This window comes from Variovorax sp. Soil_C_12 (genome assembly GCF_057657375.1).
Genome location: NZ_JBDGIO010000007.1, coordinates 336,313 through 391,808, shown reverse-complemented (window position 1 = coordinate 391,808; position 55,496 = coordinate 336,313). Strand labels below are relative to the sequence as shown.

General features: G+C 63.0%; 58 protein-coding genes and 2 pseudogenes (2 of these 60 only partly in view). 33 read left to right on the top strand and 27 right to left on the bottom strand.

Annotated elements, in window-relative coordinates; genetic code table 11:
- Window positions 1-1,733, bottom strand: the 5' portion of a protein-coding gene (locus AC3A6X_RS21260; RefSeq protein WP_487844053.1) for an acetate--CoA ligase family protein. Its footprint begins 364 nt before the window's first position; only the first 1,733 of its 2,097 coding nucleotides appear in the window; it begins with the start codon at window positions 1,731-1,733; the stop codon falls past the left edge of the window.
- Window positions 1,734-1,859: 126 nt separating this feature from the next.
- Between AC3A6X_RS21260 and AC3A6X_RS21255 the strand changes: the two genes are divergently transcribed.
- The 3 genes from AC3A6X_RS21255 (at window position 1,860) to AC3A6X_RS21245 (ending at window position 3,794) form a co-directional block, all read left to right on the top strand.
- The gene (locus tag AC3A6X_RS21255) at window positions 1,860-2,810 is read left to right on the top strand and encodes a LysR family transcriptional regulator (RefSeq protein ID WP_487844052.1); all 951 of its coding nucleotides are present in this window, start codon (window positions 1,860-1,862) and stop codon (window positions 2,808-2,810) included.
- Window positions 2,811-2,980: 170 nt separating this feature from the next.
- The gene (locus tag AC3A6X_RS21250; protein ID WP_487844051.1) at window positions 2,981-3,106 is read left to right on the top strand and encodes a hypothetical protein; all 126 of its coding nucleotides are present in this window, start codon (window positions 2,981-2,983) and stop codon (window positions 3,104-3,106) included.
- A gap of 1 nt (window position 3,107) precedes the next feature.
- Window positions 3,108-3,794, top strand: coding sequence for a 3-oxoacid CoA-transferase subunit B (locus AC3A6X_RS21245; protein WP_487844050.1), 687 nt, complete (start codon window positions 3,108-3,110; stop codon window positions 3,792-3,794).
- A 403-nt stretch (window positions 3,795-4,197) separates the two neighbouring features.
- On the opposite strand, the gene AC3A6X_RS21240 is transcribed toward AC3A6X_RS21245, so the two are convergent.
- The gene (locus AC3A6X_RS21240; protein WP_487844049.1) at window positions 4,198-5,679 is read right to left on the bottom strand and encodes an NAD-dependent succinate-semialdehyde dehydrogenase; all 1,482 of its coding nucleotides are present in this window, start codon (window positions 5,677-5,679) and stop codon (window positions 4,198-4,200) included.
- 77 nt (window positions 5,680-5,756) lie between these two features.
- Window positions 5,757-6,641, bottom strand: coding sequence for a GntR family transcriptional regulator (locus AC3A6X_RS21235; RefSeq protein WP_487844048.1), 885 nt, complete (start codon window positions 6,639-6,641; stop codon window positions 5,757-5,759).
- A 126-nt stretch (window positions 6,642-6,767) separates the two neighbouring features.
- Between AC3A6X_RS21235 and AC3A6X_RS21230 the strand changes: the two genes are divergently transcribed.
- The 9 genes from AC3A6X_RS21230 (at window position 6,768) to AC3A6X_RS21190 (ending at window position 18,112) form a co-directional block, all read left to right on the top strand.
- Complete coding sequence (locus tag AC3A6X_RS21230; protein WP_487844047.1) at window positions 6,768-7,880, top strand: alcohol dehydrogenase catalytic domain-containing protein; 1,113 nt, start codon at window positions 6,768-6,770, stop codon at window positions 7,878-7,880.
- Between the two features lie 261 nt (window positions 7,881-8,141).
- Window positions 8,142-9,929 carry an acetolactate synthase catalytic subunit gene (locus AC3A6X_RS21225; protein ID WP_487844046.1) on the top strand — a complete coding sequence of 596 codons (1,788 nt, stop codon included), beginning with the start codon at window positions 8,142-8,144 and terminating at the stop codon, window positions 9,927-9,929.
- Window positions 9,926-10,687 carry an SDR family oxidoreductase gene (locus tag AC3A6X_RS21220; protein ID WP_487844045.1) on the top strand — a complete coding sequence of 254 codons (762 nt, stop codon included), beginning with the start codon at window positions 9,926-9,928 and terminating at the stop codon, window positions 10,685-10,687. Before AC3A6X_RS21225 ends, AC3A6X_RS21220 begins: the two co-directional genes overlap by 4 nt.
- 10 nt (window positions 10,688-10,697) lie before the next feature.
- A complete protein-coding gene (locus AC3A6X_RS21215) occupies window positions 10,698-11,675 on the top strand; it encodes a VOC family protein (RefSeq protein WP_487844091.1) in 978 nt (325 codons plus the stop codon).
- A gap of 38 nt (window positions 11,676-11,713) precedes the next feature.
- Complete coding sequence (locus AC3A6X_RS21210; protein ID WP_487844044.1) at window positions 11,714-12,565, top strand: fumarylacetoacetate hydrolase family protein; 852 nt, start codon at window positions 11,714-11,716, stop codon at window positions 12,563-12,565.
- A gap of 65 nt (window positions 12,566-12,630) precedes the next feature.
- A complete protein-coding gene (locus AC3A6X_RS21205; protein ID WP_487844043.1) occupies window positions 12,631-13,593 on the top strand; it encodes a Bug family tripartite tricarboxylate transporter substrate binding protein in 963 nt (320 codons plus the stop codon).
- Window positions 13,594-13,641: 48 nt separating this feature from the next.
- Window positions 13,642-16,653, top strand: coding sequence for a molybdopterin-dependent oxidoreductase (locus AC3A6X_RS21200; RefSeq protein WP_487844042.1), 3,012 nt, complete (start codon window positions 13,642-13,644; stop codon window positions 16,651-16,653).
- Window positions 16,650-17,504, top strand: coding sequence for a 4Fe-4S dicluster domain-containing protein (locus AC3A6X_RS21195; RefSeq protein ID WP_487844041.1), 855 nt, complete (start codon window positions 16,650-16,652; stop codon window positions 17,502-17,504). The genes AC3A6X_RS21200 and AC3A6X_RS21195 overlap by 4 nt, the downstream gene beginning before the upstream one ends.
- On the top strand, window positions 17,501-18,112 hold the full coding sequence (locus AC3A6X_RS21190; protein ID WP_487844040.1) for a nitrate reductase associated protein: 612 nt from the start codon (window positions 17,501-17,503) through the stop codon (window positions 18,110-18,112). The genes AC3A6X_RS21195 and AC3A6X_RS21190 overlap by 4 nt, the downstream gene beginning before the upstream one ends.
- Here the strand turns inward: AC3A6X_RS21190 and AC3A6X_RS21185 are convergent.
- The 12 genes from AC3A6X_RS21185 to AC3A6X_RS21130 all read right to left on the bottom strand — a co-directional run bounded on the left by AC3A6X_RS21185 (window position 18,100) and on the right by AC3A6X_RS21130 (window position 27,429).
- Window positions 18,100-18,348: a hypothetical protein gene (locus tag AC3A6X_RS21185; RefSeq protein ID WP_487844039.1), complete on the bottom strand. Its 249-nt coding sequence runs from the start codon at window positions 18,346-18,348 to the stop codon at window positions 18,100-18,102. The genes AC3A6X_RS21190 and AC3A6X_RS21185 overlap by 13 nt on opposite strands.
- Before the next feature lie 138 nt (window positions 18,349-18,486).
- Window positions 18,487-18,987, bottom strand: coding sequence for a c-type cytochrome (locus AC3A6X_RS21180; RefSeq protein ID WP_487844038.1), 501 nt, complete (start codon window positions 18,985-18,987; stop codon window positions 18,487-18,489).
- A 143-nt stretch (window positions 18,988-19,130) separates the two neighbouring features.
- Window positions 19,131-21,347, bottom strand: a complete 2,217-nt coding sequence (locus AC3A6X_RS21175) for a xanthine dehydrogenase family protein molybdopterin-binding subunit (RefSeq protein ID WP_487844037.1) — start codon at window positions 21,345-21,347, stop codon at window positions 19,131-19,133.
- Window positions 21,348-21,358: 11 nt separating this feature from the next.
- Window positions 21,359-21,817, bottom strand: a complete 459-nt coding sequence (locus AC3A6X_RS21170) for a (2Fe-2S)-binding protein (protein WP_487844036.1) — start codon at window positions 21,815-21,817, stop codon at window positions 21,359-21,361.
- Between the two features lie 25 nt (window positions 21,818-21,842).
- The gene (locus tag AC3A6X_RS21165; protein WP_487844035.1) at window positions 21,843-22,031 is read right to left on the bottom strand and encodes a hypothetical protein; all 189 of its coding nucleotides are present in this window, start codon (window positions 22,029-22,031) and stop codon (window positions 21,843-21,845) included.
- Between the two features lie 163 nt (window positions 22,032-22,194).
- A complete protein-coding gene (locus tag AC3A6X_RS21160) occupies window positions 22,195-22,827 on the bottom strand; it encodes a cupin domain-containing protein (RefSeq protein WP_487844034.1) in 633 nt (210 codons plus the stop codon).
- Window positions 22,828-23,043: 216 nt separating this feature from the next.
- Window positions 23,044-23,232 (bottom strand): hypothetical protein, encoded by a 189-nt coding sequence (locus AC3A6X_RS21155; RefSeq protein WP_487844033.1) that lies wholly within the window; start codon window positions 23,230-23,232, stop codon window positions 23,044-23,046.
- A gap of 54 nt (window positions 23,233-23,286) precedes the next feature.
- Entirely contained in the window at window positions 23,287-23,463 is a 177-nt protein-coding gene (locus AC3A6X_RS21150) for a hypothetical protein (protein WP_487844032.1), read from the bottom strand.
- Window positions 23,464-23,643: 180 nt separating this feature from the next.
- On the bottom strand, window positions 23,644-24,642 hold the full coding sequence (locus AC3A6X_RS21145) for a quinone oxidoreductase family protein (protein WP_487844031.1): 999 nt from the start codon (window positions 24,640-24,642) through the stop codon (window positions 23,644-23,646).
- 38 nt (window positions 24,643-24,680) lie between these two features.
- The gene (locus tag AC3A6X_RS21140) at window positions 24,681-25,658 is read right to left on the bottom strand and encodes a Bug family tripartite tricarboxylate transporter substrate binding protein (protein ID WP_487844030.1); all 978 of its coding nucleotides are present in this window, start codon (window positions 25,656-25,658) and stop codon (window positions 24,681-24,683) included.
- A complete protein-coding gene (locus tag AC3A6X_RS21135) occupies window positions 25,655-26,446 on the bottom strand; it encodes a hypothetical protein (RefSeq protein ID WP_487844029.1) in 792 nt (263 codons plus the stop codon). Before AC3A6X_RS21135 ends, AC3A6X_RS21140 begins: the two co-directional genes overlap by 4 nt.
- A gap of 53 nt (window positions 26,447-26,499) precedes the next feature.
- Window positions 26,500-27,429, bottom strand: a complete 930-nt coding sequence (locus tag AC3A6X_RS21130; protein WP_487844028.1) for a dihydrodipicolinate synthase family protein — start codon at window positions 27,427-27,429, stop codon at window positions 26,500-26,502.
- A 102-nt stretch (window positions 27,430-27,531) separates the two neighbouring features.
- Here AC3A6X_RS21130 and AC3A6X_RS21125 point away from each other — a divergent pair, with 102 nt between their 5' ends.
- Window positions 27,532-28,476, top strand: coding sequence for an amidohydrolase family protein (locus tag AC3A6X_RS21125; RefSeq protein WP_487844027.1), 945 nt, complete (start codon window positions 27,532-27,534; stop codon window positions 28,474-28,476).
- A 37-nt stretch (window positions 28,477-28,513) separates the two neighbouring features.
- Here AC3A6X_RS21125 and AC3A6X_RS21120 read toward each other — a convergent pair whose 3' ends face one another.
- A complete protein-coding gene (locus tag AC3A6X_RS21120; protein WP_487844026.1) occupies window positions 28,514-29,437 on the bottom strand; it encodes a LysR family transcriptional regulator in 924 nt (307 codons plus the stop codon).
- A gap of 111 nt (window positions 29,438-29,548) precedes the next feature.
- Here AC3A6X_RS21120 and AC3A6X_RS21115 point away from each other — a divergent pair, with 111 nt between their 5' ends.
- The 4 genes and pseudogenes from AC3A6X_RS21115 to AC3A6X_RS21100 all read left to right on the top strand — a co-directional run.
- The gene (locus AC3A6X_RS21115; RefSeq protein WP_487844025.1) at window positions 29,549-30,526 is read left to right on the top strand and encodes a Bug family tripartite tricarboxylate transporter substrate binding protein; all 978 of its coding nucleotides are present in this window, start codon (window positions 29,549-29,551) and stop codon (window positions 30,524-30,526) included.
- A 57-nt stretch (window positions 30,527-30,583) separates the two neighbouring features.
- The gene (locus tag AC3A6X_RS21110) at window positions 30,584-31,057 is read left to right on the top strand and encodes a VOC family protein (protein WP_285409864.1); all 474 of its coding nucleotides are present in this window, start codon (window positions 30,584-30,586) and stop codon (window positions 31,055-31,057) included.
- A gap of 29 nt (window positions 31,058-31,086) precedes the next feature.
- Entirely contained in the window at window positions 31,087-31,851 is a 765-nt protein-coding gene (locus tag AC3A6X_RS21105; protein WP_487844024.1) for an alpha/beta fold hydrolase, read from the top strand.
- 12 nt (window positions 31,852-31,863) lie between these two features.
- A pseudogene (locus AC3A6X_RS21100) lies at window positions 31,864-32,241 on the top strand (porin); the annotation flags it as partial.
- Here the strand turns inward: AC3A6X_RS21100 and AC3A6X_RS21095 are convergent.
- The 3 genes from AC3A6X_RS21095 to AC3A6X_RS21085 all read right to left on the bottom strand — a co-directional run bounded on the left by AC3A6X_RS21095 (window position 32,203) and on the right by AC3A6X_RS21085 (window position 34,476).
- Entirely contained in the window at window positions 32,203-32,487 is a 285-nt protein-coding gene (locus AC3A6X_RS21095; RefSeq protein WP_487844023.1) for a hypothetical protein, read from the bottom strand. The pseudogene AC3A6X_RS21100 and the gene AC3A6X_RS21095 sit on opposite strands and share 39 nt — an antisense overlap.
- 275 nt (window positions 32,488-32,762) lie before the next feature.
- Window positions 32,763-33,398 (bottom strand): isochorismatase family protein, encoded by a 636-nt coding sequence (locus AC3A6X_RS21090; protein WP_487844022.1) that lies wholly within the window; start codon window positions 33,396-33,398, stop codon window positions 32,763-32,765.
- Between the two features lie 202 nt (window positions 33,399-33,600).
- Window positions 33,601-34,476: a pirin family protein gene (locus tag AC3A6X_RS21085; protein WP_487844021.1), complete on the bottom strand. Its 876-nt coding sequence runs from the start codon at window positions 34,474-34,476 to the stop codon at window positions 33,601-33,603.
- Window positions 34,477-34,629: 153 nt separating this feature from the next.
- Between AC3A6X_RS21085 and AC3A6X_RS21080 the strand changes: the two genes are divergently transcribed.
- The 5 genes and pseudogenes from AC3A6X_RS21080 to AC3A6X_RS21060 all read left to right on the top strand — a co-directional run bounded on the left by AC3A6X_RS21080 (window position 34,630) and on the right by AC3A6X_RS21060 (window position 38,558).
- Window positions 34,630-35,553, top strand: coding sequence for a LysR family transcriptional regulator (locus AC3A6X_RS21080; RefSeq protein ID WP_487844020.1), 924 nt, complete (start codon window positions 34,630-34,632; stop codon window positions 35,551-35,553).
- Between the two features lie 296 nt (window positions 35,554-35,849).
- Window positions 35,850-36,719 (top strand): alpha/beta fold hydrolase, encoded by an 870-nt coding sequence (locus tag AC3A6X_RS21075; RefSeq protein ID WP_487844019.1) that lies wholly within the window; start codon window positions 35,850-35,852, stop codon window positions 36,717-36,719.
- A 167-nt stretch (window positions 36,720-36,886) separates the two neighbouring features.
- A pseudogene (locus AC3A6X_RS21070) lies at window positions 36,887-37,300 on the top strand (alcohol dehydrogenase catalytic domain-containing protein); the annotation flags it as partial.
- A gap of 149 nt (window positions 37,301-37,449) precedes the next feature.
- Window positions 37,450-37,998 (top strand): zinc-binding dehydrogenase, encoded by a 549-nt coding sequence (locus AC3A6X_RS21065; protein ID WP_487844018.1) that lies wholly within the window; start codon window positions 37,450-37,452, stop codon window positions 37,996-37,998.
- A 20-nt stretch (window positions 37,999-38,018) separates the two neighbouring features.
- On the top strand, window positions 38,019-38,558 hold the full coding sequence (locus tag AC3A6X_RS21060) for a cupin domain-containing protein (protein WP_487844017.1): 540 nt from the start codon (window positions 38,019-38,021) through the stop codon (window positions 38,556-38,558).
- A gap of 233 nt (window positions 38,559-38,791) precedes the next feature.
- Here AC3A6X_RS21060 and AC3A6X_RS21055 read toward each other — a convergent pair whose 3' ends face one another.
- The gene (locus tag AC3A6X_RS21055) at window positions 38,792-39,721 is read right to left on the bottom strand and encodes a LysR family transcriptional regulator (RefSeq protein ID WP_487844090.1); all 930 of its coding nucleotides are present in this window, start codon (window positions 39,719-39,721) and stop codon (window positions 38,792-38,794) included.
- Window positions 39,722-39,823: 102 nt separating this feature from the next.
- Here AC3A6X_RS21055 and AC3A6X_RS21050 point away from each other — a divergent pair, with 102 nt between their 5' ends.
- From AC3A6X_RS21050 to aroQ, 6 genes are all read left to right on the top strand, one after another.
- Complete coding sequence (locus tag AC3A6X_RS21050) at window positions 39,824-40,753, top strand: ketopantoate reductase family protein (protein WP_487844016.1); 930 nt, start codon at window positions 39,824-39,826, stop codon at window positions 40,751-40,753.
- A complete protein-coding gene (locus AC3A6X_RS21045; RefSeq protein ID WP_487844015.1) occupies window positions 40,750-41,133 on the top strand; it encodes a VOC family protein in 384 nt (127 codons plus the stop codon). Before AC3A6X_RS21050 ends, AC3A6X_RS21045 begins: the two co-directional genes overlap by 4 nt.
- Before the next feature lie 53 nt (window positions 41,134-41,186).
- Window positions 41,187-41,639, top strand: a complete 453-nt coding sequence (locus AC3A6X_RS21040) for a MaoC family dehydratase (RefSeq protein ID WP_487844089.1) — start codon at window positions 41,187-41,189, stop codon at window positions 41,637-41,639.
- Between the two features lie 61 nt (window positions 41,640-41,700).
- On the top strand, window positions 41,701-42,930 hold the full coding sequence (locus tag AC3A6X_RS21035) for a CaiB/BaiF CoA transferase family protein (protein ID WP_487844014.1): 1,230 nt from the start codon (window positions 41,701-41,703) through the stop codon (window positions 42,928-42,930).
- A gap of 10 nt (window positions 42,931-42,940) precedes the next feature.
- Window positions 42,941-43,762 (top strand): shikimate dehydrogenase, encoded by an 822-nt coding sequence (aroE, locus tag AC3A6X_RS21030; protein WP_487844013.1) that lies wholly within the window; start codon window positions 42,941-42,943, stop codon window positions 43,760-43,762.
- A 23-nt stretch (window positions 43,763-43,785) separates the two neighbouring features.
- Window positions 43,786-44,229: a type II 3-dehydroquinate dehydratase gene (aroQ, locus tag AC3A6X_RS21025; RefSeq protein WP_487844012.1), complete on the top strand. Its 444-nt coding sequence runs from the start codon at window positions 43,786-43,788 to the stop codon at window positions 44,227-44,229.
- Between the two features lie 481 nt (window positions 44,230-44,710).
- On the opposite strand, the gene AC3A6X_RS21020 is transcribed toward aroQ, so the two are convergent.
- From AC3A6X_RS21020 to AC3A6X_RS21000, 5 genes are all read right to left on the bottom strand, one after another.
- Window positions 44,711-45,802, bottom strand: a complete 1,092-nt coding sequence (locus tag AC3A6X_RS21020; protein ID WP_487844088.1) for a relaxase/mobilization nuclease domain-containing protein — start codon at window positions 45,800-45,802, stop codon at window positions 44,711-44,713.
- A 7-nt stretch (window positions 45,803-45,809) separates the two neighbouring features.
- Entirely contained in the window at window positions 45,810-46,388 is a 579-nt protein-coding gene (locus tag AC3A6X_RS21015) for a hypothetical protein (RefSeq protein WP_487844011.1), read from the bottom strand.
- A gap of 482 nt (window positions 46,389-46,870) precedes the next feature.
- Window positions 46,871-47,125, bottom strand: coding sequence for a hypothetical protein (locus AC3A6X_RS21010; RefSeq protein ID WP_487844010.1), 255 nt, complete (start codon window positions 47,123-47,125; stop codon window positions 46,871-46,873).
- Window positions 47,100-47,372: a hypothetical protein gene (locus AC3A6X_RS21005; protein WP_487844009.1), complete on the bottom strand. Its 273-nt coding sequence runs from the start codon at window positions 47,370-47,372 to the stop codon at window positions 47,100-47,102. The genes AC3A6X_RS21010 and AC3A6X_RS21005 overlap by 26 nt, the downstream gene beginning before the upstream one ends.
- A gap of 76 nt (window positions 47,373-47,448) precedes the next feature.
- A complete protein-coding gene (locus AC3A6X_RS21000; RefSeq protein WP_487844008.1) occupies window positions 47,449-49,521 on the bottom strand; it encodes a ParB/RepB/Spo0J family partition protein in 2,073 nt (690 codons plus the stop codon).
- Window positions 49,522-50,189: 668 nt separating this feature from the next.
- Between AC3A6X_RS21000 and AC3A6X_RS20995 the strand changes: the two genes are divergently transcribed.
- From AC3A6X_RS20995 to AC3A6X_RS20985, 3 genes are read left to right on the top strand one after another with little or no spacing between them, the layout of a single operon-like run.
- A complete protein-coding gene (locus AC3A6X_RS20995) occupies window positions 50,190-50,480 on the top strand; it encodes a hypothetical protein (protein WP_487844007.1) in 291 nt (96 codons plus the stop codon).
- Window positions 50,477-50,860: a hypothetical protein gene (locus AC3A6X_RS20990; protein WP_487844006.1), complete on the top strand. Its 384-nt coding sequence runs from the start codon at window positions 50,477-50,479 to the stop codon at window positions 50,858-50,860. Before AC3A6X_RS20995 ends, AC3A6X_RS20990 begins: the two co-directional genes overlap by 4 nt.
- A 29-nt stretch (window positions 50,861-50,889) precedes the next feature.
- The gene (locus tag AC3A6X_RS20985; RefSeq protein ID WP_487844005.1) at window positions 50,890-51,147 is read left to right on the top strand and encodes a hypothetical protein; all 258 of its coding nucleotides are present in this window, start codon (window positions 50,890-50,892) and stop codon (window positions 51,145-51,147) included.
- Here AC3A6X_RS20985 and AC3A6X_RS20980 read toward each other — a convergent pair.
- On the bottom strand, window positions 51,080-51,808 hold the full coding sequence (locus AC3A6X_RS20980) for a hypothetical protein (RefSeq protein ID WP_487844004.1): 729 nt from the start codon (window positions 51,806-51,808) through the stop codon (window positions 51,080-51,082). The genes AC3A6X_RS20985 and AC3A6X_RS20980 overlap by 68 nt on opposite strands.
- Before the next feature lie 899 nt (window positions 51,809-52,707).
- Here AC3A6X_RS20980 and AC3A6X_RS20975 point away from each other — a divergent pair.
- Both AC3A6X_RS20975 and AC3A6X_RS20970 read left to right on the top strand, forming a co-directional pair.
- Entirely contained in the window at window positions 52,708-53,703 is a 996-nt protein-coding gene (locus AC3A6X_RS20975) for an ABC transporter substrate-binding protein (protein WP_487844003.1), read from the top strand.
- Window positions 53,704-53,953: 250 nt separating this feature from the next.
- The gene (locus AC3A6X_RS20970) at window positions 53,954-55,018 is read left to right on the top strand and encodes a MerR family transcriptional regulator (RefSeq protein ID WP_487844002.1); all 1,065 of its coding nucleotides are present in this window, start codon (window positions 53,954-53,956) and stop codon (window positions 55,016-55,018) included.
- Between the two features lie 298 nt (window positions 55,019-55,316).
- On the opposite strand, the gene AC3A6X_RS20965 is transcribed toward AC3A6X_RS20970, so the two are convergent.
- Window positions 55,317-55,496 carry the 3' portion of a hypothetical protein gene (locus AC3A6X_RS20965; RefSeq protein WP_487844001.1) on the bottom strand. It continues 99 nt past the right edge of the window, so the window shows 180 of its 279 coding nt (coding positions 100-279); its start codon lies off the right edge, out of view — the gene reads right to left on this strand; its stop codon occupies window positions 55,317-55,319.

The following is a 55,496-nucleotide window of genomic DNA, read 5'->3' as shown; positions in this document are numbered from 1 at the left end:
ATCTCTTCGATAAGCACGCGATCCGGGGTAGATGTCGGGATCCTTGCGATCGAGTCAAGGGCCACGTTCAGCCCTGCTGCGTCGCGCACGTCGAGAAAGACGCCGCCAACCTCGGTCTTGTGGGGCACATCGTCCGCGGAGATCTTCACAACGACCGGCTTTCGCAGCTGCTGAAAGGCCTCCAGCACGGCCGCGCGGCCGACGCACAACCTGCGTTGCGGACTGTCGATGCCGTAGGTACCGAGCAGCTCCTTCGAGCGGTCTTCGTTGAACGGTCCGACGAGCTGCTGGCCGACCTTCACAGCACCGTCGCCGCTCAGACGGGCGAGCCGCCATTGGGCGCGCGAATCCGCATCAAGGGCAACGCCCGAGAGGACGAGGCGCTCCGGACTTTGAACGGCAGGAATGCCGTCTCGACGCAGGTCCTCGAGCGCTGGCACCAGGTCTTCGGCCATGCCCAGCGTACCGAACACGATCGGCTTCCCGGTGGCAACGAACGCAGGCTTCAGCGCAGTGGATGGATCCAGCACGGCGGGCTCACTCAATCCGAAGACCAGAACCGCGTCGATACGCTGATCCTCGGCCACATGCTGCACCACCAGCGGAAAGCTTGGCCCTGGACGACCCGTGTCGACAGGATTCTTCACGAAGGTCATTGGCGGCAGAAGGGCTTGAATCTTCTCCATCGAGGCCGGGCTCAGTTCGGGGACATCGACACCGGCGGACTTGAGCCCGTCGACGATCAACAGCCCGGGCCCTGCCTGACCCGTCACCAATCCGAAGGCATTGCGCTCCTTCGGAGCCAGACGTCGATGGGCCAGAACCACCGCGGCCTGCGCCAGATCCTCCGTGGAGTCGACCACGACCACGCCCGCCTGCGCCAACGCAGAAACGGTGCGCTGATGCGATCCCATCAGGTTTCCGGTGTGCGACACGGCGAACTCACCGATGTCGGCCTTGCCAGCCACCAGGACCACCACCGGCTTGCGTGGCGTGACGCGTTTCAACGTGTCGAAGAGTTCACGCCCGTTCGGAACACCTTCCAGGTGGAGCGCGATGGCCGCAGTGGCCGGATCGTCGGCCAGCATTTCGAGCACATCGGCGCTTCCGACGTCGACCGCGTTACCCAAGCCGACGGCCAACGAGAGCCCGGCGCCCAGCCGTTCCACCAGGAAGCTGATGCTCAGGTTGACGCCGCCCGACTGCGCAATGACGGCTACGTTGCCCTTGGGCAGCTTGTCAACGCCGGGAACAAAACTGGCGACGCAAGCATTGTGCGGATTGATGAACCCCGACGTGTTGGGGCCCAGGAGGCGAAGCCCCGTTCTCCGGCAGATCTCGGCGAGCTGCGTCTGGAGCGCAGCGCCGGCTTCCCCCGTTTCGCCGAAGCCACCGGAGATGATGAAGATCCCCCCTACCCCTCGTTCGGCGGCGTCGGCTGCCGCCTTCACGCAGTGCTGCGCGGGTATGGCAAGAATCGCCAGATCGACGGGCTCCGGCAGCGAAGCGAAGTCGGGATAGCAAGGAAAGCCCTGGATCTCCTTTTCACGAGGGTGCACGCCGACAAGGCGTCCCGGAAAGGTGGAAAGCGACTTCATCGCCTGCGAGCCGGCCTTCGACGGATCTGCCGAGGCACCGACCACAGCGATGGATTTCGGCGCCAACAGGCGGCGAAGGTTGGCCCGACGGATGTCGTCGACTGCGCCTGCCGCGGCGAGCGAAAGATTGCTCATGTATATGTCTCCTATGCGCCTCGCCGTGTCTTGCCTCGGCTATGGGTGTGAATGCTAGCCAGTGAAGGGTTATCAGAATAATGCTGGCCGGCTATAGTTGTTATCCAATAATCGGAGAACACCGAGATGGATTCCAAGTTGCTCGAGTACTTCCTGCGTATCGCCGAACTGGGGAGCATCAACAAGGCTGCGTCAGACCTTCACCTGTCTCAGCCAGCCCTCTCAAGACACGTGGCATCGCTCGAGCACGAAATGGGAACGAAGCTCTTCAATCGCACCCAAGGCGGAGTTCATCTCACGGATGCAGGGACACTGCTCGCGGACCGTGCACGCCCGTTGCTGAGGCAGTTCACGATCCTGAAGGAGCAGGTCGGTGAAAAGGCCGCGGGCCAGATAGCCATCGGAATCCCCACCTCTTGGCAGCACGTATTCACCTCGCCGTTCGTCGAGCACATGGTGAAGCAGTACCCGAATGTGACGCTGCGCGTCTACGAGGGCGTGAGCAATGCTTTGCGCGACTACATGTTCGCCGGCCTTCTGGACCTGTGCATCGTGCCCTTCGACACCTCACCGGCTGCCGGCTATCGGCAGACGGCTCTATTGAGGGAGCCGCTGGTCCTGGTGGGGGCCAAATCCGACGGGATGCGGCCGGACGAACCCGCGCCACTTTCAATGCTCGATGGCGTCAAGCTCGTCCTTCCGGCGCGGCCCAATGTGCTTCGCGCACATGTCGAGCATTCGATGATGCGCAAGGGCATGAGCTTTCAGCTAGCCGTCGAGACTGACACGCTGACGCTCTGCCTGGACCTCGCGAGGCGCGGGATCGGTTTCACGGTCGTACCTGCATGCTCCCTCTACAGCAGCGGCATGGCAGATTCAATCAGCTGGGCGCCGATACGCGGCCTCTATCTCACATGGGCACTATGTGAGAACCAGGCACGGAATCATTCGCAGGCCGTGCGCGAAGGCCGCCGCCATGTCATCTCCACATGTGCCGAAGCGCTGGCAGGAGAGATCTGGTTCGGAGCAGAGCCGGTGGGGACCGCTCTGACGAAGGCCACTGCATCCAAGGCTTGAGCACGCGGAGGCGACGGCCAGCAGGAACCTGCCGGCGGCATGCCCGCTATGTCAATTGCGACTAACGTAGAACAGGCCACGTCGGCACGCTCACGATTACGATCGCGTCCGCTCAGCGAGCGCGGGAGTTCACCCTCGGCTGGCTTTGCATCAGACAAACGAGACAAGCCTTGCCCATTAACGCCAAGCCCGAGAAGCGCATCGAGAAGCGCACCGTGAGCGCCGCGGCGCCCGTCGATGCCGCCGCCGGCAGCGAAGTGCCCGCGCCCATCAAGAACGACACCAAAGGAGCCTGAGATGCCCTGGACCCAAGACTGGATGGCCGCGCGCGCGGCCCAAGAACTCGAAGACGGCTTCTACGTCAACCTGGGCATCGGCATCCCGACGCTGGTGGCCAACCACACCGGCACCAAGGAAGTGTGGCTGCAGAGCGAGAACGGCATGCTCGGCATCGGCGCCTTCCCCACTGAAGACAACGTCGACGCCGACCTCATCAACGCCGGCAAGCAGACCGTGACAACCATTCCCGGCTCTGCCATCTTCGGCAGCCACGACAGCTTCGCGATGATCCGCGGCGGCAAGATCAACCTGTCGATCCTGGGCGCCATGCAGGTGAGCGCCAAGGGCGACCTCGCCAACTGGATGATCCCCGGCAAGATGGTCAAGGGCATGGGCGGCGCGATGGACCTGGTGGCCGGCGTCAAGCGCGTGATCGTGCTGATGGAACACGTCGCGAAGAAGAAGGACGGCACCGAGGACCTCAAGATCCTCGAGCAGTGCACCCTGCCGCTGACCGGCGTTGGCGTGGTCGACCGCATCATCACCGACCTGGCCGTGATGGACGTCACGCCCGAGGGTCTCAGGGTGGTCGAGCTCGCCGAGGGCGTGAGCTTCGAGGCGCTGCAGGCCAAGACGGGCGTCAAGCTGGCAAATCTAGTCTCCCTCAAGGCCTCAGCTTCTCGGCTGCAATCTACTACTGCTTGACTGCTTGCGATAGCCCCGCCAGAACAGATCGACGCAGCGAGCGACATAGGCCTCGCGAGCCTTCCTGCTCAGGGCTACCGGCAGCGATAGTAGGGCTCGCTCTGCTCGTTCCCCCGAACCAGCGCTAGGAATTGTTCAGCTCTGAGCGAAGCGACGCGCCGACGCGCCTATCGCGCTTCGCGTCCATTTGGACGACCCAGGCCGAGGGTCTGCAAGCGGCTTATCTGCCGAAGGCATGTCAAGGTGAGGTTGACGCCCAGCGTCTCCGCAGATGCAGGACACCAGGGCGTGCGGCGTCTCAGAGCGTGGATGGTCAGAAATTACGAAAGGCGCGCGCGCTTCATAGTCCGTCAGGCGAGCACAGGCGAGAGACGTAGTAGCTCCCGTCAAGGCGCCCGAACACTTACTTGTCCAAGCCCGCCAAGCAGACGTACTTGACCTCGAGAAAATCATCGAGTCCGTACTTTGAGCCCTCGCGGCCCAGGCCCGATTGCTTGACGCCGCCAAAGGGCGCCTCGGCGGTCGAGACCAGGCCGGTGTTGACGCCGACGATGCCGGATTCGAGCGCCTCGGCCACACGCATGATGCGGCCGATGTCGCGGCTGTAGAAGTACGCGGCAAGGCCAAACTCGGTGTCGTTCGCGGCGGCGATTGCCTCCTCCTCGGTGTCGAAGGCGAAGATCGGCGCCAACGGACCGAAGGTCTCCTCGTGGGCCACCAGCATCTGGGCGGTGGCGCCGCCGATCACCGTCGGCATGTAGAAGTTGCCGCCCAGCGCGTGGCGCTTTCCGCCGGCCAACACCTTGCCGCCCTTGGCGACGGCGTCCGCCACGTGCTCCTCGATCTTGGCCACGGCCTTGTCGTCGATCAGCGGGCCCTGCGTCACGCCGGCCTCGGTGCCGTTGCCGACCTTGAGCGCGTTCACCTTGGCCACCAGCTTCTGCGAGAAGGCCTCCAGCACGCCGCGCTGCACGTAGAGGCGGTTGGCGCAGACGCAGGTCTGGCCCGTGTTGCGGTACTTGGAGACCATGGCGCCTTCGACCGCGGCATCGATGTCGGCATCGTCGAAGACGATGAAAGGCGCATTGCCGCCTAGCTCAAGCGAGAGCTTCTTGATGGTGTCGGCCGACTGCTTCATGAGCGTGCGGCCGACCTCGGTCGAGCCGGTGAACGTCAGCTTGCGCACGATGGGGCTTCGCGTCATCTCGCCTCCGATCTTCGAGGCCGAGCCGGTGAGGACCGACAACAGGCCCTTGGGCAGCCCGGCGCGGTCGGCCAGCTCGGCAAAGGCCAGCGCCGAGAACGGCGTCTGGGTGGCGGGCTTGACCACCATCGCGCAGCCGGCGGCCAGTGCCGGGCCAGCCTTGCGCGTCAGCATCGCGGTCGGGAAGTTCCAGGGCGTGATCGCCGCCGTCACGCCGACCGGCTGCTTGAGCGCCAGGATGCGGCGGTCGGCCTGCGGCGCCGGGATGGTGTCGCCATAGACCCGGCGCGCTTCCTCGGCGAACCATTCGATGAAGGAGGCCGCGTAGGCAATCTCGCCCTTGCTCTCGGCCAGCGGCTTGCCCTGCTCGCTGGTCATGATCAGCGCCAGGTCGTCCTGGTTGGCCAGCATCAGGTCGTTGAGGCGGCGCAGGATGGCCGCGCGCTCCTTGGCCGGTCGCTTTGCCCAGGCTCGCTGTACGACCTCGGCGGCGGCGATGGCGCGCACCGTCTCTGCGGTGCCGCACATCGGAACGGTGCCGATCACTCGCCCATTGGCCGGATTGGTGACAGCGACAGTCTCGCGGTCGTCCGCATCGGACCATTCACCCGCGATAAACGCCTGCTGACGCAGCAGGGTCGTGTCGCGGAGGTCGAAAGAAGCAATCTCAAGCGTGCTCATACAAAACCTTCGAGTGTGGACATGCACCATCTCGCCACAGAGCGTGGCGCCTGCGGGGAACCGAGAGCTTCACCTTGTCAACCGTGGAGCGTGTCTATGAACGACATGACATGGGACTCAATAACACGCCTTGCTGTCGGACCATCCCGCCAAGTGAGCACCTCTGCGATTCGTCGATGTTCCTCAACGGCCTCCCAGAAACGCATGCCGAAGGGTCTTGTGCCTATGGCGGTCGCGATATAGAAGTCCGCTCGATCGCTCAGACTAGCCGTCAGGCCTGCGACCATGTCCGAGTGGGCAATCGAATGCAGGTGATGGTGGAAATCACGGTTGTGCAACCTGAAAGCGTGCGCGAGCGAATCGCTCGACTGGTCGGTGCTGAGATGCGCGGTGAACTCCCTTACCTTCAGCTGGAGCTCTTCCAACTCGGCGTCAGTGGCCCGCTCAGCGGCCAGTTCGGCGCATGTTCCTTCGATCGAGGCGAGCATGCGTAGAAAGTCGCCAATCTCGCGGCGATCTGGCTGAACCACGAGGCATCCAACCTGGGGCACTACGTCGACGAATCCCTCGACGGAAAGCCGGCGCATGGCATCCATGACCGGCTGACGGCTCGCGGCAATAGCGTCCATGACCGACTCCGGTGCGATCCGCTCGCCCGGCGAATACCGTCCTTCCAGCAAGCGCTCCTTCATGAACTCGTAGGCGGCGTCAGTGAGTCGCCCGCGTGTATTCACGTCGCGTGGCGACGAGGCAGGGTTCGCGGCGAGCGGAGCAGTGAACAGTTCCATGTTCGAAATAACAGTTGCCGAGTTCATAGATCGCGGAATGAGCAGCGCGCGCTGGACGAAGTATCGCTTCGCCGAGGCGCGGATGCCTGCTCCGATTCTTCTGACATTCTGCCATCTAACATTTAAGTCGACCATAGGGTCAGCGACAATGGCAGTCATTTTCAGGGTAAACACGCATTCCTACACCAAACGACGCTACATCTAATATGTTAGTCGCGAACGCAACTCGCGAATCTTGCGCAAGGGCCCGGTGCGATCCGACGGGATTTACTCGTAGCGCTCAACCCTCAAGGAGACAACATGACTCGGCAAATGCGCGCTGCGCGGCTTCATAAAGTCGGCGGACCCTTCCAAATCGACACGATCGACGTTCCCGAAGTGAGGCCAACCGATGTATTGGTCGAAGTGAAGGCGGCTGGAGTAGTGCCGAACCTTCGCAATGTCGTGACCCATTGGCCAGACTGGTTTCCGTTCCTGCCGCTTCCCAAACTACCCGCGATCTACGGACTTGATTCCGCAGGCGTGGTCTCCCAGGTCGGCAGCCAAGTTCGATCGGGGATCAGCGTTGGCGACCGGGTCTATGTGAACCCGGGTCTCTCATGCGGCACTTGCACCGCATGTCGCAGGGGCGACCAAATCCATTGCTCGGACTACACCTTCATGGGCTACTTCGGGTTTGGCCCGGGCGCCCAACATCTCTACGAAGACTATCCGTACGGCGGCTTTGGCCAGTACGTCTTGGCGCCAGTTGCCAATCTCGTGAAGCTTCCGGCCTCGGTCACGTTCGAGCAAGCGGCGAGGTTTGGATACCTTGGCACGGCTTACTCAGCACTCAGGAAGGCGCAATTTTCTCCAGGCCAGACTGTGCTGATCGACGGCGCCACAGGCACGCTTGGCCTGGGTGCCGTCATTCTTTCGCTTGCCATGGGCGCATCCAAGGTGTTCGCAACCGGCCGCAATACCACCCTCCTCGACAAACTGTGCAAACTTGATGCCAAGCGCATCGTCCCAATCGCGCTCGGCGGACGTCCCACCTCCGACAGTGTCATGGAAGCAACCTCGGGTTTTGGCGTCGACACGCTGATCGAAACACTCGGGCCTAACGCACCAGTGGAAACCGTAGTCGATTCATTCAACGCGCTAAAGCGCGGGGGCAAGGCAGTCAATGTAAGCGGTGTCGCGGACAAGATTCCCCTGGATCCGTTCCCCCTTATGTGCCTGCAGAAGTCGCTTATCGGCTCCAACTGGTTCACGCCCGCTGAGGGCGAGGACATGGCCGCGATGGCCCATGCCGGCACCTTAGACCTGGGCGTATTCGAGCATGAGGTGTTCAGACTCGACCAAGTCAATGAGGCGATCACCGCGGTCGAACAGCGTACTGGTGGCTTCACTAACGTCGTGATTGTTCACTGACGCCGAACACGCCTCAGAGCTTTTCGCCCGGGACTCTGGCGCCTCGGTCGGACGCGGCCGGCCGCAAGATGGACGGATTCGCCCATCTAACATTTCACTATCCAACCAAAACGCCAGCTCGTCCGAGCCCTCTCCAAGAATCTCCATTGGAGAATAGCCGCTATGTCGCATTCGGATAATCCACCTATCCCGCCTCAACTAACATTTTAGTAGACTGGGCTCGACTAGAAAACTTGTCGCTGCCCTATCGATTGCCTTTCCATGGAGACGACCAGCATGATCCGAGAGACACTGTCCCCCGCCGGCGCACAGCCCCCTGTCACACCAGACAAATCCACAGTTGCCCACGTGATGGCAGCAGCCCTGCGTCGACACGGCGTGACCGAAGTCTTCGGACAAAGCATTCCTGCCGCACTGTTTGTGGTCTCGCACCTCTACGGGATTCGTCAAATCGGCTACCGGACAGAAAACGCAGGCGGCGCAATGGCCGACGGATACGCCCGGGTCTCAGGAAAAGTCGGCGTTGTGGCAGCGCAGAACGGACCCGCAGCTACGTTGCTCGTGGCGCCCTTGTCTGAAGCGTTGAAGGCGTCCATCCCGCTGGTGGCGATCGTGCAAGACGTGCCGCGCAGCATGACGGATCGAAATGCATTTCAGGAACTTGATCACGTTAAGCTGTTCGATTCCTGTTCGAAGTGGGTGCGGCGCGTCGAAGACCCGTCGCGGATAGACGACTACGTCGACATGGCATTTACGGCTGCTTCGAGCGGACGGGCCGGCCCCGCCGTTCTGATCGTTCCGATGGACTTGTTCCGGGCTTCGGCACAGAGTTCGCCGACGCGACACAGTTCGTGCGGTGCGTTCCCCCTCGATAGGCCAGTACCCGCGCCCGAGTTCATCGAAGCCGCGGCCAAAGTTCTGGCCGAAGCGAAGCGTCCCCTCATCTTGGCGGGCGGCGGCGTACACCTGTCGCATGCCTCTGCGCAACTGGTGGCCTTCAGCGAAGCAACGGGTTTCCCCGTCGCAACAACAAACATGGGCAAGGGCGCCGTCGACGAGACTTCGCCGCTTTCAGCCGGAGTTTTCGGCAATTGCATGGGACCGGGCACTGTGTCTGGTCATCTTCGAGCGCTCGCAGCGGAAGCGGATGTCGTGCTTCTCATTGGAACTCGTACGAACCAGAATGGTACGGACACCTGGAAGTTGTTCCCATCCTCCGCGCGTATGGTCCACCTGGACATTGACGCGCAAGAGATCGGGCGAAACTACGACTCGGTACGCTTGGCGGGCGATGCTGCGGCCACGCTACCGCTCTTGGCGGCGGCCATGGCCCGCCTGGATCTTTCGGCCCATCACGCGCGTGCCGTGGAGCTTAAAACCCTGATTGAAAGAGCGCGCGAAAAGGCTACATCAGAGCGCAAGGCGATTTCGAAAGGTCGCGAAGGAGCCCTGCGTCCAGAGAGGCTGATGCTTGCCCTGGACGCGCTGCTTGAACCCGACGACATCGTCGTAGCTGATGCAAGCTACTCCACTAACTGGGTCAACACATTTCTCACATCGAGACGCGCAGGATCCCGTTTCATCACACCGCGAGGTCTCGCAGGCTTGGGTTGGGGTTTCCCGATGGCGCTCGGCGCGAAGGCCGCAAAGCCGAAGAGCCGCGTCTTTGTGCTTGAAGGGGACGGTGGATTCGGCCACTGCTGGTCAGAACTGGAAACCGCTCGACGGATGAACCTGCCGGTTGTCCTGATGGTGCTGAACAACGGCATCCTAGGCTACGAGTTGCACGCCGAGCACCTCCACTACGGCGTTCACTCCGACGCTTGCACTTTCGACCCCGTCGACCACGCCGCCGTCGCCCGTGCTTGCGGTTGCCACGCCGAATCTGTGCGTGTGGACGAAGAACTGAAGCCTGCGCTGCAGCGGGCGATTGCAAGCGGCACGATGGCGGTGATCGACGTCTCGATCGACGCCGATGCGTATCCGCCGATCTCCCTCTTCGAAGGCAAGGAACCTACCGGTCGCCAATTCCAAGGGGTGGGCCTGTGACCGAAAGGGCAAAAATCTGCTGGATCACCGGCGCCTCGAGCGGCATCGGAGCCACGGTCGCAAGACAGTTGGCGGCACAGGGTCATGCGGTCATTCTGTCGGCAAGAGGTTTGGAGGCTCTCGAGACGGTCGCCTCGGAGATTCGCTCCGCCGGTGGCCAGGCGGATGCCGTCCCCCTCGACGTCTGCGATGCTGACCAAGTGCAACAGGCAGTTCGTCTTATTCAGGAGCGGCACGGTCGGATCGACGTTCTGGTGGCCAACGCCGGACTCAATGTTGCAACCCGAGCATGGGGCAGCGTGACGGTCGAGGACTTCGACCGGTTGGTGCGAGTCAACCTCAACGGGGTCTACTACTGCATTGATGCGGTGATCCCCGGCATGCGTCAGAACGGCGGTGGGCTTGTCGTCAACATCGCTTCATGGGCTGGAAAATTCGCAAGTGCGAAACCCGGACCTGCATACACGGCGGCGAAGACCGCATTGGTCGCCTTGACGGCCAGTCTCAACATGTCGGAGTACGCAAACCAGATCAGGGCGTGCGCCATCTCTCCTGGAGAGGTGGCCACCCCTGCCATGGCAAGGCGCATCCCGCCAGTACCGGAGGCTACTTTGGAACGCATGCTTAAACCGGAAGACGTCGCCGCAGCGGTCTTGTTCGTCGTCAGCATGCCTGGGCGTGCCTGCGTCAACGAGATCGTTCTTTCTCCCACCTGGAATGCCGCGTTCGGAGCGCTGTCGCCAGCGCAGCCGACTTGAGTTGACCACCATGATCAAGGCTCTTGGATATGTTGGGATCAGGGCGCCCCATCCCAGCGATTGGGTGGACCTCGGCACAAGGCTGCTTGGACTTCAGGTTACAGACTGCGCTGACGACTACGCGACATTTCGAATGGACGAGCGCGTCCAGAGGCTGACCGTGGTCCCAGGCGAGCAAGGGGGCGTGGCCTTCCTTGGTTGGGAAGTTGCCGACTCCTCTGCCTTGGATCAACTCTGCCACGCGTTGGAGGCAAAAGGCATCGAGTGGAAGCGAGAGCCTTCCGAACTCGCCAGGCTGCGCGGTGTCACTGCCGTAATCAGCTTCAGCGATCCAGAAGGCAACCGACTGGAGGCCTACTGGGGTGCCCTGGATGCGGACACCCCGTTCTTGCCAGGACGGGCGATTTCCGGATTCGTAACCGGGGATCTTGGGCTGGGCCATATCGCACTGACAGTCGGAAACATCGAGCCCATGATCACGTTCTATCGCGATGTGCTCCAGTTTCGCCTCTCTGACTGGGTGGTAAATCCGTTTCCCGTTCACTTCTTCCACATCAACGCGAGGCACCACAGCTTTGCGCTTGTCGGGACCGGCGTGAACGGGGTGCACCACCTGATGCTCGAGACGTTCCAGCTTGATGATGTTGGCCAGGCCTATGACCGTGCACTGCTCGAACCCGGTCGTCTCTCCGTAACACTCGGTCGGCACTCGAACGACCTGATCACGTCTTTCTACGTGAACACGCCTTCGAACTTCCTCTTGGAGTACGGATGGGGAGGACTGAACCTGGAAGAGAGCACCTGGAAGACACGCGAACTGGTCGAAGGCCCCAGCATTTGGGGTCATGAGCGTTCATGGCTGCCCCCCGAGGGCCGCGAAGCGGCGCTGCGCATGAGGCTGAAGGCGGCAGACGACGGCGTTCGTTCACCTGTGCAAGTGTTGCCAGGCAATCACCGCTTGCCAAATCCGAAGGGGCAGGCGCGGTAGCGACCTTGCAACTCAATCATCACTACAAGGATTCGCCCATGAAAATCGCCAGCTACATACATGACGGCCAAGCGAGCTACGGCATCGTCGAAGGTCCGACTCTGAACGACATCGGGTTCGTGCTTCGCTCGTCCTACCCAGACCTTAAGTCGTTGCTCCGTGCAGGCGTAGACACGGCGCGAGCGGCCGCATCTGACGCCCCCCGTCTGGCGCTTGCCGACGTCAAACTTCTTCCGACGATCCCCAATCCCGACAAGATCTTTGGCGTTGGCTATAACTACCTGAGTCACATCGAAGAGACCGGGAAGCCGGTACCCGAGCATCCCTTCATCTTCGCCCGCTTTGCCGATTCTCAAGTCGGCTCTGGTCAAGCGATGGTCCGTCCGCGGGTCTCTGCAAAGTTCGACTACCAGGGCGCACTCGCTGTAGTCATCGGAGCGCCGGGAAGGCACATCAGACTGGAAGACGCCCTCGCCCACGTCGCAGGGTACGCCTGCTACAACGACGGCAGCGTGCGTGACTGGCAGAAGCACACGACGCAGTTCATTGCGGGAAAGAACTTTCCCTTGAGCGGCGGCTTTGGCCCCTGGCTCGTTACCAGCGACGAGTTGCCGGATCCGGCTTCCCTGGAGGTAGTGACGCGCCACAACGGCACCGAGGTCCAGCGCGAGAGCGTTTCGCACATGATCTTCAACGTCCCCGCTCTGATCGCCTATTGCTCGACCTTCACCAACCTGAACCCTGGAGACGTGATCATCACCGGCACGCCAGGCGGCGTCGGTGCACTTCACACGCCGCCGCTTTGGCTTCATGCAGGCGTTGAGGTCGAAGTCGAGATTTCGGGAATCGGAGTGCTGCGCAACCCCGTTGTCGATGAGGCGCTGTCCTAGAACCCCAATTCGGCTATTGCCGCTGCCTGGCCAAGGGCCACCTCGAGAAACTACAGGAGACAAGAATGAAGCGCAGAAATCTGTTTGTACTGGCTGCTGGCGCCCTTGCGGGCGGAACGGCATTTCCACAAGACACCTTCAAGACGGGTGTCATCACCATCTACGTGCCGTTCGCCCCCGGGGGACCGACGGACCTGATGGCCCGCGTCCTTGGCGAGGTCGTCACTGAGCGCAGCGGTCAGAGCGTCATCGTTGACAACAAGCCAGGCGCGGGCGGTCAACTGGCTGCATCAGCAACGAAGCAAGCGCGCGGCGACAGCATTAGCCTGTTGATCGGCGATTGGGCAGTACTGGGAAGCAACGCGGTCCTGTACAAAAAGCTCACCTACAACCCAATCGCCGACTTTCAGCCTGTCACCACCCTACTTTCGTTTCCCATGGTGCTCTACGTGAACGCCAACAACCCTGCAACTTCCTTGAAGGAACTCATCGCACAAAGCAAGGCCAAGGGCCTGACATACGCGTCGCAGGGTGCAGGAGCTGCAGGCCATCTACTCGGCGCCATGTTGAAGCGCCACTTTCAGGCAGACATGGAACACGTGCCGTACCGCGGATCCGGGCCAGCAATGCAGGACCTCTTATCGAATCAGGTTTCCATGCTATTCGACGGGCTTCCAGCAGGCATTCAGCACGTCAAGGACGGACGCCTTAAGGCGCTGGTCATCACATCTGACAACCGATCGGAACTCTTGCCGAACGTGCCAACAGTGAAGGAAGCTGGCGTACCAGATCTCGCGATGAACGTCTGGTTCGGAATCGTCGCGCGCAACGGCTTGCCCAAGGAGACTGTTCAACGGCTTAACAAGGACTTTGTTGACGCGCTCAGCTCCCCAAAAATCGTCAGCCGATTCAAAGGTCAGGGCTACGACATCGTCCCGATGAGCACGGATCAGTTTACCTCCTACATGAGGACCGAACTGGCGCGCTGGGGCGAAGTCGTCAAGGTCAACGAGATCTCTGTTGACTGAATCGGCCGCTTTGCCGAGCGAATCCCGTACCGAACCAGCCAACGCATCATGAAGTTCCAGGCCCTCCTCGTCGGTTTGACCGCCGCGATGCATCTCGCAAACCGCACGGACGCCAGCTTCCGAAAATGGGCGGGCGCCCGCTCCTACGTTGCCCAGATCCGGATCAAGGAAGGGGGGCAAGGGAGGGTCTTTCGCTTGGAGAAGGGAAGAATCATCACCTCTCGAAAGCTGGTTTCTGCTCCGCTGGTTCAGATCGAGTTCGAGACCGCTGAGCTCGCTTCACGACTTCTGATGCCACCGACTGATTGGCTGGCGTTCATCAATGCCGGCAAGAACTTTCAGGTCGTGGTCACCGGGCCCGATGAAGACACCTTCCACTTCATGCAGCTGCTCAACTCCATCCAGCGACTTGGTTGGAAGGCCGGCACGCCCGCAGCGGACGGAAGCATCCGATACACGACTCAGACCAACGGGGGTCCTTGCTTCGTCTATGTGAAGGACGGTCGAATCCTGCGGGTCACGCCCATCGACCTCACGCCTGAGGACGGATCGTCATGGACCATTCGCGCGCATGGCCGCGACTTCACGCCGCCTCGTAAAGCTACAGTGTCGCCCCATGCGCTGAACTGGAAGTCGATGGTGTACTCATCCGAGCGCATCCTCTATCCGCTGAAACGTGTGGACTTCGATCCCCAGGGCGAACGCAACCCTGGCAACCGTGGTACCTCTGGATATGTCCGCATCTCCTGGGACGAGGCACTAGATATCGTGTCGGGAGAAATTCGAAGAGTAAAGAAGGACTACGGCGCCAGCGCGATCACGTTCAACCATCCATCGCACCACACTTGGGGGAACATCGGCTATTGGATCAGCGCGATGAACCGATTCGCGAATGCCATCGGTCATACGAAGATTCACCACAACCCCGACAGCTGGGAAGGCTGGTACTGGGGCGCAATGCACCACTGGGGAAATTCCCTTCGACTCGGGGTTGGAGAGCCGTATGGGACGGTCGAGGACCTCATGCAGGAAGCCGAGATGGTGGTCTTCTGGTCCAGCGATCCGGAGGCGACCAACGGACTGTACGGCGGGCAAGAGGGCACGATCCGACGCTCGTGGCTGAAAGAGCTTGGAATTCCGGTCGTTCACATCGATCCCTTCTTCAATCACACTGCCGCCTTCGTCGGCGGCAAGTGGATCGCCCCGCGCCCTGGCACCGATGCGGCAATGGCTCTCTCGATCGCCTACGTCTGGATCACCGAAGGCCTCTACGACAAGGACTTTGTCGAGAAACGCACATTCGGCTTCGACGTCTGGCGCGACTACATCCTGGGCAAGGACGATGCGACGCCTAAGACGCCGGAGTGGCAGACCAATGAGACCGGCGTGCCCGCGCATACGGTGCGGGCCTTGGCGCGCGAATGGGGCAGCAAGAAGACTTACCTAGGCGCCGGAGGTATGGGGAATGCCTTCGGAGGCGCCGGGCGCAGCCCCACCGGACAGCAATGGGCTCGGGCTATGGTCTGCCTGATCGCCATGCAGGGCCTCGGCAGACCTGGCGTCAACCTGGGCAACATGCAGTGGAGCACCCCTGTTGACCACACCTTCTGGTTCCCCGGCTATGGCGAGGGCGGCATGTCGGGTGACCTGAACTTCACGGCGGCATCTCTCGCGGTATACCAGCGCATGCCAAATCTGGTGTCCATGAACTCCGTGACCGGGCCGCCGATCCCACGTTTGCGTCTTCCTGAAGCGATCCAGGGCGAGGCAGTTTCGGGACAGTTGCGCGATGGGCGCTCGATCGAGGGACAGTTCAACAGTCCTCGCTACCCAGCCCCGGGGCACTCGCCAGTCAAGCTGTTCTACAAGTATGGCGGTAGCAACTTCAGCACGATGCCTAACAGCAACCGCTACGCCGACATGTACCGATCCGAGAACCTCGAGTTCGTCGTCAACCAGTCCGTCTGGATGGAAGGGGATGCCAAGTTCGCCGACGTCATCCTCCCAGCGTGCACTAGCATGGAGCGATGGGACATCAGTGAGTGGGCGAACGCTGGAGGCTTCATGCCCCACCTTCAGACGCAGGTCAATCACCGCGTCGTGACGCTCCAGCACAAGTGTATCGAGCCGCTTGGTGAATCGAAATCCGACTATGACATCTTCCTGGCGCTCGCCCAGCGTTTAGGCCTCGGGCTGTACTTTTCCGAGGGGAACAGCGAACTCGATTGGGTCAAGCGCGTTTTCGATTCTTCCGACCTGGTGAACGTCACGACATGGCGCAAGTTTCTGAAGAAAGGGTATCACGTCATCAATGCACCCAAGAAGGAGCTTCGAACCACTGTGGCCTATCGATGGTTCTACGATGGCCGTGCCAAGGACGTTCCTGAGCCGCACCCCCTTCCGTCCGAATACCGTGAGAAGTGGCAAGAAGGTTTGCAGACGCCTAGCGGAAAATTCGAGTTCGAATGCCAGACCTTGAAACGCTTTGCGCCAGACGATGAGGAACGACCACCAATTCTTAAGTATGTGCCCTCCTGGGAAGGCCATCGCAGCGCGGGAATGGAGCAGCATCCCCTTCAAATGATCACGCCACATCCGCGCTACAGCTTCCATACTCAGGGGGACGGAAAAGACAGCTTCATCAACGATCTGCAGGAGCACCGGGTCGAGGTCAAAGGCTTCTTCTACCTCATTCTGCGGATGAACACCGCCGACGCCGCTGCGCGCGGTATCAAGCGGGACATGCTCGTACGTGTGTTCAATGACCGGGGGGCGGTGATTTGCGCAGCGAGACCCACCGCGCGCTTGCGGCCGGGGATCGTCCACGGATATGAGTCTTCAGCGCGCTATGACCCTATTGGAAAACCCGGCGAAAGCCCGGATCGAGGAGGATCCCTGAACCAACTCACGCCGTCTCGAACCCAGATTGCACGGGCACACTCGATGGCAACAAGCGCGTGCCTGGTGCAGGTTGAGCCGTGGGATGAGTTTAACCCAGACAAGCAGATGACTAAGGCGAACGTCGCCAAGGCCGTAGAAGAGGAGGAGGCAAACATATGAGCGCAATGACGGACAAGTGGGTCTTGATCTTCGACACCGCAAAATGCAATGGATGCTGCAACTGCGTGCTCGCGACGATGGACGAGCACGTCGACAATGCCTTCCCAGGCTACGCGGAGTCGATGCCTAGACACGGCCATAAATGGCTCGACATCGAATGCCACGAGCGAGGAGCATTCCCAGTGGTCGACGTCGCCTATCTTGCAAAGATGTGCCAGCACTGTGAGGACCCTCCCTGTGCGAAACCTGTTCCTGGCGCAGTTCGAAAGAGGCCTGACGGCATCGTCGTCATTGACCCTGAGCTTGCTCGAGGTGCTCGCGCCATCGTGGATGCTTGTCCGTATGGCGCGGTGCACTGGAATGATGAGAAGCAAATCCCTCAGCACTGGAACTTCGATGCTCATCTGATCGACCAAGGTTGGACCGACACCAGGGCGAGCCAAGCCTGCCCAACCGGGGCAATCGAAGTGAAGAAGTGGAGCGATGCACACCTCAACGCAGCGAAGCGCATCGACGGCCTGGTCGAGCTAAGGCCTGAGCTCGCCTCGAACCCGCGAGTGCTGTATCGCAATCTACATCGAGTCCAAAGCGTATTCCTTGCGGGCACCGTCGTAGAGGATAGCCACGGCGCCATAGATGCATCGCCCCACGCGACAGTTCATTTGATTGCAACAGACGGACGTGTCGTGAACAAGACCCAAACCGATACCTTCGGTGACTTTCGGTTCGACGGACTTTCTCGATCCACCCTCCCCTGGTCGATTGAAGTTCGGACCCCAGACGGTAGGCACAAGGCAGTTGCAGCGACGTTAAAGTCAAGCAACCACGTCGGCGAGATTCTCCTTTCGTGAATCGCAACTCTGTCCCTCGCAGCCGGACAGTCAGCGGCCAAAGCGACGGAAGGCCCGTTCAAATCCTGTTCTTCGAACCGGTCGAGGTACAAAGACTTCAATGGATTCCCTTGGCCGTTCGCTTCAAACTAGACATCTGCAATTTGAAGTTGAGGCTGGAGCAATGGAGCGCATTGACCCGCCGGGAAAAGCTCAAGATCGTCCGGCTGCCCGCATGCTCGCCAGCCGACCTTCGCGCTCTTTGCGCCGTGCTCGAAAGGCGGTGCAACCCGCATTGTCGCGAATGCGGATCTCGAGCTGAGCGATCCGGTGCGTCTGATGCACCAAATGCGGACGGCGATCAATTGGAGCGACGCACAGTCCCGCGCGCGCTTACCTTGCACGAACCCCTTTCAACAGTATGTCTGCGGAAACTTCTCCGGAACAAGTCGATGGACGAATTAGATTGCGAGGCCACCATTCTCCGATACCTAGGCGAGCCCGAACGGTCAGCCCGCGTCCTTCCTAGCAATGCGGTGCAATCCGGATTCCATGCCTATTATCCGAGCCGGCGCGCAGCCTCGCGCGCGATGACGGTGGTGGTCGATGCCATTTGCTATCGCGCGTGAATCCGCATGCGCATGAACCAACCTGTCAGCAGCGTGGACATCACCCACATTCGAAACGCATAGCGACATTCCACCTGACCGCATGCAGGATGCCAGCTACTCTGAGCAATGCCGGATGACATCCTTGCCGAATCGCCATCGGACAGCCGCACAGCCGTCATGGCGGACCACGGCAACGCGGAAAACAGCGCCTCGCTCTTTTTCGGGATGACCCCGAACAGCTCGAGCGTTTGCATGGAGCGGTTGGCGCCAGCTTGGGAGAACGCCTACCGAGATCGCTGCCTCCATTGCATCCGATCTGGTCTGCGCTGTACGCGGTCTTCAAGGACGCAGAGTGCCCCTCGCTCGGGCTGGAGGCAGCGCCGCTTCTGGCCTTATTTCTTCTGCGAAAGCACCCAGTGCGCGAGGCTCTGCGCCTCCGCGTCGCTCAGTGCTGTTTGGGCTGGCATCGGGACTGGTCCCCATTTGCCACTTCCGCCCTTCTTGATGGACTCTGCGAGCTGGATGGCTGTCTTGCTGCGGTCTGCGTACTTCGTGGCGATGTCCAGCCACGCCGGGCCAACGGTCTTTTGAGTCGCTTGATGGCAGGCCACGCAGGCGTACTTGGCCGCAAGGGATTCGCTGGCATGCACCTGGTTGCAGGAGGCCGTGGCAACGCAGAAGATTGCAAGCGCGTGGGGAAGCTTCATGGAAAGGGGACCTTTGATCAACGAGATTGCAGGGCTGGCGCTTGCCACGATCAGAGAAGCGCCGGCATCAGGATCGAACCGGCAGTGAAAGTCGGTACGAAGGAGATGGTTGTCGAACGGCAATGCTAGAGATCGCAGCCGTGCGTGGAGAAGGCGGACCTGCACGGCCTTATGAACCCGGTTCATGAGTTCTTCTTCGAGCGACCAGCCACGAAGACCACAGCAGCCTCATCGCGCGCGTCAAGTTCGCGTAATCGGCAATTGCGCCCGCGCGTCTACAGAAGTTTCTCCAGCACATGGTGTTGCGTGCCTCAGCGGCCGCGCGAGCACTACGCCGCGAGCACCCGTTCGGGGGTGAATGGCATGTGCCGCAACCGGCGCCCTGTAAGCTTGTGAAAGGCGGATGCGATGGCCGGCGCCACGAGCGGGGTCGTCATCTGACCGGCGCCGGTCGGCGCGTTGTCCGTCTCGATTACCTTGCAATGAATGGGGGGTACGTCGCGCATGCGCGGGACAAGATAGTCGTAGAAGTTGGACTGTTGAACGACGCCGTCCTGCAGCGTGATGCGCTCGGACAGTGCCAGGCCCAATCCATAGACGATCGAGCCGGTGCTTTGCGCGACGACATTGCCAGGCTGCACGGGAATGCCGCAATCCAGCGTTACCCAGATGTTCTTCACGACAATCCGGTTGCCGGCATCGACGGCCACCTCGGCCACCAGGGCAATCTCCGTTCCGGCATAGTTGAGGTAGGCAAGCCCCAAGCCCGACGGTGCGCCGGCGGTGCCGTATTTCGAGCGTGCCACCACATCCTCGATGACCGCCCGGGCGCGGGGCGCCTTGGCAAGCAGTTGAAGGCGCAGGGCCACCGGATCCATCTTCAGGTGCTCGGCCACCTCGTCCAGCAACCCCTCGTTGGCGAACGTGGTGGGGCCGAAGCCGACGCCGCGCAAGGGCGAGGTGCGTACGCCTGTCTTCTGCGCCAGGTGTTCCGCGCCCCGGTTCGGGATCTCGTAGGTCTTCAGTTCGGAGCCCAGGATGGCGATGGCGTCGTTGCCGCCGTTCAGCTTGTAGCGGACAGGGTCCATGAAGGGCATGACCTCGTCGCACGCCATGCGGTGGTGCCAGGCGGTCAGGCGTCGTGAGTCATCCAAGCCCGCTCGCAGTACGTGCACCGACATCGGCCGGAAGCGGCCGTTCTTCACATCGTCTTCGCGGGTCCAGATGCACTTGACGGGCCGGCTCACGGCCTTGGACAGGAGCACGCCGTCGACCACGAATTCCATGTCGCGATTGCCGCGTCGGCCGAACGCCCCGCCCATGAGCATCGAGTGCAGGGTTACGGCTTCCGGCGCAATGCCCAGGGCCTCGGCGACTGCCGTTACCGCCATCGTCTGTGACTGCGTCCCCGCCCAGACTTCGCATTTCGATCCGTTGGCGGACACCGAAGCCACCACGTTCAACGGTTCCATCTGCCCGTGGTAGGCGTAGTCGCAGCGGTACTCCCGTTGAAGGACCGTGGCCGCACTGGCCAAGGCGGCAATGGCGTTGCCCGCCTGATCTTTGGTCCAGGGCTTTCCTGCGGTCGCCAGGTCTGCCGCCTGCTTCGCGTACGCGTCCATCTGGGTGCCGCTGTCGATCCCCCAGGCCCGACCCTCGCGCCGCCACTTGATCTTCAGTGAATCGCGAGCCTTGGTGGCCGTCCAGGGCTTGTCCGCGATCACCCCGACGCCGAACGGCAGGCGCACGACATCAACCACGCCTTTCATCTTGCGGGCGGCCCTGTCGTCCACCTCGAGTGGGCCGGATCCCTCGACCGGGGATCGCGTCACGGCAGCGTATAGCATGCCTGGCAGCTGGACGTCGATGCTGTACTGTGCGGTTCCGTTGACCTTGGACGGTACGTCCACCCGCCCGACGTCCTTGCGCCCGATCAGCCTGAAGGCGGAAGGCGACTTCAGTTGTTCGGGTTTGATCTGGGGCGCTGTCGTGGGCAGCTCGAGGAACTCCACGATATCGCCATAGCCGATGCGGCGGCTGCCGTCGCGCAGCAGCACGAAACCTGGCTCCGTTCTGAGTTCGGACAGCGGCACGCCCCAGCGGCGGGCCACGTTGTCGAGGAGGACGTGTCGGACCTGTGCCCCGAATTTCCTCAGATGCAAGAAATAGCCCCAAACGGCCGCCGAGCCCGCGGTGTATTGCAGCTGCAATCGCAGGGGGTTGCCGTAGATCGCGTCGCTCGCCGGCGCTGGCACGATGACCACTCGCTCCCAGTCGGCGTCCATCTCCTCGGCGACCATCACCGGTAGCGACGTCAAGCTTCCCTGTCCCATTTCCGCGGCCGGCGACTGGATGAAGACGCGCCCATCGCGAGCGAGGCTGACGTAGGCATTCATGGTCTTGGCCGGTACGCCGGTTTTGCTCAATGCATCCTGCTCGAGGCTTGCCGCCAACGCCGCCGGAATGTCGGCAATGGACGCAAAGGTCAAACCCGCGGCGCCTTGCATGAACTGACGGCGACGGAGGCCGCAATGGGCTAAAGGCATTTGGGCACTCATCACGCACCTCTCTCGATCACTCGCTCGATGGCCCGGACGACCTGGGGATAGGTCCCACAACGACAAATATGGGCGCTCATGTGGTCAACGATCTCGCTCCGGGACGGCTTGGGCGTCTTCGCGAGCAGGGCCGCGGCGCTCATGATCTGCCCTGACTGGCAGTAGCCGCACTGCGGAACCTGCTCCTCGATCCAGGCCGCCTGCAGCGGGTGGGGCTTGCCTGCGGACAGGCCTTCGATCGTCGTGATCACCCGGCCCTTGACCTCCGAAATCGGCACTTGACACGAGAACATCCGCTCTCCGTCGAGATGCACCGTGCATGCGCCGCACATGCCCGCGCCGCAGCCGAACTTGGTTCCAGTGAGCTTCAACTCCTCGCGAAGCACCCAGAGCAGGCGCACGTCCGACGGCACGTCGACGCGTACCGTGCGGCCATTGATCTTAAGATTGATCGCCATCTGATTTTCCTTCGTGATTAGGGGTCTAGAAGCTGTGAGTGATGCCCATTTGCAGGCCGCTGGAGGACCACCCGGCAACCCCGCCTGGCGAGCCAGTGGTCGCGTAGCTGGCAGCCCCTTCGTTCTTGATGGTCGAGTAGGTGGTGATGGATGATTGAGAAAATGCAGGCAGGCAAGCCATCCGCATGGACAGTGAAAATGCGATTCGTTTCAATGTGGTCTCCAGTAGTTCTTCGTAGTGATCGTCGTCGTTTCGGACTACAGGGCTCGGGGGCCGAGTACCGTGCTGTCGTCGGCTACGAGTCTGTCGGAGACAAGAGCGCTACACCAGATAGCAGTGTCGTCCTTGCGATTCCTGTTGGTGATCACCGCTTCGATCACGGTTCCACGGAATCCATCAGCACAAATGCAATTCGGCACGGTACCGTGCCACGGTTGATCCAGGCGTGATTGGTCGCCTGTTGGACGACGAAGTCGCCGGCCTTCAGATGAACCTCTGTTTCGTCGAGCATCATGGAAATCTCACCCGACAGAATGATGGCGTAGTCGACCGTGCGGGTGCGGTGCATGAACGGATGCTTGGGTGGACGGCCTTTGGCCGGCGCGTCCGCGCCGACCATGTTCATGATCATATTGACATCGAGCTTGTCGACCCCAGGCGCTACCGGTGGGAATTCGACAACGCGCAGCGAAGTGCCTCCCTTGGGCGGGCTGAATCCCTTGATCAGTTTCGCCCTATCGTCCGTCCACGAAAAATCTGCCGGACCTGTCTGCGTCGCCCAGAGATCAAGGTTGGAATTCGGGGGGCGCGGTCTTGACAGCTTGAGCTGGTCGTCGAACATCACCACGGCTTTTCCGCTTTCGTCGAGTTTGGTGACGACACGGCGTATCGCATTTGATTCCTGCGACTGTGCGGACGGCGGTGCCTGCGCAAATGCGATTGCCTGTGCCAAACCAATGGCGGTCAACAGGACTGCTTTTCCAAATTGAACTTTAAGAACCCGACGCATATTTGTCTCGTCCGTGAATTTTGGAACAGATGCGGATTGCAGGACCAAAGTCTGTTGGAGAGCTGAGCGTTACACCAGATTGCAGTGTCGTCCTTGCGATTCCTGCTGGTGATCACCATCCATGGCACTTGGCCAACCAGTCGGGACCGGCAACGTCAAGCGCGTGGGCAGTACTCGTGGCCTGGAGCGTGAGCCTTTTCCGCCCAAGCCTGCGCTTTACGACGTAATCCTCAACAGCTTCATCAAGTTGCCGCTCAGGATCTGTCCCTTTTCGGCGTTGTTGAGGACCGGCGCGTTCAGCACCAAGTCCACCTTGACAGGCCGGTTGAACGGGTTGTCCGTGCCGTAGATGATCTGGCTGGCGTGCGTGCCGCTGCAGTTCCCGGACTTGCGGCGGATCGCCACGAACCGGTTCGGGTGCCTATTGACCCAGGCGGCGAGCCCTTCGTTTTGCGCGGTTCACACCGCGCGGGCAAGGCTGCGATCCTTGATCTCGTACCACCGGAGCCGTTGCTGCTGAGCGCCTGGGTATCGAGGTCCTGGCTTGTCCATCGCGGCGAGCCGGTCGTCGAGCTTCGGGTCGAGGTTCACCGGATCCTCGTACGGGGTTCCCATGACGACCGCGCCGAGCGGCATTTCACAGTGCGCGTGGACGTCGATGATCCGGATGCGTTTGCCGCCGATGGAGAGTTCGCGACGGCCCTACGCATGCAGCGGAAGCCCCGAAAGCCCCAGCCCTGGGACGTGGGCACCGCCCGCAGTCCTGGCGACTTTCTTGAAGAAATCTCTCCGCTCGGAGTTGAAAGGTGCCGCGGATCATTCCGGCTTCAACAGGATTTTTCCAGAAGCCATCCCACTTTCGAACAGCACATGCGCGCGCCGCACTTCGCTGAGCGGTATGCGCTCGAAGATCGGCGGGCTGATCTTTCTCGCTTCGAGCAGTGGAATCAGTTCGTCCATCGCCGCGCGCCGCAATGCGGGCGCCTTGTCCAGACTATGCATCGAGAAGAAGCGTAATCCGATGGATGCGCCGCTGCGTTTACGCATTGTCTGAACACTCAGGTCACCAACGGGCCCGGCCAGGGTTCCGTAGCTCACCACCGTGCCGAAGTTCGCCAGCAGGTCGAAGTTGAGGTGAAAGTCGTTTCCGCCCACCGGATCGAGGATGAGGTCGACGCCTTTGCCGCCGGTCAGGTCGGACACGGCCTGGTTGAGATCACGATGCTGGCCCCGATCGATGCAGTGGTCGGCGCCTTGCTGCAGCACGAAATCCGCGCGCGCCTTGCCGTTGGCTATGCCAATGACGGTGCGGCCTGCACGCTTGGCGAGTTGCGTGATTGCGGTGCCAACGCCACCGGCGGCAGCCCACACCAGAACCGTGTCGTAAACCGCGCCGGACACGGCGCTGCGCAGCAGGTGCCAGGCCACCTGGTAGTTGCACAAGCACGCCGCGGCGTCCAGGTCCACGCCCTCGGGCAGTTTGTAGACCGCATCGGCCGAGGCCTTGACGAACTCCGCATAACAGCCGCCGCGCACCGGCAATTCGCGCGCGGTGACGAAGACCTTGTCGCCGATGGCCCACTTGGACACGCCCTCACCGATGGCCGCGATGCGACCAGCCATTTCGATGCCCGGCACCGCCGGCAAGGGCGGCATCCACGGATACGTGCCTTTGCGAACGGATATCTCGGGGTTGCCTACGCCGATGGATTCCGACTTGACCACCACTTCGCCAGGGCCGGCGGTGGGGGTCGGAATGTCAACGTAGTTCAGAACTTCAGGACCACCGGTTTCAAACAGTTGGACAGCTTTCAATTACGACTCCTTTTTTTTGGCGTTGGCGGGCAGGACCATCAATCCTTGAGAACGATGTTCTTTTCCTTGATGACCCTGGCCCATTTCTCCTGGTCTGCGCGCACGCCGGATGCCGCTTCTGCAGATTCTTCGTTGATGATGCGCAGCGATTGCGCCCGCGCGAGTTCAACCATCTCGGGTGTGCGCAATGCCGACTGCAGACTGTGGTGCAGCTTGTTGATCACATCGTCTGGCGTGCCCTTGGGTGCAAACAGACCTTGCCACACACTGGCGGTCAGGCCCGGATAGCCCGCTTCGATGGCGGTGGGCACGTTCGGAGAACCGGCATTGCGGCTGGACGACAGCGCCGCGATCAGACGGATCCTGCCATCGGCCACGAATGCGGCGGCGCCTTCTTCCGACATGCAGCCCACGTCGGTTTCATTGCTCAGCAAAGCCTGCTTGGCCGCCCTGGTGCTGTTGTACGGAATCACGCGCAGCGAGACACCGGCGGCCGACGAGAAGGCTTCGCAGGCGAGGTGTGAGATCGAGCCGACCCCCGGTGTTGCCTGCGTCAGGCCACCACTTTTTTGTTTTGCTTCTTCAACCAATTGCTGCAGGTTCCTGGCCCTGATTGCCGATCCCGTCATGATGAACAATGGGTAGTCCACGGCGCGCGCAATGGGGCTGAAGTCCTTGACTGCGTCGAAGGGCACCGGGTTTTGCAGCATCGCGCTGGTTACCAGCGTGCTGACACCCGTGAACAACAAGGTATAGCCATCGGGTTTGGACCTTTGAACCGCCTTCGAACCGACCAGCCCGGTTGCGCCGGGCCTGTTGGAAATGATCACCGGCTGCTTCAGGCCGTCTTGCATGCTCCTGGCCAGTACCCGCGCAATGATGTCGGAAGTGCCGCCTGCCGCCATCGGGACCACGATCGTGATCGGACCTGCGGGGTAAGCAGGTTGGGCATACAGGCTCGTCGTCAGGGCTTGGGCCAGCACGACCATGGCCAGCCATTTGTCCGATCTCGTCATGTGTTACTTGTCACTGGCAGGAAGACTTGGCGTGCGAACCAAAGCACCGAGGTCACGCTGATCAGCTGCTCGTTGCCGTCGAACAGCGAAGACAGCACGCCGCCAGATGCGCGGAAATCGATCTCCTTCAAGCGCGCGGAGCGCTGTGGGCCGGTGATGACATCGATGCATTGGTCGTATCGATAGATGCGGTGGAAGCCGGGTTTGGCGGCTGAATATGTCCGGGCTTCAGCCTGCTCGCGCTGTACCGCACCGGGCAGGTACTCGATGTCCAGCGATGCGGATATGCCATCGTCAGATCGAAACTTCCAGGTGGCGCTCTCGGTGCGCGTGCCAGCCATGTTCGAAACTGACTTGCGTTCAACATGCGCAGCGGCTTTTGCATTGACCTCATAAGGTCCTTTGCCGCCGGTGGACAGGCCGGTGAATAACAGCGTGGTCCTCATCGCGGGGCCGGCCTGGCGCATCGGTATCGAAAACAGTACGTAGCGGATCGGCTCTTGCGCGTCGGCCCCCGGCACGCTGGCCTGCAATTGGTCGACAAAGGTCACGCGCAGATTTGCGTCGCCCGATGGGCCGGACGCCGGCAAATCAAACTCCCAACCGGACGGCAGCATGTGGTGAACCAGTCGTGGTGCGACTTTAAAGTTCAGGATCGTCCTGACGTCGACGCCAGATCCGACCAGCTTTTCGCCTGCGTGGGAGGGTGATGAGCCCGAAGGCGCTTGGGAAACGGGTTGCATAAGGTCTTTGACTGGCTCGATAAAGTAGTACCACAACAGGCGCATGCCCCATCGGCTTGGCAGGTGCCCAATTTTCTGAACGCGACGCAACCGGGCCGTCAGCTGAACCCAATCTTCTTCAATTCGCCGATCAGTGCGTCTTTGGCCTCGCCTTTCAATTGCGATAAAGGCGGCTTGACCGTTTGCCATCCCGGCTCGCGGTAACGCAGCGACAGGAAATGCTTCATCGCGGAAATCATAGGCCGCGACTGGAACACCTTGCGAATCTCGGTGGCAGACCCTTGCGCGGACTCGGCTGCAGCCGCATCCGTGGCAGCACCGTCGATCACGGCACGGATGCCGCGAGCATTGACATTGGCCGTGGCGCTGATGCAGCCGGCGCCACCCAGCGCCAAGGTCTGGCTCAGGAAGATCTCGCTCGCGCAGAACACGTCGAAGCCCTGCGGCGCAAAGCGCTCCAGCATGCGGGACGTGTTGGCCCAGTCCCCCGAAGAATCCTTCAAGCCGGCGATGCATTCCGGGTAATGCTGCAGCAGCGCGTCGATCAGCTCTTCGGTGATGGGTACCTGGGTGTACTGCGGAATGTTGTAGAGGTACAGCGCCACTGAAGCGCCGCCCAGCCGTTCGATAACCGTGCCGTAGTAGCGCAATAGTCCGGCCTGATCCGCCTCTTTGTAAAAGAATGGCGGAAGCACCAGCGCATTGCGCACACCCAGGGAAATGGCATGGCTGGTCAGCGCAACGGTTTCCTCGATGGAGCAGCACCCGGTGCCCGGCATCAGGCTGTCTGCAGGGATGCCGGCCTGCAGCAATTGCTCGAGCGCTGCCATGCGTTCGCGCGGTGAGATCGATGCGGCCTCGGAATTGGTGCCGAACACGGCAAGTCCCGCGCCGTCGGCAACCAGTGCCTTGCAATGCGCGATGAACAGGCCGGAGTCGATGCTGAAATCGACATTGAATGGGGTGACCACTGGGGCCAGTACCCCTCGAAGTCGCGCTGCGTTGCTGTTGCTGTTGCTCTTGTTCATTGGATTCTCATTGGGATTGCGCAAATTGTGCTGTTGGGTGCACGTATCGGGCAGACCCCAGTTTTGTCGCGGTGATCACTGAACTGCGATCAACGGGACAGAATGCACATCTATGCAGGACTGTGGGCCATCACTATGGTCTTGCAACTTCAGACCAACTACGCCATGCAGGCCCAACACTTCCGCAGCGAAAAACCCATCCCCGCCAATGGCCTGGAACGCCCGACCTGGACGCTGCCGGCCGGCGCTTGCGATGCGCACATGCACGTCTTTGGCCCGCCCGCACAATACCCGGCCGATGTCGCCGCCCGCTACACGTGTCCGCCAGCGTCGCTAGCGGATTACCGGGGGGTGACAGCCGCCCTAGGGTTGCAACGCGCGGTATTCGTGCAGCCCAGCTTTTACGGCACGGACAATTTGTGCCTGCTGGATGCGCTGGCGCAAACGCCCAACGCACGTGGCGTCGTGATGATCGGTGGCGGCGTGTCGTTGGCGCAGTTGAGCGAGTGGCATGCGGTTGGAGTGCGTGGCCTTCGCGTCGACCTTTTCAGGCTGGCGGCACTTGGGCGCACGCTGGGCGAGATCAAGGTCGAGGTGCTTGCCAAATGCGAGTTGGCGGCTCGGTTGGGCTGGAGTGTGGACCTGTACGTGCCGGGCGGCATCGCCTGCGGCTTGGCCGATTCGTTTGGCGCGCTGCCTTGTCCCCTTTCTATCGCCCACATGGGCTACCTGGGCGTGGACCAGGCGTCCGATGCGCAATGCGCGGCGTTCCTGGACGCCGTGGAGAGTGGGCCAGTGTGGTTCAAGCTGTCGGGCCTGTACCGCTACGGACCGGGGCAGGGCCAGGCGCGGGCAGAGTATCTCGCCAAACAATTGATCGCGCGGGTTCCCCAACGCCTGTTGTGGGGCTCCGACTGGCCGCACGTGATGGACAAGCCGCAGGATCCCGGCGCGATTTTGAATGCGCTGCATCGACACTGCGGTGGCGACGCCCGCCTGCTCGCCCGTATCCTGGTCGACAACCCGGCGACGCTGTACGGCTGGTGAGTCGCCGTTGCCTCAGAGAGGCCGCCTCCGCTTGTTTTTAGCCTGCATTGTGGGTGATTTCAGCGCCGCCTTGTTGCACCGCGGCGCGCCTGATCAAATCGCAGAAGTGTTCGGCTGCCGGCGTCAGCGGCAGCGCGGTGCGCGTGATCATCACCATCGCTGGCGCGTCCAGTTCCTCCTTGATAGGGATTCGCACGAGACGCCCCACATAAGGTGCGAATTCCAGCACCTGGCGCGGCGCGACCATGAGCATGTCCGTGTTCAGAAGAAAGATCAGCTGGCTGTGAATGCTTCCAGCAAATGTGATATGGGCCGGCAATTTGGCGTGGTATTGCTTGAACAGCGCGGCAAAGCTGCTGTTGACAGTTGCCGTGCTGGAGACGATCCAGTGCGCGTCGACCAACTCGTGCAAGGACCCCGCGCCTGAGTGGAGATTGCCGCTGCGGCCGACGACATAACGGCGGTTGGTGAACAGTGATTCGACTTGGTACTCCGTCGAGATCTTCGATTCTGGCGCAACCCCGATGTAAGCGTCGATTCCGCCAGCGCGCATCTGGGCTTCGGTGCTGTGAAACCCCAGAGACTCCAGCACCGTGAGCTTGATCTCAGGGTACCTGCGAATGAATGCCCCGATGACCGAAGGCAACAAGGCCATGTGCGGCACCGTCGACAGGCTGACAGTCACCCGGCCGACGCCTGCGCCGCGATGCTGGCTGATTTCTTCCTGTGCGCGCTCCAGCTCGCCGGCCGCCGCGCGTGCTCGTTGCAGGAACAGCGTGCCCATCGGCGTGAGCACGGCCCCGCGCTTGTGCCGCTCGAACAGCGGCACGTCCAGTTCTTTTTCGAGCTGGCGAACGCTCTTGGTGATTGCCGATTGGGCGATGTTCAGGTGCCTGGCCGCTGCGCGCAGGCCGCCGAAGTCGGCCACCGCGATGACGTCCCTGAGTTGATGCAGCTTCAATTGATATCCAACGGTGATCGAGCGAATAGCTTTGACATCTAGCGGATGTCTATTGTGAAGACAAGAATAGCCACGGTCAACGGCACAACAATACTTAGGGGACAGACCCACATGACAATCCAAACTCGAATCTCGCGGCGACTGATCGTTCAAAACGCTTGTCTGACCGCATTGCTCGGCAGCATGCCTGGCTTGGCCTCGGCGCAGACCGGGCGTGTGGTGAAAGTGCTGGTCCCCACCAGCGCCGGCAGCAGCGCCGACATTGGCGCGCGCGCCGCCAGCGTGGCAGCACAAAAGATCCTGGGCCGCCCGCTCATCGTCGAGAACAAGGTCGGCGCCGGCGGCAGCATTGCCGCAGCGGCACTGGCAGTTGCGGAACCCAACGGCGACACGATCGGCGTCTTCGGCAACTCATTTCTGCTGTTCCCCGTCGAATTCCCGCAGCAGAAGTTCGATCCGATGCAGGACGTCACCCCCGTGGCGATGGTCAGCCGCGGTGCCAACGTGCTGGTGGTGGAGGCGTCGTCGCCTTACCAGTCGCTGGCAGATATCGTCAAGAAAGCCGCTGCCGCACCGGGCACGCTGTCGTATGCCTCGGCAGGACTCGGATCGAGCACCTTCCACTCGGCCGAGCGCGTGCGCACGGCGGCGAAGCTGGAGCTGATCCATGTGCCATTCAAGGGATCGCCTGAATCCATCAATCAAGTTATTGGCGGCCGGATCGATTTTGCCTTTGCGCCAGTGTCGGTGGCCGGGCCCTTCATTCAGAGCGGTCGTCTCCGGGCGTTGGCGGTAAGCACGTCCAAACGCAGCAGCTTTCTGCCGCAAGTGCCGACCACGGCCGAGACGGTGCCGAACTCGAGCTACGAATCCTGGCTTGCCGTGCTGGTGCCGGCAAAGACGCCGCTTGCTATTCAGCAGGAGCTGAACAAGGCCTACAGCACGGCGATGCAAACGGCGGAGATCAAGACGCTGTTCACCACCCTGGGCGTGGAGCCCGAGGTCATGCAACTCGATGAAGTGAAAGCCTTCGTCCGTAAGGAGTACGCGCTGGTGACGACGGATGCCCACCCTTCCAAGCCGCGCTGAACTGAGCGGCTCGTTACGGCCTTCAAACCCCTCTTTCCACCATAGTTCCACACTCTTATGCCTATCAAACTTCAACGCCTTGGCCACCTGTTGATCGCCGTTCGCGATCTGGAGGTATCTAAAAAGTTCTACATGGATCTGCTGGGATTCAAGCTGCTCGAACAGGACCCCGAGCATGGCGGCGTGTTCCTGTCGATTGGCGAGTACGGCAACACGCTCGACATCTTTCCGAGCGACGACCCTTCCGCATCGCCGCCCAGCTCCGGCGTCGAAGGGGCGATGCTGGGCCTGGGGGTCAAGCACTTCGCGTTTGCCGTCGAAACGGAAGAACAACTCAAGGAGGCTTACTTCGAGCTGCAAAACGCCGGCGTGAAGATCATGCGTGCGCTCGACCATGGCAGTCAGCGAAGCGTGTATTTCCTGGACCCCGATGGCAACCAGGTCGAGATCGTTTGGGAGCGCCCGAATGCGCGCCAATTGTTCTCAGAAGGCCGCCACGACAGCGACGAGCCCCTCAGCTACCAGCGCTAGTTTTTATTCACCAACATCAGGCACGCAGCATGGCATTCGCGAAAATCAACGGCATCGATCTCTACTACGAAGTGCACGGCGAGGGGCCCCCGCTGGTGCTGTCGCACGGCATCGGCAGCAACCACTTGCACTGGTGGCAACAGATTCCGGCGCTGTCACAGCACTTCCAGGTAATCACATTCGATCACCGCGGCTTTGGGTTCTCCAAGGACACCAACAACCTCGGCCCGGCGGCTTTCATCGACGACCTGGAAGGTTTGGTCGGCCACCTGGCGATCAAGAAGGCTGCTTTTGCCGGCCAGTCGATGGGCGGGGTGACGATCGGCGGATTCGCATCACGCCATCCGGAGCGGGTGACGGCGCTGATTCTCAGTTGCAGCGGCGGCGGTTTTTTTCCCGTGCCGCACGCCGATGCCTTCAAACAGGCCATGGCCAACGTAAAGAACTATGCGGAGTTCTCGACGCTCTCCATCGAGCAGGACGGCTTTCCGCAGCGGCATCCCGTGCTGCGCTTCCTCTTTGAATCACTGGCGCAGCTGAATCACCAGTTCGACATGAAGCGCCTGCCCGAGCTGCGCGCGCACAAGTTCGATCTGGACGCCATCGTCGGCGCCAAGACTCCCGTGCTGCTGATCGGGGGCGAGGATGACAACGGCGCCAACAGTGCGCTGGAGAAGATTCGCGAAGCCGTGCCCGGCTCCAAGTTGCACATCGTCCCCAATGCAGGCCACCTATTGTTCTTCGAAGCGCCGGACGCCTACAACAAGCTCGTGGTGGACTTCTTGACGAGGTGAGTTCTCTTCATACGCTTGAGCAGGACGCGCGACTATGCGGCTGCGCCGCTGCTCGCATTGCCCGACACCGATCTCACGGGCTACTTGATCGGCGCGACCATCCCGCTTGGCCCCGGCCTGATCCGCGCCTCCTATGCGCGCGTGAAGTACGACTTGAATTCGGTGGCCAGCGCCGCGGCGCTGCCCGCGCCCGACCCGAAAGCCAGCAAGCTCAGTCTTGGCTACGTGCATAACCTTTCCAAGCGCACGGCGCTGTATGCAACGCTCACCCGCATCAGCAACAAGAACGGAGCAGCTATGACGGTGGGCGGGCCAGCATTCATCAGCACCAGTGTGTTCACGCCGAAGACTTCAACCGGCTACGACTTCGGTATCCGCCATGCGTTCTAGTGCGCCGCCGGCGGCGCGACGATGAAGTCGACGAAGCCTTGTGCCGCGTGCGAGAGCGCAAACGCCTGCGCGTTGCACGAGCGCGACCTCGCGATCGATCAGCGGGTTCTCCACCCGGCGCCAGCCGATCCGCGCGGGGTCTGCCAGCTTCACTGCGTAGCCCGGGAGGATGGCAACGCCGAGCCGGGCGTCCACCATCCCGGTGATCGAGCCCGCATAGTTGGCCTCTCCCGCGGGCTTGAGCATCAACCGGGGGCGGCGAAGCCTGCTTCGGTGAGGTCGCGGAACACGCTGCCGCGGCGCAGTGCAAGCACCGGCTCCTGTGCGATGTCCGACCAAGTCAGTTTCTTAGGCGGCTGAACGCATTAAAGAACTACGCCGAATTCTCGAAGCACGTCGGACAGCGGATCTCCGATTGCTTGCCGCGCCCTCTCCCGGTAGGAACGCCGAATACCCAGAGGTTCACTAAGGTCGGAGGACGCCTGTCAGCAGGTGGCCCGCGTCCGAATAGCTGCCTGGACCTATCTCACGCTTTTCTGTGACGCGCCATGGCTCTCCATCAACGCCCCATACGAGGGAACGATGTGGTCGATCATGACCTTCGCGAAATCCATTGCTTCTGGGCGATTCCAAGTGTTCATCAACTCAGACATGACCGCGAACGTGTCAATCGGCATTGCTCCTGCCTGCGTGACCCGGGCAATGGTGATGTCGGTCGCCATCTTCGACCAATTTCCCGATGCATCCACAATGCAGAACACTTTGTATCCTGCGGCAAGGGCGCTGAGTGCGGGGAAAGCCATGCAAATACTCGTGAGCGTGCCCGCGATGAGCAGTGTCTTCCGCTTGGTTTTCTCGATGGCTTCGACAAAGGGGCGGTGATCCCACGCGTTGATCGGCCCAACGCGCGGAACGTGCACCGCATCGGGGTTGCTCTGATGAATCTCGGGAATGATCGGACCATTCGGACCGTCGGGAACAGATGCCGTCGTAATGGTCGGAATCTTTGCGATCTGCGCCACCTTCGCAAGCGTAGTCACGTTATTGCGGAGGGTCGAATACTCCATATCGCGAACCAGTTGGAACAGTCCGCTCTGATGATCTATCAGTAGCAATACCGCGTCGTTTACGTCAATCATCCACTTGTTTGATGTCATGTTATTTCCTTTGGGTTGGGGAACTGAATATGCTGCCCTCGGCAGCGGGGATCGTGCCATTCCAGCACACGAAGACGTCGCCGGCAGTCAGTACATGGGTCATGGAGCAACCCCGGCGGACAAAGAGTTGTCGATCGGTGGTTGCGACTGAATTTGCGGATAACTCGGTGGGAACCGACCGGTCGACGCATACGACGGTGCTTTAGCCGATCCGCTTGTCACGTCGCAGCTCGGCGCCGATGCGCTGAATTTCGGCCTCCCCCTGTGCGAGGGCGGCCCTGTTGGTGTGCACCGAGTAGTAGCCCATCACCAGGTCGTGTGGATGCTTCACCGCCGAGCCGAGGACGAAAGACGTGTCGCCGTGGGCCACGGAGTCGATGACCTCTTCCGATTCCTCGAACACAGCGAGCTCACCGGTGCCGACTATCCCATTCACGTCGAGTCGTCCCGCGCTGACCGCCAACCACGCCACGGTGTGGCCGGCGGGAGGCGTGTATCGCCAGCGCTCGCCGTCCTTCAAACTCACGGCAAGGTAGTTCATGCCCGAAGGTGCTGGAATCGGGCTCCGGGCCTTGCCGTAGCTTCCGAGCAGCACACGGGCCGGGCCTTCGAGTGGAACATCTGAAGGTGCCAGGTAAAGGCTTTCCGCGTGTGCGTTCTCTTCCGAGGGAGGCAAGGCGACCCAGAGTTGAAATCCCGACATCTGCAAGTCGCCGACGGGTGCACCGATGTGCCACACGCCGTTGCCGGAGCGCATCCACTCTACGCCGCCAGCGAGCAGCACGCCCGTCTTGCCGGTCGTGTCTTCGTAGCGAAGGTTGCCCGTCATCACGAAGGTCAACGTGGCGATGCCCGAATGCGGATGCATCGCGAAACCCTGGCTGTCAAGACCGGGGCTGAAACTGTTGAGGTCGAGAAACACGAATGGCTTCAAGAACTCGCCGAGGCCACTCGGGCTCACCAGCCGCGTGATCGGTCCATGGGTGCTGCCATGTGTGCGGTGGACGATTGCGCGCACGTCGGCGCTCGATGCTTGATCAAGGTTCGGATTGTCAGGAATGGCTTGTGATGCAGTCATCGGTCGTCCTTGTAGTTGAAGTGAAGTGGGCTCGGCGAAGACATGACGTCTTCGCGGCTGCAGTCGACGTGTGAACGATAGGAGCGGTAGGATCGACTTACTAGCCGGTGCAATCGGAGCGCACTCGTCCAAATTTCAAAGCAAAAGGATTTCATGCTCGATCTGAACGACATCGCCTTGTTCGTGCAGGTCGTGCGCAGCGGCAGCTTTGCGGAAGCGGCGCGGCGCCTCGGCGTGCCATCGAACACCGTCAGCAGACGCGTCCTGGGGCTCGAGGAACATCTCGGCACCCGGCTGCTTCAACGCTCGACCCGCAAGCTCACCCTCACCAACGCAGGCGAGGAGTTCAACGCACGTTGCGCCGATGCGGTCACCGGACTGTTCGAAGCCGGGCAAGAGCTGAGCTCGGGAGGCCAGGAACCGAGTGGGCTTGTCCGCGTTGCCGCACCGGCCGACTTTCTCGACATGTTCGTGATGGAGTGGGTCGCCGAGTTCCTGGCAACCTATCCCAGGGTTCGACTTGCCTTGGTGCTCAGCGATTCGAAGGCGGACCTGATCGCGGATCGCATCGACGTGGCGTTTCGTGGCGGTCCCCTTGAGGACTCGGAATACATCGGGCGGCAGGTTCTGTCCGCGGGCAACGACGGGCTGGTGGCCAGCCCGAGCTACCTTGCAGCGAGGGGCGCGCCCAGCACACTGCAGGACCTGCTGGAGCACGATTGCGTGACCTTTGCGCAGTCTGGCAGCAGTCATGTGACCTGGCGGATGGCCGGACCCGACGGCATCGATGAAGCTGTGCAGGTTGCCGCTCGCTTCAGCGGCAACACGGCGCAGGCCCTTCGCAAGGCCACGCTGGCTGGGTTGGGGATCACGCTGCTTCCGAGGGCCATCCTCATGAAGGACTTGCAGGCCGGACGCCTTGTTCCCGTGCTGCCCGAATACCAGCGTCCCGGCCACGGCCTCAATGTCCTGTATCCCAGCCGACGCCAACTGCCGCTGGCTGTGTCGGCGTTCATCGATCTCGTCGTCGAGAAAGTCGGCGAACTGGATGCGACATTGACACCGCTGCGCCCATAGGTTGCCCGCCAGGCACGCGATGAATGCTGGGGTCACAGCGCTCGTGGCGCCCCTGGAAGAAGTGCCTGAGCCCGAGATCGAAGTCGCGTGAATCGCCGCCTGCGCGGGGAGGCGGCTGATGGGGCATGTTGGGTCTCAATCCTCGAGTGAACGGGACGCCGAGGAGGGCCCACGTGCGGCGACGAATGGATGGCGACCGCCCGCGCCGATTGCTTCAAAGACTGGACGAGTGCAATCCAAGCCATGAGCGAAGCCGCCTGATCCCTATCTTCAATCAACACATCCGAGACCAAGTCATGTCCACCAACAACGCTCCGATCACTGAATCCGACACAAGTCGCTTCGTCCGCATCAAGGAAGGAGACCTTGACCTGCAACTGCACTGCAACGACGCCGGTAGCGGCGCCGAGACCGTCGTGATGCTCCACGGCTCCGGCCCTGGTGCCAGTGGATGGGCCAACTTCAACCGCAACGTGGAGCCGTTCGTAGCCGCCGGCTACCGCGTCGTCTTGATGGACTGTCCGGGCTGGAGCAAGAGCGATCCGGTGGTCAGCACCGGATCGCGCTCCGACCTCAACGCACGAGCGCTCAAGGGCCTGATGGACGCCATTGGCCTCGACAAGGTGCACATCGTCGGCAACTCGATGGGTGGGCACAGCGCCGTGGCCTTTGCGCTGGCCAACCCCGAGCGCGTCGGCAAGCTGGTGCTTATGGGCGGCGGCACCGGCGGGCTCAGCCCGTTTGTGCCCATGCCCACCGAGGGCATCAAGCTGATTGGCGCCCTGTACCGGGATCCCACGATCGAGAACCTCAAGCGCATGATGAACGTGTTCGTCTACGACACGAGCAACCTCACCGAGGAACTCTTTCAGGCGCGCCTGGACAACATGCTCAGCCGCCGCGATCACCTCGAGAACTTCGTCAAGAGCGCTGAGGTCAACCCGAAGCAGTTTCCGGACGTGGGACATCGGCTCGGCGAGATTGCGTCTCCAACGTTGGCGGTCTGGGGGCGCGACGACCGCTTCGTTCCGCTGGACATCGGCCTGCGGCTGGTGACAGGTCTGCAGAAGGCCGACCTGCACGTCTTCAGCCGCTGCGGCCACTGGGCGCAGTGGGAGCACGCCGACAAGTTCAACCGCATGGTGCTGGACTTCCTGGCGCGCTGAGCCCACTCGAGCGCTGATCTTTCCTTGAACGCCTCGCTCGATGCGCGGCGATTGGACACCCGCGTTCGAAGGTCTGCGCGAATCGAAAGGAGCGACTGGCTCGTCAAGCGATCCCCCGGCCGGGCGTGGAAATCCGGCCATTTTTCCCTAGTTCAACGGAGACTTCCATGACCAAGATGATGAATGCTGCGCGTCTGCACAAAATCGGTGAACCCTTCCAGGTTGACACGATCCCGGTACCCGAAGTTCGGTCCACCGACGTGCTTGTCGAAGTGAAAGCCGCGGGCGTCGTGCCTAACCTGCGCAATGTGGTCACCAGCTATCCGAAGTGGTTTCCATTCCTGCCATTGCCTGCGTTGCCCGCAATCTACGGCCTCGACTCGGCCGGCGTGGTGACGCAGGTAGGCGGCCAAGTCCGCGCAGACATCAAGCCCGGCGACCGCGTCTACGTGAATCCGGGGCTATCGTGCGGAAGCTGCCTCGCATGCCGACGCGGCGATCACATCAACTGCACCTCCTACACGTTCCAGGGCTACTTCGGCTTTGGCCCGGGCTCGCAGCAGCTCTTCGAGGACTACCCATACGGAGGCTTCGGGCAGTACCTGACGGCACCCGCCGCCAACCTGGTGAAGCTGCCCGACAGCATCAGCTTCGGCAAGGCGCTCGCTTCGGCTATCTGGGCACCGCTTACTCGGCACTGCGAAAGGCGCAGTTCTCCCCAGGTCAGACGGTGCTCATTGACGGCGCGACGGGCACACTGGGGTTGGGCGCAGTCATCCTTGCGCTGGCCATGGGCGCGGCCAAAATCTTCGCGACGGGTCGCAACACCACGCTGCTCGAAAAGCTGCAGCAACTGGATCCGCAGCGCATCGTCCCGATCGCGCTCGGATCGCGGCCGACTTCCGAGATCGTGATGGAAGCGACCCGGGGTTTCGGTGTCGATGCGCTCATCGAGGCGCTGGGCCCCAATGCTGCGGTGGCGACGGTGCTCGACTCATTCAACGCACTGCGCCGCGGTGGGAAGGCGATCAACATCGGCGGCGTTGCCGATCCCATACCGCTGGAGCCATTTCCATTGATGTGCCTGCAGAAGTCCTACATCGGCTCCCTGTGGTTCACAACCGCGGAAGGCGAGGACATGGCGGCGATGGCCCACGCGGGCACGCTGAACCTCGGGGTCTTCGAGCACGAGCGTTTTCCACTCGAGCGCGTCAACGAAGCGCTGGATGCGATCGAACAGCGCAGCGGCGGATTCACCAACGTCGTGATCATGCATTGAGCGGCACAAAGGAGCACACCATGCACATCCGACGCATCGTCACCGGCCACGACCGGAAAGGAAGCGCCGTCTTCGTATCGGACGCGGCTGCACCGCGTACCACCGAGTTCGAACACGTCCCAGGCTTCGTCACTTCGTTGTTGTGGGAGACGGCTCCCAACGCGACAGTGCCCGCGGGCGAGGGTGACCCGGCAGTTTCTGCCGTGTCATGGACGCCGCCGCCAGGTGGCACGAACCTGATGTTCATCACGTTCCCTCCCGACGCTGTGATGATGACTCCCGACTTCGATCCAGCTGCCGCCGGAGGTGAGTACATGCGAGTGCTGCCCGGTTTGGCTGAGAAGTTCGAAATGGATCACCCCGGCATGCACACCTCCGACTCCGTTGACTACGGCGTGTTGATCGACGGCGAGCTACACCTCGAACTCGACGATGGCGCTACGAAGAAGCTTGCGCCGCGCGATGTGGTCGTTCAGAACGGCACACGCCACGCCTGGCGCAACAAGAGCGACAAGCCGGCGACCATGCTGTTCGTCCTTGTCGGGGCAAAGCGCTCCTGAGCTGGGAATCGGAGTCGTGGCCCCGACATCTCCCACCGCTTTCGATCGCACAGCTGCCGCTCGTCGGTCGAGGGTGGATGGCGGGTCAGGGCCTGGTCAGGGCCCGTTGTTGACTTGTGCTCTCGTCCCCGAAAGTCCGCTTTGCGTTGAAGAGCGACCGCCGGATGGTACGGCGACCCTCTCGGGGGACACCAATCAAGTCACCGATGGACTACCCTCTATTTACGCGCGTTCTATTTCTTGGCAAAAAGCCGCTCGCACAAGCCGCGCAACCAGCGATTCGCCGGGTCTTGGTTGTAGCGCGCATGCCAGTGCTGCTTGACGGTGAACGGCGGCACAGGCACCGGGCAATCAAAGACAGCGAGTCCGTTGGTGCGGGCCAGTGTCTCGCCGATCTGGCGAGGCACCGTGGCCACAAGGTCAGTGGTCGACACGATGGCGGCCAGTCCCAGGAAGCCGGGCAACTCCAGCAAGATGTGTCGTTCGACGCGGTGCCGCAACAGCGCCGCCTCCAACAATTGAACGCCCGTACCGCCGACGATGCCGATGTGTGCTTCGGCCTTGAAGTCGCGCAAGCCCATGCCTTTTGCGGTGATCCGCGGGTGTCGGGCATTGACCAGGCACACCCAGTCTTGCGGATACAGCACCTGTTGATAGAAGCCTGACTCGAGCCACGGCACCAGTCCGATCGCAAGATCCGCCTGGCCGGACTGCAGCGCCTGTCCAGTTTCCTCATCGATGCGCGCAGCCTGCAGGCGGATGCAGGGGCCCACGGCGCGCACGTGCGCCAGCAGTTGCGGCAGCAGCGTGATGTGGCTGGCATCCGTCATGCAGATCCGGAAGCGCCGCGTTGAGCTCGACGGGTCGAACGCTTCCGGTGGCGCGGCCACACGGCGCAGCGCCGCCAGTGCCTCGCGCGCCGGAACGATCAGTTCTTCCGCGCGCGGCGTCGGCTGCATGCCTGCCGCGGTGCGCACGAACAACTCGTCGCCCAGATGCCTGCGCAGCCGGCCCAGCCAATTGCTCACCGTCGGCTGGCTCTGGCCGAGCTGGTCGGCCGCGCGCGTCACGCTCTGCGTGGTGTAGATCAGGTCGAACAGGCGCAGCAGCTTGAGGCTGAGCAAGCCCGCGCTCGCATCGAGGTTGTCGTCGTCCGCATTCATTTCAAAACGGAATGTAGACCATTCGATCCATGTCATGGACGAAATGTTTATCGAAACCTATCTTCAAGGCATTCCTTCGAGACACCCCTTCGAGAGACACGCATGAAAATCTACTTCCTCGGCGCTGGCGCCCTCGGCTGTGCCATCGGCGGCACGCTTGCCGCCGGCGGGTCGGACGTCACGCTCATCGATCCGTTTCAGGCGCACGTCGACGCCATCAATCGCGACGGCCTCCTCATGCAGGACGGCGACTCCGAACGCAGCGTCAAGGTGCGCGCATCGACAAGCGTCGAGGGTCTGGCGCCAGCCGACCTGGTGATCGTGCTGGTCAAGTCCTTCCACACGCGCTCCGCCATGGAAGGCGCGTTGTCGATCATCGGGCCCGACACTGCGCTGATGTCGCTGCAGAACGGAATGGGCCATGAGGAGATCCTGGCCGACGTCGCCGGCCGCGCACATGTGCTGGCTGGCAAGACCTACGTTGGCGGCGTTCTGCTCGGTCCGGGCCACATCATTGCCGGCACGCGTGGCAAGCGCACGGTGATCGGCGAGCTCGACGGCAACCTGAGCGAACGCGCCAGGGCCATCGCAGCCGAGTTCGAGCGCGCCGGGCTGCCTTGCGAGGTCAGCGACAACATCATGGGCGTGATGTGGGACAAGCTGCTCATCAACGTCTCGACCGGCGCACTGAGCGGCATCACAGGCCAGGTGTACGGCAGCCTCTACGCGGTGCCCGAGATCGAGGCCACGGCCATCGCGGCCGTGACCGAAGCGATGGCCGTCGCGCAGGCGATCGGCGTGAAGCTGTCGATCAAGGCCCCGCGCGATGCATGGGTGATGGCCGCCGAAGGCCTGCCCTACGAGTTCAAGACCTCCATGCTGCAGAGCTTGGAGAAGGGCTCCATCACCGAGATCGATTTCATCAACGGTTCGGTGGTGCGCGCCGGGCTCAAGCACAACGTGCCGACGCCGGTGAACCAGACGCTGGTTGCCGCCATCAAGGGCATCGAACGCCGGCTGGAGGCGAAATGAGCACACCGCGCGCCTATGTGGAACACGTTGCCATCTGGGTGAAAGACATCCATTGGCACATCAAGTTCTTCCACGACGTCTGCGGCATGACGATGCGCGAGGTACAGGGCACGCTCGAAGAGCCGGTCCAGTACTGGACCCTCGGCGGCATGCAGTTCATGGCCAAGCCGAACCACGCAGGGCCTGAAGGCCGCCTCGGCCATCTCGGCGTGATGTGCGAAGACCTCGAAGCCGCACTCACCGCAGCACAGGCCTTCGGTGTGACCGAAATGCCGCAGGGCCGCAACTGGCTGCGCCTGCCGGACGGCCTGGCCGTCGAATTCATGCAGGCCAGTGCTGGCGCCGTGGCGCGCGCTCTCGCCATCGATCCCCGCGCCTGAAGAACCGCCGACACATAGACACATAGATAGATAAGAAACACACCATGACCGCCTTGACCATCGAAGACAAGTACTGGGACGACGCCGTCGTCGGCCAGGAGTGCATCAGCCCGCCCTACGAAGTGACAGAGGCGCGCGTGATGGCGTATGCGGACCTCACCGGCGACCACACCCCCGTTCACATCGACGAAGCCTATGCGCGCACCACGCCGTTCGGCACCCGCGTGGCGCATGGGCTGTTCGGCCTGTCGGTGGCCGACGGGCTCAAGACGAAGAGCGACTTGCGCTTCATGCCGGGCATGTCCCTCGGCTGGGAATGGCGCTTTGTCGGACCGATCAAGCTCGGCGATACGGTGCGCGTGAAATTCCACGTCGGCAGCAAACGCGAATCGAAGAGCAAGCCGGGCTGGGGCATCCTCGTGCTGCCCTCCGAACTCATCAACCAGCGCGACGAGGTCGTGCAAAAGGGCGAGCACCGCGTGATGGTGCCGAGGAAGCCGGCATGAGCGCCGCGCCGGGCCGCCCAAAGCAAGCTCGCACCGCAGTGCGAAGCACGAAGGTACTCCAATGAGCACGTCGCTCCAACAAGCTCTGCCGTTGGCCGGCTTCCGCGTAATCGACTACAGCCACTTCCTGGCTGGCCCTTATGTTGGCCGCTGCCTCGCCGCGCTCGGTGCGGAAGTCATCAAGGTCGAGCGCCCCGGCACGGGCGATGCCGGGCGCCAGCATGCGTGGTTCGTCGGCGACCACAGCGGCTACTTCCTGCAGCAGAACATGGGCAAGAAAGGGCTCAGCGTGAACACGAAGGACCCACGCGGCCGCGCGTTGATGAAGAAGCTGGTCGATAGCGCCGACGTGTTCGTCGAGAACTACCGCCCTGGCGCGCTCGACAAGCTGGGCCTGGGCTATGCCGAACTCGCAGAAACCAACCCCGGCCTCGTGTACTGTTCGATCTCGGCCTATGGTCACACCGGCCCCGATTCGCACCGCGCCGGCTTCGGCCTCATCGCCGAGGCCAAGAGTGGCATCATGCAGATGGTCGGCAACCCGGGCGAGGCGCCGCCGCTGCTGCGCATCTCGCTCGGCGACATGTACACCGGCATCCACGCGGTCGCCGCGATCAATGCCGCGCTGTTGGGGCGCGTGAAATCCGGTCGCGGGCAGCACATCGACATGGCCTTGTACGACACGCTGGTGTCGATGCACGAGTACGCGGTGCAGTGCTACACGCTTTCCAACAGACAGGAAGTGCCGGTGCAGACCGGGCATGACATGCCCAATTCCACGCTCTACGGCGTGTTCCGCGCGCAGGACGGTGACCTCGTGATCGCCGCGCAGGTGGACGACGCGTGGAAGCGCTTTGCTGCGCTGGTCGAAAAGAACGGTGGCCCTGCGGGGTTCGGCAGCGACACGCGGCTGCACGCTTCAGCCGGGCGCAATGCCCATCGCGCGGAGATCCTCGAGGTGGTGAAACCGTGGGTTGCGGCGCAGCCGGTCGCGCAGGTGCTGAAGATGCTGGACGGCATCGACGTGCCCGCGGCCAAGGTTCAACGCATTGACGAAGTGCTGGCCGATCCGCAGATCCGTGCGCGCGGCATGGTGGTCGAGCAGGACCACCCGGCGCTCGGAAAGATCCGCCTGCCGAACCTCCCCTTCCGCATGTCGGGGTGCGACACATCGATCACGCAGGTAGCGCCCGAACTGGGTGAGCACAACGCGGAGATCGCAGCCAGCCTCGGTTTCGACGCGGCACAGATCGCCGACATGCAGGCCGATGGCGTGCTCTACAGCAAGTAAGGAGACAGTGATGACCGACAAGTACGCCCTGATCGGCAATCCGATAGGACACACCAAGTCGCCGATGATCCACCGCAGCTTCGCCGAAGCGACCGGCCAGGACATCGACTACCGGGCGATCGAGGGCTCGCTCGACCGCTTCGCCGACGACGTGCACGCATTTCGCAAGGCAGGCGGGCGAGGAATGAACGTCACGGCCCCCTTCAAGCTGCAGGCCTGCGCGCTGGCCACCGAACGGCTCGAACGCGCCGAACTCGCCGGCGCCGCCAATGCGCTCAAGTTCGAGGGCAACCGCATCATTGCCGACAACTTCGACGGCTTGGGCCTGACCAACGACATCCAGCGCAACCTGGGCTTCTCGCTCAAAGGTGCGCGCATGCTGGTGATCGGCGCTGGCGGTGCGGTGCGTGGCGCACTGCTGCCCTTTCTCGCGCAACAACCGAACGTAGTCGTATTGGCGAACCGCACAGAGATAAAGGCCATCGACCTTGCAAAGCAGTTCGCCGGGCACGGCCACGTGCAAGGCTGCGGCTACGACGATCTGGCAGGAGAGCGATTTGACATCGTCATCAACGGCACCTCGGCCAGCCTCAAGGGTGAACTACCGCCCCTGCCCGCCGAGACGCTTCAGGGTGCGAAGCTGGCCTACGAGCTCGCCTATGGCAAGGGTCTTACGCCCTTCCTGCGCCTGGCGCAGCGCGCCGGCGTGCCGAAGCTGGCCGACGGCGTCGGCATGCTCGTGGAACAGGCTGCGGAAGCCTTCTTGTGGTGGCGCGGCGTGCGGCCCGAGACGCGCGGCGTCATCAACCGCATGACCATCCCCTTGGTCTGACGCAACGAGACGCAGACATCCCCATGAAGATCCTCATGCTGCACGGCATCAATCACAACATGTTCGGCAAGCGCGACCCGAAGCAATACGGCACGATGACGCTGGCCGAGATCGATGCGCAATTGCAAGCACTCGGCAAGGAACTCGGTGCCGAGGTCGAGAGCTTCCAGACCAACAGCGAAGGCGCGATGTGCGAGCGCATCCACCGCGGCTTTGTCGAGGGTGTGGACGCGGTGCTCATCAACGCCGGGGCATGGACGCACTACAGCTACGGCATCCGCGACGCACTGGCGATCCTTACGGTACCGATCGTCGAACTGCACATGTCGAACATCCATGCGCGCGAGAAATTCCGCCACCACTCGGTGTTCGCGGAGATTGTGAAAGGACAGATTTGCGGATTTGGCGTCGACAGCTACCTGCTCGGTCTGCGTGCCGCGGTATCGGCCGCCGCGCAGGCGCAATGATGCTCACGTCGGTTGGTGTGTCGGCCTTCTCTTGTCACCATCACGGGAATCCCCGTGAGGGGCCGTCTTTCCAGACGCCCCGTCAGGCCTCGAGATTTCTTGCAACACGGTGGTGGCCACGTCAGCGGTCGAGGTGCGTGGCTGACGCGGCTTCAACCGAAGGCTAAGGTACTCCGATGACTGCTACTGCGCCTGAAACAGACATAGGCCGTAGCGACGTGAATGTCCGTACTCAACGGCCGCTTCCGGGCCCCGTTGCCGGCCGCTGTAGGCCCGGTTAGGGCCCCGAACTGCCGCTCGGGCGATCACGCTGAACGTTGGAGATCAGTCGTGATGAGACCTTCACCGGCGCGCTAGCGAATGGCAGAGCCACGGACTGTGACCGAAGTCCCTCCAGCGTGGAGGAGTGTCGGGCTGTCGCCGCAAGGCAGTCCCGGCAGGAGCACAAGGAAGGCCGTACGGCCATGATTGCGCTTCCGTTTCACCGGACCTGCGGCGCCGGTGGCTTGGTGTCGCTGCGCTCCAGCGCTCGGCTTCTGCCCTGCTCTCTCCAGCGGTCAGCCATTCGCTGCGCATCGGTCTGCACGGCCGGCATGCGCGCTACGAAGCGATCCACCTGGGCGGCCAGATCACCTTCACCCTGCCTTCGAAGTGCATCCGCCGTGGCGCGCCAGTCCGCCGCCACTTCCTGCCGGGTGCCCTGCATCGCCTCCTTGCCGGCATCCAAGCCGCCTCGGCCCAACCGAAGGACCCGGACCACGCTGTCTAGCTTGGCGCGCATGAAGGTGGAGGTCTTGGGCGGTTGACGCTTGGCCCGCTCGCTGGCCGGCAACTGCCCGAACGCCCGAAGCGCCCGGAGCCGGTGACGGATCGCATCGCGGTACGGCCGCCGGATCTGGCCTCGCACCTGTCGTGGCGTGGCATTGGCCGCCACGCCCTGGTCGCGCATCAGCGCGGCGAACTGTTCGCGCCATTGCCGCAGCGTGTCCTTGCGGATGTAGAGGCGCTTGCCGGGCTCGAACTCGTGCTCGCACTTGACCACCAGGTGCACGTGCGGGTGCGGCTGGTCGGTGTGCAGCACCATGGCGTAGCGGAACTGCAGCGCGAAGTTCTCGCGCGCGAACACGCGCGCAGCAGCCAGCAACTTCTCCGCAGGCGTGCCCGCCGGCATCGACAGGACAATGTTGTGGACGAGCTTCGCACGGGTGTCCTTCTGGCCCTCGGCCGGTTTGGGCTTGTACTGGCTTCTGCAAAGGTCCAGCTGCCAGTCGGCCACGACCTCCTTGGCGGCGCCTCGGCCCTGCAGGGCCACCCCCTCGTCGGTTTCCATCGGCAGCTTTCCGTGCCGGCCGATGTAGCGCAGGTGCGCGTCGACCCCGCCGACGTCCCGCCCGCCGCCGGAGACCTTCACCATCACTTCGGGCGTGCGGCCCACCGTGCGCTGGATCTGCGCGATCTGATCGGCTCCGAAGCGCAGCGTGCCGGTTGGTCCTCGCCGGCCGTAGCTCACGATGTCCAGCGCCATGTCGCGCGTGCCGCCGGCCGGTCCGCACCCGCTTCGCCCCAACCTCATCGTCTGCTTAGGCATCGCCCACCTCGATGCTGTTCTCCCAGCTGATGAGGTTCCGGCGCACGACGGCGGTCGTGGCTTCGCGTGCCGCCTCGATCTCGCGCCGGACGAGCGCGATCGCATCGCGCAGTTCCGACGCCGTCGGCTCCGTCAAGGTGTTCAGCATGCCGAGCATTCGAAGCTGCCGTCCGAGTGCAGCCAGTTGCGCACCGGTCGCCTTGATCTGGTCCAGCTCCTTCGGCGGGAGCACCGCCGAGCCACGAACATGGTTGTGGATCAGCATGGTGAGGTAGCTGCCGGTCCTCATTCCACGAGCACCGGCTCGCTCTGCCGCCAACGTTCGATCGCCATTGCGAAGCCGCAGCGTGATGCGATCCTCTGCAACGCCGCCAACGCTCGAACCACGCGCGACCCGTTGCTCACTCGATTCGCGCGCCACCGGGCCGTTGGCCGTCAGCACTGCGTCGACCAGTTTGGCGAGCAGACCCGACTCGCTGAGTTGATGGCGCGCGGCCAGCGCGGCAAACCGCGCCCTCGTGTCGGACAACACCCTGGTCCCAATCACGCTCGATCGAGAGGTCTTGGTCATCGCAACGCCATGGCTGTTAACAACGTCTGACGGCAGTCTATCCTGCCCTCAACACCGCACAAGGCCTTGGCTGTCGGCATGCCGACACTTTTCATCCGCACGGCACCAAGAGCCCAAATTCGATGCGCTTCCCTGCCCAGCGCGGGCTCCCCACCATGACAGGACCGCTGCCTCAAACAGAGAAGCCCGCCATCACCGATGACGGGCCTCGCCCGATCTCACTGCCTGCCGCCGGCGCGGATGCCCAACATCAGGGCAGGTGTCGGCAGGTCGACCCTTTCGATTCGCACGACACCCAGAGTCCAAGCTCGACCCCTTCTCATCCCCACGCGAGGTCGGCGACCAGGCAACGATCACAGCGACCGCAGGCGCAGAAAAAAGAGGCCCGCCATCGCCGATGACGAGCCGCGAGCGGTTTCGCTGCCTGTTCCGGACCGCCCTCGATGCTTCACATCGAACAGGGTGTCGGCATGCCGACACTTTCAGTCTTGCCATCGTTGCGCCAGCCGCCGCGCCTGCTGCACGGCGCACTCCGCATCGCGCAGGAACTCGGCGATCAGGCTGAGCGTCGGATTGTCGGCGTGACGCTCCTGCGTGTGCTCCACGCCGAGCACGGCCAGTTGCAGCGCCTCGTCGCACTCGCAGGTCCGGCGGTACAGGCATCGGCCCTCGAACCGGGACAACGGCGCGGGCCCGTCGGCGGGTGCCGCGTCAACGCCGTCGGCTGCGCGCTTCATGGCGATCGCTCTCGATGGTCCTGCCGCCGGACGGCGAGGACTCCGTGTGCTGGGCTTCCCCCAGCGGCACCGGCGTCAGATCACGCGTGCTGCCAATGCCCTCCAGCACCGGCTGGAGCCGGGCATCAAACGCGCCATGGGTCGGGCGAGCGACACGCTCGGAGGTTGTGGGCCGTGCGGCGAGGCCGAGGATGGCCAGCGCTGCGATACCGCAGACGGTGACCAGGGCCGTGATACGTGCATTCATGTGAGCCTCCATGGATCGAAGAGAGTCAGCGCGCCGCCCATACGTCACACCAAGCGTCGGCGGCGCGCCATCGGTGCTATGCGATGTCTTCGGCTGTGAGCGGCTGTGCGCTTCGGGCTCGCAGCGGGGCGGGCAGCCAGCGCGAGCCTTCCAGCTGGCTGGCGCAATGTGCCACCGCATCGGGCTTCTTCATCCCGGCCACGGTCTTGGTCGAATCGATGCCCGTGGCTTCCTTCACCGCTTCGAGCGCCTTGGCCTTGCTCACGCTGCCGAGGTAGTTCGCGGCGCTCGGCACCCACCAGTCGGCCATGTCCACGCCCAGCGCCTCGGCGATCGCATCGCTCTGGTCATGGCTGCGTTCGTGGCCAGTCACCGCATCGATGCTGCGGGCCGTGCAGTAGGCCAGCAGTTCGAGCAGCGTGCCCTGCGCCTGGCCGAGCAGCCAGCTGAACAGGCTTTCCGAATCGCCGGGGATGCGGTCGCCCCATTCGGTGGCCGCCTGTCCGAGCAGGACGCCGGCGGGCGAGTGCGCATAGTCGCTCGCGTGCTCGGCCAGCGTGTAGTCGCCGGTCACCCGCACATGGATCTTCACCACGTCATGGCCCCGGCTGTACTGGTCGAACACGGTTTCCGCCATGCGGTGCACCAGCGTCACGAGGGCCACATGCGGGTTCTGCATCAGCGCGGCCTGGAGGGCGGCGGTCCGGTGCGCCGTCAGGTCGCGCATCAGCTTCTCGCTGAACTCGGGCCTTCTCTTGGCGTTCTCGTTGCCGTCGTCGGCGCTCCCGGTCGATCCCTTCGATGCATCGCCGCCATCGCCCTCCCCTGCCGTGCCGCCGGTTGCGTTCGCTGCTCGCGCTGCTTTCTTGTCCTCGGGCCGGATCAGGCCCCGATGGACTACGACCCGCCCGCTGTGATCGATGTGCAGCAGCACACCGGAACGGGCCATCTGCTCGGGCGTCCATGCTTGGAGGGCAGCGCGTGCGGCATCGAGCCTCTCATCGAGCGCATCCAGCGCACCCGAAAGCCGCTGTTCCTCAACCTCGTACGCATCGGGACCGGGGTCGCTGTCCTGCGAGGCCTCCTCGCTCTGGTCGTAGGCCTTGGACAGGGCCGCGTGCTCGGCCTCCATCGCCTCGATGGCTTGCGCTTCCTCGGGCGTCGGCGCCCGCTCGGCCTGGACTTCATGCCCGTAGCGGCGCAGGGCCAGGTGGTCGCCATCGGTCAGGCAGTCCACCCAACCCCAGCCCTCCGCCCGCACTTCCTCGGCGAGGCTGCGAAGCCTCTTCATGGCGAGCGCCTGCAACAGCACCGGGTCGTCCAGGTAGACGCTGGAGGCATCGCCCGCTTCCGCGAAAAGATCTCTTCGCACGGCGCCGCCCCGGGCCTCGTAGGCCTCGATGCCCACGAACCGGGCCAGCCGGCTGTCGCCCGAACAGGATTGCTCGGTGACGAGGCGCCGCAGGGTCCACGCATCGCGGTCATAGGACGGCAGGCCATCCCAGATCGCTTCCTGCGCTGCGTGATCGTCCACCAGGGCCAGCGCCTGCAGTTGCTCGGGCTCGATCTCGTCGGCCCGGTACATGGCAATGAAGCGGGGCGCCAGGCGCGCCAGCTTGAGGCGCCGCTCGACCGTCAGCGCGCTGACGCCGAAGCGCCCGGCGACCTGCGCCACCGTCAGGCCCTCCTCCACCAGCGTGCGGAAGGCTTCCATCTGGTCGGCCGGGTGCATGGCCTCGCGCCCGGAGTTCTCGGCCAGCGACACCTCTACCGCGTCTGCATCGTCGTAGCACTTGCACTCCACCGACTGCGAGGCCGACCAGCGCCCGCTTTGCGCGAGCAGCTGCATGGCACGCAGGCGTCGGCCGCCCGCCACCACGGCAAACCGGCCATCGGACACGGCGACCACGCTCAGGCGCTGCAGCAGCCCCTGCGCTTCGATCAGCGCGGCAAGTTCCACGATCCCTTCCGCGTGGTGCACCCTGCGCACATTCGCTTCGCTGATGAACAGCCGGTCCAGCGGCACCAGCACATCACGCCCTGCGAGGTCCGCCGCCACGGGCGCCTCGATCTTCCCGGCCGCTGCCTGGTTCCCCGTCTGGTGGGCACGCGATGCAGCAGCCTTCTTCGGCTTGGCAATCACAGTCATTTCGGTTTCCTTTGCAGTTGAAGTTGAAGACATGCCGGGTTCCTAGATTCAGAGCCCTTGGTGAAAGGGTTCCGGTTCGCATCGGCCTCCTACCCGGAGCTGGCCGCCGTTTTCCTGAGTTCTTCGCCCGGTGAACGACAGCGACCGCGATGACGGGGGAGCAAGGGGGAAGCCTTCGTAACGCGCCAGCGTTATGAACACCCCCTTGCAGGCGAAGCCGGTCCCCCGGCAGCGCGGGCGCAGCGTCACCGGACAAGGCGAAGGACTCAGGCAAACGGCAGCCCTGCAGGAGGTCGACGCGTACCGGAACCGCCGCGCGGCGAGCGCCGCTACCTGCCGCAGGCAGGTCTGATCAATGGAGGTTCAAGGGGCGCAGCCCCTGCGCCAGGGATGCGCAAGGCGGCCGCAGGCCGTCCCCGAAGGGGATGAGCGCGCAGGCGCGAACCTGGAGCAGCCCGACAGCGGCGCGGCCGCTGGGGCGCCCGCATCAGGCACCGCTGTGCACATCGCCGCGGCCCTTGCGTTTCACCGATCGGCCCTTACTTTTTCAAGATCGGGCTGCCCGGCGCACAGGTGAGCCGGCCGGCCGACAAGGCGAATCAGAAATCACCGACGGCGCCGTTTTTCCGGACGGAGCAAAGCTGGAACGGCGCTTGCAGGAGACCGCCATGCTCACCACGGACCAGAAAGCGACCATCCTTCGCCGGGCCGGCGTCGCCGTTCCAGCCTTTCCCGCCCGCCGCCCTTCCGATCAGCAGCATCAATCAGGCGCCGAGTCGAGGCTCAAGAGCAACCTGCAGGCAGAGGGCCGACGGATGGCCGCCGAGCAGTGGGCGAGGACCATCGACACCCTCTTCGTCGAGTATTCGGCCGCCCGCGCGGCCAGGAGCCTGCGCGACGCGGAGGAAGCTCGGCAGCTGGGCGCATTGCGCCGTGCATCGGACGGCTCGACCGCGTGACACAGCCGTCAAACGACAAACCGGCCCCGGCGCAGCAATACCCGCTTACGCCCGACGGGCGCTACCTCGTCGTGCGCGGGCGCCTGTGGCGCGCCGCCAACCCGGGTCTGGCGCGCGAGGAGCGCCAGTACCTGGTCGACCGGCCGATGGACGCACGCCGTGCGGTGGCGGCAGCCCGGCGCAGCGGCGAAGCCGCAGCGCTGCGCCAGGCCCGAGATCAGGTCGATGCCGCCAAGCTCGCCCTGGGCGAGCGCGGCCAGGTCTGGTGGACCGACGGCGCGCCGGACCTCAACCGCCCTCTGGTGCGCAACACCCAGTACGCCGGCTGGTTCGCAGAGCGCACCGGCAAGGCCCGTGCGGACGCGCCGCAGCCAAGCTGAACGTGTATGCAAGGAGCAACCAAATGGGCATGGGCTTTCTTTCCAGCATCGAGCGCATCGACGCGGCCGAGAACGAGGACGCCGATCGGGTCGGTGGGGCACGAGACCCCGTCGCGCGCTTCACCGACGCCGCCGTCGACCTCGGCTTGATCCGTGCCGGCGACAAGCTCGACCGCAACGTGGTCGAGCTGTGCCTGCGGGTCGTCGAGATGGCCGCCATCATCGGCGACGGCCACCCCGCAGCCGGGTGTCCGCAGGACACCGTAGGGACCCACATCCGGGGCTGAGCTCAGGCAGTAGGAAGGCGCTGGCCATATCGAGATCGCGCGGGCGGGGCCACCGGCGACGAAGCGAAGCCAAGGCGCATAGCCCGGAGCGCAGGACCCAGCCAGCCACCGCAGAGGCCTTCACCGCTTTCGGCTGCCAGGCTTCTTGTCTTGGGCTTCCGAAAACGTCTCTCCGCGGCGTAATGCAGCGCGCCATCCTTCGCCACATCGGGCACTCGACCGACCAGCGATTCGCAAGTGCCTGTGCCAGTCCCTGGCAACCGTTCTTCATGAGGACAGCGACGTATTCCTCGCGGGTGAGTTTCGGGGCCTTGAGTTTCCTGTGGCAGCCTTCCGCCAGCTTTGCCACCAGGTCCGGCGCCTCTGCGTGCAGCCCTTCAAGATAGGCTGCCATGGCGTAGCGGACGACCTGCGTGTCCTTGAAGGCGCGCTGCGGAAAATCCTTGATGTTCTGGGTGACGAGGGCGACCGGTTGGCTTGGCCAATCATCCAGCGAGAGCTTGTAGGCCGCTGCGGCGACATGGCGGTCCTTTGCGTCCACGAGCTCGAATCGGCCGGTGTGCTTCGCGTAGCTGGCCACTTCCCAGCCTTCGGCGGCCGCTCGCATGCCCTCCAGGCAGTCCTGGATGGCTTGCGGGTCCGCATTCTGTTTGGCGATCACGTTGCGCGTCCATTCCGCCTAAACACTTCCGCCGCATGCAGGTGCATGAACAGGTCGCGCATGCGAGGTGCAAAGAACACGTTCGCATCGACCAGGACGATGCGAGGCAGGACGGGCGCCCCGCTCGATGCCTTCCGGTTGGCCATGTTCAGCGCTTTGCGCGGCGCGGCACACCCACCAGTTCGTCGTTGTCCAGGCCGATGCGCTGGCTGGCCTGAGCCATGGCGTCGAGGCCCTTGGCCTGCCGCACCTTGCTGTCGGCCTGTGGGGGCCGTTCTCACCCCGTTGATCAGCTCGCTCGTCGCCAGCAATGCGCGCATCGAAGTTCGAATCGCCATAGGTTCGCGCCCCACTGAGTCCTGCGCTGAATTCCGCGGTTTCCTCCCTGGGGGCTTATCCAACACCTGCCCTCAACCCGTTGTCGTGCCGCCGCCTGTGCGCCCCAAGGGCAGGTGTCGGACAACCCTTCACCGGAGCAGACGTACGCCGACCTTAGTTCGACTCCGCAAAGCGGACGCAGGCGAACGAATAAGCAGCTCAGGGCCGCATCATTGGCGAAGGTAGCGGGCATTCCTTGACCTTCATGCGCCCTATGCTCCTATTCCATAAGGCGCCTGTCACGCGAGAAGGCGCAGCAGCGCTTCTCTGGCGCGGAGCCTGACAGTCAGCTCGCTTGAGATGCGCAACCTGCCGGAAGGGCCCGGCGAATGGCCTAACTGCCGGCAGCCCGCAAGCCGACACCATAGCCAGCACCCATCTCCGAGACGACGGCCTAACGTTCGAGCTGCCCGTTGTGCCAAGGCCGCGGCTAGATCTGCGAAGACCACCCCGACCAGCTGAGCGCTCCGTCGCCCCGCACCCGCTTTGCGGTGAGGGCGGTTCGGAGATAGTCTCGGCGCATGAATCCGCGTCCGGACGGCTTTGCACGCCGGCTCATCGTGCTCGGTGCGGCAGCCGGCATCGCGCTTGGCGTCTGGCCAGCCGACCGCCCGCGGCGCATCGGCTACATCTCGTTTTTTCCGCGGCCAAGCGCCGGCGCCGTGCCGGTCTTCGATGCCTTTTTCGCCGGCATGCGCGAGCAGGGCTACGAGGAGGGCCGCGACTATGTGATGGACTGGCGGGACACCGGGGGCAAGCCGGAGGGTCTCGACGCGCACGCCGCCGCACTGGTGGCGGACGGCGTCGACCTCTTCTTCTGTCTTACCACCGGCGCGGCGATGGCCGCGAAGCGTGCGACGAGCGCAATCCCGATCGTGTTCTCAGGGGTGAGCGATCCGGTCATCAGCGGCCTGGTCCCGTCGTTGGCGCGCCCCGGGGGCAACCTCACCGGCATGTCGGCCGTCGACGACGAGCTGCACGGCAAGCGGTTCGAGTTGCTGCGCGAGTTGCTGCCGCAGGCCCGCGAGGTCGCGGTGCTGTGGATGCCCGACTGGGTGGTCAACCGCAACGAGCTGACGCAGATCGAGGCGCTGGCGCCTCGGCTCGGCCTCCGCATCCGGCGGGTCGAGCTGAACCGTGTCGAGGACATCGCGGCTGTCATCCCGCCACTAGGGCGCACCCGCACCGACGCGTTGTTCATCCTCCCAGCGCCCTGGCATGTCTACTCGAGCGCCGAACTGGTGACCGCAGCGACGCAGGCACGCCTGCCGACCATCGGCGTGGAGCGCTACCACCATGCCGGTGGCGCCTTGCTGACGTACGGGGCGGACATCGCCGCGCTGGCGCGCCGCGCCGCCGGCTACGTCGACCGGATCTTCAAGGGCGCCAAGCCCGCCGACCTCCCGGTCCAGCAGCCGCAAAAGTTCGAACTGCTGATTAACCTGAAGACTGCCCTTGCGGTCGGTGTCGCGGTGCCCAGTATCCTCTTGTTGCGCGCCGACGAGGTCGTACGTTGAGAGGCTGCGGGGCGCTTTGACCGCCGGCCCTCCTCGCCTGCAGCCGACCTTCGCCACCACCCTCCGATTCCAATCTCATGACCGACCCCATTCGGCGCCTCACCAGCGATGAGGCGAGTTCGCTAGCAAAGGCACTCGCGTTGGAATTGCCATGGCGGAACTCAGACGAGAGCGGACCCAAGATTCACTTGACCCGGCCCCTGCGGCCGCCTTTACAAAGGCAGTGTTTGGTCAAATCATGAGGTGATTCTTGAACGCTTCCGTTCGATTCCTGAGCCCTGCGGAGGCCGCCAACCGGCTCGGCGTCTCTGCCAAGGCCCTGCGTCTCTACGAGCAGCGCGGCCTGGTGAGCCCTGTTCGTAACGCGGTCGGATGGCGGTCCTATGGCCCTGCCGAGATGCAGCGTGGCGCTGACATTGTGGCCCTGCGCGCGCTTGGCCTCAGCCTTGCGCAAGTGGCGGGAGTGTTAGAAGGCGAGGCCGAGGGTCTGGAGCCCGCCTTGGCCGCACATCAGGCAGTGCTCGAAGGTCGCGTTCGTCAACTTGCGGACACCATTGAGAAAGTGCGCGGCCTGCGCGCCAATCTCGACCGGGGTAAGAAGCCGACGGTTGAAGAGCTAACGCGCTTGCGGGAGTCGGCCACTGAGCTCAGCATCGAATTCGAACTTCCCTGGCCCTGGGGTGGCGAACTATTCAAGCTGCGCGACATCCGGCCGCTGAACTACATCGTCGGTCCATTGGGCAGCGGCAAGACTCGGCTAGCCCTGCGCCTGGCCGAGGTTCTGCCAGCTGCTGCATTCCTGGGTCTGGAGCGGCTCGGGGACAGCGGCACGACGGCGCGGCTGGACGCTGACCCGGCCCTCAGATTGCGCGTCAATCAGACGCTGGCTTGGCTTGTCGAGGACGGCGCTACCGTGTCCGACGCGTTAATCGCTTTGCTTGCCGGACTGGAAGCCGAAGGCCCGGCCACCCTGGTCGTCGACATGGTGGAGCAGGGGCTGGATTCAGCTACACAGCAGGCCCTGGTCGTCAATCTGCGTCGCCGCAGGTCCGACAGCCGCCCCCTCTTCCTGCTCACGCGTTCCTGTGCAATTCTGGACTTGGCAGCCGTAGGCGCTGACGAGGCCATCATCCTCTGCCCTGCCAATCACAGCCCTCCAACGCGGGTTGCCCCCTACCCGGGTGCTCCCGGCTACGAAGCAGTCGCTACCTGTCTGGCCGACCCGGAGGTGCGGGCGCGGACGGAGGGCGTCATCGCTTGGCGCCCCAAGTGGCGTGAGGGTTCTCAAAAGCGCGTCTGTGCTGTGAGAGGCTAGAGTCGGCCAACACCGGACTTTGGCGTGTCACGAGCCGGAGAAGGACGATGCCTGAACGCAGGAGGGACAACATCGGAGCGCATGCCGCAATCTCATGCGCGACTTGCACTGCGAGGCGCGCCCCACGCGAGACAGCTCCTCGAACTCGAGGATTGCAAGCGGCTGCTATGCGCACTGCATCCAGTCCGCGACCTGAGGCGCAGGAGCCGCTTTGCACAACCGCCCGCGCGGAGCGTCCCGGCACGATGGCGATGCCCAACGGCGAGCGCGTGTTCAATATCTCCGCGCGAGACGCTCACTAGACCTCGAATTCCTTGTCCAGGACGAATATCTTGACGGTTTCTCTCTTTACGCCATCGAAGGCCATGGCTTCAGCCGTCGCGGGGGAATCCATGCCCTTCATGAACGCGTCCAAGTCATCGGGCTCGGCGCACACCGCGACTTGATTGCCAGCGATGGTCGCGAAACTAATTGGCTT

Coding starts and splice junctions, on each gene's coding strand:
- AC3A6X_RS21195 (WP_487844041.1), top strand. CDS start 16,650: ATGAGCGCAATGACGGACAAGTGGGTCTTGATCTTCGACACCGCAAAA.
- AC3A6X_RS21160 (WP_487844034.1), bottom strand. CDS start 22,827: ATGCGTCGGGTTCTTAAAGTTCAATTTGGAAAAGCAGTCCTGTTGACC.
- AC3A6X_RS21150 (WP_487844032.1), bottom strand. CDS start 23,463: ATGCCGCTCGGCGCGGTCGTCATGGGAACCCCGTACGAGGATCCGGTG.
- AC3A6X_RS21135 (WP_487844029.1), bottom strand. CDS start 26,446: ATGCGCCTGTTGTGGTACTACTTTATCGAGCCAGTCAAAGACCTTATG.
- aroQ (WP_487844012.1), top strand. CDS start 43,786: ATGAAGATCCTCATGCTGCACGGCATCAATCACAACATGTTCGGCAAG.
- AC3A6X_RS21140 (WP_487844030.1), bottom strand. CDS start 25,658: ATGACGAGATCGGACAAATGGCTGGCCATGGTCGTGCTGGCCCAAGCC.
- AC3A6X_RS21020 (WP_487844088.1), bottom strand. CDS start 45,802: ATGAGGTTGGGGCGAAGCGGGTGCGGACCGGCCGGCGGCACGCGCGAC.
- AC3A6X_RS20995 (WP_487844007.1), top strand. CDS start 50,190: ATGCTCACCACGGACCAGAAAGCGACCATCCTTCGCCGGGCCGGCGTC.
- AC3A6X_RS21115 (WP_487844025.1), top strand. CDS start 29,549: ATGACAATCCAAACTCGAATCTCGCGGCGACTGATCGTTCAAAACGCT.
- AC3A6X_RS21105 (WP_487844024.1), top strand. CDS start 31,087: ATGGCATTCGCGAAAATCAACGGCATCGATCTCTACTACGAAGTGCAC.
- AC3A6X_RS21210 (WP_487844044.1), top strand. CDS start 11,714: ATGAAAATCGCCAGCTACATACATGACGGCCAAGCGAGCTACGGCATC.
- AC3A6X_RS21080 (WP_487844020.1), top strand. CDS start 34,630: ATGCTCGATCTGAACGACATCGCCTTGTTCGTGCAGGTCGTGCGCAGC.
- AC3A6X_RS21035 (WP_487844014.1), top strand. CDS start 41,701: ATGAGCACGTCGCTCCAACAAGCTCTGCCGTTGGCCGGCTTCCGCGTA.
- AC3A6X_RS21090 (WP_487844022.1), bottom strand. CDS start 33,398: ATGACATCAAACAAGTGGATGATTGACGTAAACGACGCGGTATTGCTA.
- AC3A6X_RS21180 (WP_487844038.1), bottom strand. CDS start 18,987: ATGAACCGGGTTCATAAGGCCGTGCAGGTCCGCCTTCTCCACGCACGG.
- aroE (WP_487844013.1), top strand. CDS start 42,941: ATGACCGACAAGTACGCCCTGATCGGCAATCCGATAGGACACACCAAG.
- AC3A6X_RS21175 (WP_487844037.1), bottom strand. CDS start 21,347: ATGCCTTTAGCCCATTGCGGCCTCCGTCGCCGTCAGTTCATGCAAGGC.
- AC3A6X_RS21055 (WP_487844090.1), bottom strand. CDS start 39,721: ATGAATGCGGACGACGACAACCTCGATGCGAGCGCGGGCTTGCTCAGC.
- AC3A6X_RS21000 (WP_487844008.1), bottom strand. CDS start 49,521: ATGACTGTGATTGCCAAGCCGAAGAAGGCTGCTGCATCGCGTGCCCAC.
- AC3A6X_RS21225 (WP_487844046.1), top strand. CDS start 8,142: ATGGAGACGACCAGCATGATCCGAGAGACACTGTCCCCCGCCGGCGCA.
- AC3A6X_RS21005 (WP_487844009.1), bottom strand. CDS start 47,372: ATGAATGCACGTATCACGGCCCTGGTCACCGTCTGCGGTATCGCAGCG.
- AC3A6X_RS21185 (WP_487844039.1), bottom strand. CDS start 18,348: ATGCAAACGCTCGAGCTGTTCGGGGTCATCCCGAAAAAGAGCGAGGCG.
- AC3A6X_RS21245 (WP_487844050.1), top strand. CDS start 3,108: ATGCCCTGGACCCAAGACTGGATGGCCGCGCGCGCGGCCCAAGAACTC.
- AC3A6X_RS21240 (WP_487844049.1), bottom strand. CDS start 5,679: ATGAGCACGCTTGAGATTGCTTCTTTCGACCTCCGCGACACGACCCTG.
- AC3A6X_RS21060 (WP_487844017.1), top strand. CDS start 38,019: ATGCACATCCGACGCATCGTCACCGGCCACGACCGGAAAGGAAGCGCC.
- AC3A6X_RS21230 (WP_487844047.1), top strand. CDS start 6,768: ATGACTCGGCAAATGCGCGCTGCGCGGCTTCATAAAGTCGGCGGACCC.
- AC3A6X_RS21170 (WP_487844036.1), bottom strand. CDS start 21,817: ATGGCGATCAATCTTAAGATCAATGGCCGCACGGTACGCGTCGACGTG.
- AC3A6X_RS21045 (WP_487844015.1), top strand. CDS start 40,750: ATGAGCACACCGCGCGCCTATGTGGAACACGTTGCCATCTGGGTGAAA.
- AC3A6X_RS21010 (WP_487844010.1), bottom strand. CDS start 47,125: ATGAAGCGCGCAGCCGACGGCGTTGACGCGGCACCCGCCGACGGGCCC.
- AC3A6X_RS20985 (WP_487844005.1), top strand. CDS start 50,890: ATGGGCTTTCTTTCCAGCATCGAGCGCATCGACGCGGCCGAGAACGAG.
- AC3A6X_RS21095 (WP_487844023.1), bottom strand. CDS start 32,487: ATGCTCAAGCCCGCGGGAGAGGCCAACTATGCGGGCTCGATCACCGGG.
- AC3A6X_RS21255 (WP_487844052.1), top strand. CDS start 1,860: ATGGATTCCAAGTTGCTCGAGTACTTCCTGCGTATCGCCGAACTGGGG.
- AC3A6X_RS20975 (WP_487844003.1), top strand. CDS start 52,708: ATGAATCCGCGTCCGGACGGCTTTGCACGCCGGCTCATCGTGCTCGGT.
- AC3A6X_RS21015 (WP_487844011.1), bottom strand. CDS start 46,388: ATGACCAAGACCTCTCGATCGAGCGTGATTGGGACCAGGGTGTTGTCC.
- AC3A6X_RS21110 (WP_285409864.1), top strand. CDS start 30,584: ATGCCTATCAAACTTCAACGCCTTGGCCACCTGTTGATCGCCGTTCGC.
- AC3A6X_RS21130 (WP_487844028.1), bottom strand. CDS start 27,429: ATGAACAAGAGCAACAGCAACAGCAACGCAGCGCGACTTCGAGGGGTA.
- AC3A6X_RS21205 (WP_487844043.1), top strand. CDS start 12,631: ATGAAGCGCAGAAATCTGTTTGTACTGGCTGCTGGCGCCCTTGCGGGC.
- AC3A6X_RS21200 (WP_487844042.1), top strand. CDS start 13,642: ATGAAGTTCCAGGCCCTCCTCGTCGGTTTGACCGCCGCGATGCATCTC.
- AC3A6X_RS21215 (WP_487844091.1), top strand. CDS start 10,698: ATGATCAAGGCTCTTGGATATGTTGGGATCAGGGCGCCCCATCCCAGC.
- AC3A6X_RS21050 (WP_487844016.1), top strand. CDS start 39,824: ATGAAAATCTACTTCCTCGGCGCTGGCGCCCTCGGCTGTGCCATCGGC.
- AC3A6X_RS21125 (WP_487844027.1), top strand. CDS start 27,532: ATGCACATCTATGCAGGACTGTGGGCCATCACTATGGTCTTGCAACTT.
- AC3A6X_RS21075 (WP_487844019.1), top strand. CDS start 35,850: ATGTCCACCAACAACGCTCCGATCACTGAATCCGACACAAGTCGCTTC.
- AC3A6X_RS21085 (WP_487844021.1), bottom strand. CDS start 34,476: ATGACTGCATCACAAGCCATTCCTGACAATCCGAACCTTGATCAAGCA.